The organism is Mycolicibacterium aichiense (assembly GCF_010726245.1).
In the GTDB taxonomy this organism is placed as follows: Bacteria; Actinomycetota; Actinomycetes; order Mycobacteriales; family Mycobacteriaceae; genus Mycobacterium; species Mycobacterium aichiense.
The window spans coordinates 1653874-1711169 of sequence record NZ_AP022561.1 but is presented as its reverse complement, the minus strand read 5'-3'; the positions used below and the strand labels follow the sequence as shown (position 1 = coordinate 1711169).

The window sequence follows — 57296 nt, the reverse complement described above, 5'->3', positions numbered from 1 at the left end:
GGGCGGCTCAGTCCTTCAGGCAGGCACCCGCTCCGTCGAGCACGCCGGTGCGGAAGTGCCGGATTCGTTCGTAACCGGCGCCCTGGCGGTCGACGTCACCGTCGCCGCGGAACACCAGCAGTGCGGTGATGGCCTCATCGAGATCGCCGGGTGAGATGCCGAAGCTGCTGGTCTCCTTGCGGTTCTGCAGCAGGACGCTGGCCGTGTAAGACCCGGCGAAGCAGTCGCCGCGCAGCGACTGGGTTTTGTCGTCGGACTTGTCGTTGGCGCGGGTCATCGCGGCGAGCCCGAACTGCGTGGCGATCAACGTCGCGACCGCGTAGTCACCACCCTGGTTGTAGACGGTGCGCATCGCGTCGTTCTCCCAGCCGATGTAATCGTCTGGGACGCAATAGAACAGCGCATAACCGTCGGCTCGGGTGTTACCGCACATCGGCGGGTTGGACGGGTCGAACGGCTCAAGGCCCTTGACCGGCACCCAGGCCTCGCCGTTGGTCAGCTCCGGGTAGACATGCGCCCAGTAGTCCTCGATGTCATAGGGCACGTCGTTGACCATCGCGTCGTAGGGCATGTCCCCACCGGCGGCCTCGTCTTCGGCGTTCTGGAACGGCAACTCGACGACGACCGGGTTGTCGTCGCGGTAGGCCTTGCAGGCGGTGGGCCCGTTGTCGTAGCCGTCCTGAAACGCGCCGACCCGGTCGAAGCCGCTACCGTGCGCCGACGGGTCGATCTTGCTGGTTCCCGGCGAATCCCGAAGCTCGAGGATGCCCGCCAGGGCGTTGTCCATATCGGCGGCGTTGACCTTGTAGAGCCCCGAGTCCTTGGCATGCTTGGCCCAGCCACCGGCGAAGCAGTCGGCCTGCAGCTCCTTGGTCACCGTGCGCGCGGTGAAGTTGGACCGGGCCTGTATGGCATGGCCCCACTCGTGGGCGAGCACGATCGGAATGACGAAATCACCGAATTTCGATTGCAGTTCGGGGAGAAGCGTTTCGGAGTCCCATGCCACCACATCCTTGCTGGCGCAGTAGAAGGCGTTGCCCGCGATGTCGCTGGCGGCCTCGGCGCAGGGCGGTAGTTCCCCGGACGAGGGGATCACCGAGAAGAAGCCACCTTCCACCGGCGTGTATTCGCTGCCATAGAGCTTGGGGTATTCGACGGACCAGTACTTCTGCAGGTCGGCGATCGCCTGCACGGCGATCTTGTTGGGCCCGGTGGACGCATCACCGGTGATCTTGATGGCCTCGGGGGCCGTATTGGCAACCTGTGTGTTCTGCGCGAGGGACTGGGGTTTGTCGGGCTTCGGCCCCCCGCAGGCAGCCAGGACAATGGCCAGCGCAGCCAGTATCAGAGCTTTGGATCGCATGCACGAACATTAGCCATTACCACAGCTTCCTGCGGTGAATACCACAGAAACGGTTTGCCAACGGCGCAGCGCCGCGTCAATTACTTGATCAGCGGGTCACGCGGCATGCCGAGGATGCGCTCCGCGATCTGGTTGCGGGTGATCTCCGACGTGCCGCCGGCGATGGACAGTGCGCGCGACCCCAGGGCCGCCCGCCCTGCCATCTCGCCCTCGCCACCCTCGAGTGCCGCGTCCGGTCCGACCAAGGCCGCGGCGATGGTGCCCTGCTCCTGGAACTGTTCGGCCAGAATGAGTTTGGTGATGTTGCCTTCCGGGCCGGGCCCGGCGCCCTCCAGCGCGCGCACCACGCGGCGCAGGTTCAGCAGACGCAGCGCCTGGTCTCTGGCCAGGAACCGGCCGACCCACTGAACCGCGCCGGCGACCCGGTCGCCGTGCGCCTTGGTCAGCGACACCAGCCACGCCGCTGCCGGCGCGATCGTGCCTGCGCCGCCACCGATGCTCACCCGCTCGTTGCCCAGCGTGGCGCGCGCGACGGTCCACCCGGCATTCGGCTCCCCGACGACATCCTCGTCGGGGACGAACACGTCGTTGAAGAACACCTCGTTGAAGTCCGCGCCGCCGGTGATCTGGCGCAGAGGCCGAACCTCCACGCCCGGCGCCTCCATGTCCAGGATCACCGTCGTGATGCCGGCGTGCTTGGGCACGTCGAAGTCGGTGCGCACGGTGGCCAGGCCGCGCTTGCAGTAGTGCGCCCCGCTGGTCCACACCTTCTGGCCGGAAATCTTCCATCCACCGTCCACGCGAGTGGCCCGGGTCTTGACCGCCGCGGCGTCCGAACCCGCCGACGGTTCGGAGAACAGCTGGCACCAGATCTCGTCTTTGCGCAGTGCCTTCTCGACGAATCGCTCGATCTGAGAGGGGGTTCCGTGCTGAATCAGAGTCAGGATCACCCATCCGGTGATGCCGTAGTCCGGCCGCTTGACACCGGCGGCGGCGAACTCTTCTTCGATCAGCAGCTGCTCGACGGCACCGGCAGCCCGGCCCCACGGCTTGGGCCAGTGCGGCATGACATACCCGGTCGCGATCAGCTCGTCGAGTTGCGCCTTTTCGTCCAGCTTGGCGAGTTCAGCTGCATCAGAGCGGATTTGAGTACGCAGCTCGTCGGCCTCGGGTGGCAGGTCCAGGCTGTTGGCGCGGCCGTGGCCGGCGTCGGTAAGGGTGAACACGTCAGTGGCCGGCCCGTCCCCGCCGAGGACCGCCTGCACGGTCAGCGCCCGCCGCAGATGCAGATGCGCGTCGTGCTCCCAGGTGAAGCCGATCCCGCCGTGCACCTGAATGTTCAACTCCGCGTTGCGAACATAAGCCGGGAACGCCAACGCTGCCGCGGCCGCTGCGACCAGTTCGAACTGCTTCGGATCGTCGGTGGAAGCACGGGCGGCATCCCACACGACGGCGATCGCCGACTCGGAGCCGACGATCATGTCGGCGCAGTGATGTTTGATCGCCTGAAATGTCGCGATGGTGCGGCCGAACTGCTCACGCACCTTGGCGTATTCGACAGCGGTGTCCACACAGTCCGAGGCTCCGCCCGCGGCCTCTGCCGCGAACAGTGTGCGCGCCAGGGCCAGCGCCGCGCTGCGCGCCCCGGTCAGCACGTTGCCGGCCACCGAGACGTCGCGCAGCGTCACCCGCCCGGATCGCCGCGCCCGGTCGAGGCTGCCCGGCAGTTCGACCGAGACCCCGTCGGCGCTTCGCTGCACCAGCAGCACGTCGTCACCGGCGACGAGCATCAGCAGGTCGGCGAGCCCGGCACCGAGGACCACGCCCGCGTCGCCGTCGGCGGTGTCACCGGAAACGGTGAGGCCGCCGCCGAATCCCACTGCGGCAGTGACGGATCCGTCGACCAGACCGGGCAGCAGCCGCGCCTTCTGCTCGTCGCTGCCCACCGCCGACACCACCGCGGATGCGACCACGGTCGGCACGAACGGACCGGGCGCGACCGCGCGTCCGAGCTCGTCGATGACGACCACCAGTTCGGGCAACCCGAAACCCGATCCGCCGTACTGTTCGTCGACGTGCAGCCCGAGCCAACCCAGCCCGGCCAGCTCGGCCCAGAACGGCGGTGCCGTCTCCTCGGCGTCGTCGGCGAGCAGTGCGCGCGCCGCCGCCCTCGCCTTCTGCGTGCTCAGAAATGAGCGCGCCACCTCGCTGAGTTCACGGTGGTCGTCGGTCAGTGCGATACCCATCGGATCCTCCTCGAGGCGGCGGTGCCCATTCCCCTAATGCCTTACCACAGCAGAGGCAAACCGCAGTACGGCGCCCGGATCACTTGGGGGCGAAGCGCTGCCCGGCGTCGAGACGGATGCACTGGCCGTTGAGCATCGGGTTGTCGACGATCGCGGCGACCAGCTTGGCGAATTCCTCGGGACGGCCGAGCCGCTTCGGGAAGGCGGCGTCCTTGGTCAGCGCCTTGGCGAACTCGTCGGGAATGCCCTTGGTCAGGCCGGTGGCGAACAGGCTCGGCGCGATTGCGAGCGCGCGAATGCCGACCGGGCCGAGGTCGCGGGCCATGGTCAGGCACATGCCGGCGATGCCGGCCTTGGCAGCGGTGTAGGCGACCTGGCCGATCTGACCTTCGAACGCGGCGATCGAGGCGGTGTTGATGATGACGCCGCGCTCTTCGTCTTCGGGCTCGTTGTTGGCCATGTGCGCGGCCGCCAGGCGACTGATGTTGAAGCTGGCGATCAGGTTGAGATTGATCGTGCTCTGGAAGGTCTCCAGGGCGTGCGGTCCGTTCTTGCCGAACGTCTTCTCCGCGACACCGCCACCCGCGGTGGTGAGCACGACGTGCAGGCCACCGAGCGCCTCGACGGCGTCGGCCAGCACCTTCTCGGTGCCCGCGAAGTCGGTGACGTCGATCGGGAAGAACGGGCCGCCCACGGAGGACGCGACCTCGGGGCCGTCGGTGCCTTCGCGGTCGAGGATCGCCACCTTGGCGCCGTGCGAGGCCAGCAGCTCAGCGCTGGCCCGTCCGAAGCCCGATGCGCCGCCTACGACGACCACCTTCTTGCCCGAGATCTCCATCCGACACTCCTGTCCGTTGACGCGGTACGGCTCCCCGTGCCGCTTACAGTTCGCAGTTCAATTCGCGGGGACACCCCGGTGGCGCCCAAGCCGGTACGCACGTTACCGCTCGTCATCAAACGGTCACGGACAGGGTGTCTACCCAGCGGTAGGTTGGCCGTATGGCCCAAACCTCGACCGGTCTGCGAATGGGCGCCGGCGTGGCGGCTGCCGCCGTCGCTCTCGGCGTGGTCCAGCTGAGCGCGGCTTTCTTCTCGCCGGCCGCCGATGCGCGTACCGCCGTCGGCACCGCGGTCATCAACGCGACGCCGGGGCCGGTGAAGGAATGGGCCATCCTGACCTTCGGGACGGCCGACAAACTCTTCCTCTCCGTGGCGGTGATCGCGGTGATCGGGGTGCTGGCCGCAGTCGCCGCCATCTGGGAACGGTCCCGCGTCCCGGTCGGTTCGGTGGCGTTCCTGCTCGCGGCCGCGGCCGGAAGCGCGGCGGTGCTGGCCCGGCCGGGCGCTCGGCCGGTCGACATCATTCCGACCCTGCTCGGGGCGGTCTGCGGGATCGCGGTCTTGCGGCTGCTCACCTCGGGCCGCATCGCCGATGACCGAGCCGCCGATACCCCCGACGAAGCCAGGATGGATCCCGGACGCCGGCTGTCGCTCGCGACGCTCGGGTTCGCCGGACTCGGGTTGCTCGGCGGTGTCGCAGGTGTGGTGATCACCCGACGACTGCACTCGGTGTCCGGCGACCGGGATACCTTCGCTCTGCCCTCGGCCGCACCGCCGTCGCCGGTTCCCGCCGACGTCACACCGAACGGCGTCCAACTGCCCAGCTTCATCACCAGCAACGCCGACTTCTATCGCATCGACACCGCCCTGAGCGTCCCGCAGCTGTCCCGGGCCGACTTCCGGCTGCGCATCCACGGGATGGTCGACCGCGAAATCACCTACACCTTCGACGACTTGAAGAAATTCGAGCCGATCGAGAAGGTCGTGACGTTGACGTGTGTGTCCAACCCGGTCGGCGGCGATCTCATCTCGAACGCCACCTGGACGGGTTACCGGGTCAGGGACCTGTTGCGGGACAGCGGAATCCATACCGATGCCGATATGGTGCTGTCGACGTCGGTGGACGGGTTCACCGCGGGCACCCCGGTGGAGGCGCTCACCGACGGCCGCGACGCGATCCTGGCGATCGGGATGAACGGTGTTCCCCTGCCGGTCGAGCACGGCTATCCCGCCCGCTTGGTGGTGCCTGGTCTGTACGGCTACGTCTCGGCCACCAAGTGGGTGGTGGACCTGGAGCTGACCCGCTTCGACCGGGTGCAGGCCTACTGGACCAAGCTCGGCTGGTCCGAGCGCGGCCCGATCAAAACCGAGTCGCGGATCGACGTGCCGCGCGACAGCCAGAAGGTGGCCAAGGGGCCGGTGACCTTCGGCGGGGTGGCGTGGGCGCAGAACCGCGGCGTGAAGGCCGTCGAGGTCCGAATCGACGACGGGCCGTGGCAGCCTGCGCAGCTCGGTGCGGCCTACTCGAACGACACCTGGCGGCTCTGGAGCTTCCCGTGGACGGCTTCCCAGAGCGGGGTCCACACGATCACGGTCCGCGCCACCGACAACACCGGTGCGGTGCAGACGCAGGCCCAGGCGCTACCGGCGCCCGACGGTGCGACGGGCTGGCACTCGGTGTCCTTCGAAGTCGCCTGACACCGTGATTGTCCCGGGCTGGCTGTCATAGTGCCGTGCCAACCTGGAGCCATGTTGCTCGTCGATGTCGTGGCCGCCTCCGCCGACGTCTCGGCGACGTCATCGCGGCTGGCGAAGGTGGCTCGGATCGCCGAGCTGTTGTCGGGCGTCGGCGATCCGCGGCTGGTCCAGGTCGTGGTGTCATGGCTGTCCGGCGATCTGCCGCAGCGCCAGATCGGGGTGGGCTGGGCGGCGCTGCGGTCGCTGCCTGCACCGGCTGAGGAGTCCACGCTGACGGTGGCCGCCGTCGATGCCACGTTCACCGAGATCGGTGCGGTCGCGGGCAAGGGCTCTCAGTCCCGGCGAGCCGAGTTGCTCGGCGGACTGTTCGGCGCGGCCACCGACGCCGAGCAGGTGTTCCTGCGTCGGTTGCTGGGCGGCGAGTTGCGCCAAGGCGCGCAGGCCGGGGTGATGGCCGACGCGGTGGCGAAGGCAGCCGGCCTGCCCGCCGCGGCCGTTCGCCGGGCGGCCATGCTCGGCGGCGATCTGCCTGCGGTGGCGGCCTCGGCGCTGACCGGCGGGGCCGACGCGCTCGATGACTTCACGCTGACGGTGGGCAGGCCGGTCGGCCCGATGCTCGCTCAGACCGCGACCGGTGTCGCCGACGCGCTCGAACGCCTCAGCGGCGCCGCGATTTTCGAGGCCAAGCTCGATGGCGCTCGGGTGCAGATCCACCGCTCGGGCGACGACGTGACCGTCTACACCCGCAGCCTCGACGACGTCACGGCGCGGTTGCCCGAGGTGGTGGACGCCGCGCTGGCGCTGCCGGTGACGTCCCTGATCGCCGACGGCGAGGCGATCGCGCTACGCCCCGACAACCGCCCGCACCGATTTCAGGTCACCGCGTCCCGGTTCGGGAAGAGCACCGATGTGGCCGCAGCCCGCGCAGCACAACCACTCTCGGTGTTCTTCTTCGACATCCTGCACCTCGACGGCGTCGACCTGCTCGACGAGTCGACGCATGCCCGGCTCGCCGCGCTGGACGCGATCGTGCCCGCCGATCAGCGCGTCGATCGGCTTGCGACCACGGATGCCGCTGCGGCACAGCGGTTTCTCGATGTGACCCTGGCCGCCGGACACGAAGGCGTGATGGCCAAGTCGCCTGCCTCCCCCTACGAGGCGGGCCGCCGTGGTGCGGGCTGGCTGAAGGTCAAGCCGGTGCACACCCTTGATCTGGTGGTCCTGGCGGTGGAATGGGGGTCGGGCCGGCGGACCGGCAAGCTGTCGAATATCCATCTGGGCGCCCGTGATCCGGCCGGCGGCGACTTCGTGATGTTGGGCAAGACGTTCAAGGGCATGACCGACGCGATGCTGGAGTGGCAGACCGCGCGGTTCAGCGAGCTGGCGACCGGTCCGCTCGACAAGTACGTGGTGCCGGTGCGGCCCGAGCAGGTCGTCGAGATCGCCTTCGACGGAGTGCAGGGCTCCAGCCGGTATCCCGCCGGAATGGCGCTGCGCTTCGCGCGGGTGCTGCGGTACCGCAACGACAAGAGCCCGGCCGAGGCCGACACCGTCGACACGGTGCGCGCGTTCTACGAGCGCGACTGACTCAGTGAGCCGTGTTCTGCGAAAAGGCCAGTAGCCAGCCGTCGCCGGTACGCACCGCGACACTGGTGTTGCGACGGGTCCGCCGCCGGATTGGTCCGGTGATCGCGGTGCGGGCTTGGATCAACGCCACGTCGGGCGTGAGATAACGCAGTCGGGTGATGTGGGTTGACGCCCGGCGGCGATGGGCCTGACGGTCGACAAGCGCACGGATGGCCTGTTCGTCGGTTCCGGTCACCGACGAGTGCGACGTTGCGGGCTGGTCATACAGCGTCGCGCGTGGGTGGCGAAGGTTGGCGAGCAGGACTCGCGCGAGAAACTTTCGGCCCCGCAGCCTCGCGGGCGGATCGATGAGGCCGCGGACCCGCAGAATCTGCTCAGCCACAGCGATATCCGTTCCGGCAGCGCGCAGCACGGCACGCTGCATCCACGTCTGTGCGCGGGGTACCGAAGCGGCTTGCGGCTGGTCGTTGGCCCGGTTGACCGCCCACACCGGTGCGATGTGCCCGGCCGCGGCTCGATAGAAACGCCGGGGCAGGTCGGCGGCGCCGGTCTGCAGGCAGTCGCGTAATGAAAGGGCCTGCAGGGCAGCCATGGTCATGCCTTGCCCATAGAGCGGATTGAGGCTGCACAGAGCGTCGCCGAGGACGACCAGACCCGTTGGTAGATCGGGCATTTTCTCGTAGCGCCGCCACACCGCGCCGGTGTTGCGTGAGATCGAGATCTCCCCCACACATGTCGCGTCGCGCAGTCCGGCCACCATCTCGGCGGGCAGCATCCGCTCGGCCGTTCGCATCATCTCCGCGTAACTGCTTGGAACCGGGCCGCATTCATCCGAACACGAAACCGCCAACATCCAGGTGTCGTGCTCGTACGCGACGAGCATCGCTGCCGGCGCCGCTCGGCCCTGATTGACGAATACCATCCGCTGCCGGATGCGCCCCGGTGGAATATGCAACAGCTGACTGGAATATCCCCCGGTCGACGGGATCCGTTTCTCTGGCACCACAGCGACATCCTGGTTCGCCAGCTGGCGCGCTGAGCATGCAGCGCGTCCCGTGGCGTCGACGACGAGGTCGCTCTTCAGGATCGACGCGCTGCCGGTCTCACGATCGATGACCCGCACACCGACCACCGAACCCCCCATGAGCACCGGTCCCACGATGTTCCGCTGCCCGACGACCGTGACGTTCGGCAGCGCGTTCACGCGTCGGCGCACATGGAACTCCAGGAACGGCCGACTGGACTGGTATGCCGCAACGGCTTTCGGATCGGCAAGCCGACCGACAGGATTGAGCTCATGACGCCCGATCCGGACGTAAATCCGCGACAAGTCGTCACCGTCATCGACGACGGCCCCGTCCGCACCCATCTCGGCCAGAATGCCGGGGAACAGCTCACCGATCGCCTGCGTACCGCGGCTCAGGAGGCTGTGCAGATGACGCCCCTGCGGCACCCCGGTCCGCTGCACCGCGCAATCGGGCAGCGCGTCACGTTCCACGACCGTTACCGACGCATAGAACTCCGACAGAACCCGCGCCGCGAGAAGTCCCGCCATGCCGGCACCCAGAACCACCGCGTGCGAACCCAATTCGGCCATGTGGTCGCCTCCATCCCGCTGCGCCGCACGGTGGCATCCGCAGCTCCGAGCAGTGACCCTACACCAAGATTAAGAAAAATAAGGGAAACTTATGGAAATTCTAAGGAAGGCACAGATAGGCGCGACTGACGTCGCTCCCACTCACCGCACGACGACTACACGCGAGCGAAATCGGTTTTGCCGCGCTCGAATTCGGCCAGCATGTCGGCGGTCAGGGTCGGCCTGACCTCGCCTATCGCGGAAAGGTAGTCCTCGGTGGTGGCCGGCTGGCCGAGCCCGTGGCGCATCTCGCGTTCGAAGGCGGCCTGCGAACCCTTGCGCGCCGCGAACTCGATGTCGGCCGGGGTGAAAAACTCCGAGGCGCCGACCAGACGATCGACGTCGACATGGACCAGCGCCTTGCCGAGATAGCGCTGCCACACCGCCCTGCGTGCCGGCTGATCCGGCGGACCGACGGGGATCACATAGTCGAAACGACCGGGCCGCAGAAACGCCGAATCCAGGGAATGGACGGCGTTGGTGGCGCACACCAGCAGCCGGTTGTCCTTCTGCCGGAACGCCGGAATCAGCTTCAGGAGTTCGTTGGTGACACCCAGCTCCGCGGTGGTCGCGCCGGACCGTGCGGTCGCGATCTCCTCCACCTCGTCGATGAACAACACCAGCTCGTCGAGTTCGGCCAGTTCGGCGAACGCCTCCCGCAACGAGGCTGCCAGGCCACCGTTGCCGGTGGCAGCCAGCCGGGACGGGAAGAGCTCCACGAACGGCCATCCGAGCCGCGACGAGATAGCTTTCGCGAAGCTCGTCTTGCCGGTTCCGGGCGGCCCGAACAGGATCACCGCTTTGGGCGGCTGGACCCCGTAGCGCTCAGCGACGTCCGGATGCGCCAGCGGGTCGACGATGCGGCGCTCGATGATCTGCTTCTCCTGCTCCATTCCGGCCATCTCGTCGAACAGGCCGGGCGGCAGGAACTGACCGCCGAGTTCGTCGAGCAGGTTCGCCTGGTCGAGGCCGAGATGCTCGACCATCTCGAAATAGACCAGACCCTCCCGGCGGGTGTAGCCGGAGTTCTCCATCGCCGCCGCGCCGGTTGCCCCGTCGGGCAGCACCGCACAGATCCGTCGCACCCCCTGCGCGCGCAGCCGCCGCTCCAGATCGCCGAGCAGAGCGCTGCCGATGCCGCGGTAGCGCCACCGCGAGCCGAGCGCGACCAGCAGAATCCAGGCCCGTTCGCCCTGCGTCTGCGCCACCGCCATGGCGACCACCTCGTCGCCCACTTCGGCGACCACGGCAGGCTGCCCGGAGCGCGCGGCCGCCATCACCTCGGCAACGGTGAACACTGGCTCACCCGACCCGGGCGCACGGCTCTGATCCCACACCTGGATCGCTTGGTCGATGTCGTCATCGCGGTAGTCGCGCAAGCGCCATGGCGGCATGGCCCACCTCCTCGGTTGCGTTAGAGGGTGACGGCAGACGCGGCGGGGGGCATCCCCCAAGCGGGTGGTCTTCGGGATGGGACGGACTGGTCGCAGACCCGCCGAAATCCGCCCCAATTGGAGACCCGCCGAACCTGTGAATGAAAGGATCACCGCACGGCCCGACACTGCACATCTGGCGCAAGGGAGAAACACTGTGGCTGCACCGACCGGCGCGCCGTCGGAATACATGGAAGAGACCAGGGGCGACGTCACCTACATCCGCACCGACCCTGAGCTGCCGCCGGTGGCCATCGTCGACCGGTCACCGATCACGCTCCGGCACAAGCTGATCTTCGGAGCGGTCGCGGTCCTGGGTGCGATCGCGTGGGCGATCATCGCGTTCTTTCGCGGCGAGACCGTCAACGCGGTGTGGTTCGTCATCGCGGCGATCTGCACCTACGTGATCGGATATCGGTTCTACGCCCGGCTCATCGAGATGAAGATCGTCCGCCCGCGCGACGACCACGCCACTCCGGCCGAGATCTTGGAGAACGGCACCGATTACATGCCCACCGACCGGCGGGTGCTGTTCGGTCACCACTTCGCCGCCATCGCCGGTGCGGGCCCGCTCGTCGGCCCGGTGCTGGCTATGCAGATGGGCTACCTGCCCGGCACGATCTGGATCATCGTCGGCGCGGTGTTCGCCGGCTGCGTCCAGGACTATCTGGTGCTGGCGATCTCCACCCGCCGCCGGGGACGGTCCCTCGGCCAGATGGCCCGCGACGAACTCGGTGCCTTCGGCGGGGCGGCAGCGATCATCGCGGTGCTGGCCATCATGGTGATCCTGCTGGCGGTGCTCGCGCTGGTCGTGGTGGGCGCGCTCGCCGAAAGCCCGTGGGGGGTGTTCTCCATTGCGATGACGATTCCGATCGCCATCTTCATGGGTCTCTATCTGCGTTTCCTGCGCCCGGGACGAGTCTCCGAAGTCTCGTTGATCGGCGTCGCCCTCCTGCTGCTTGCCGTGGTCAGTGGCGGATGGGTGGCCGGAACCGATTGGGGCACAGACTGGTTCACGCTGTCCAAGGTCACGCTGTCGTGGTGCATCATCGTCTACGGCCTTGCCGCCTCGGTGCTGCCGGTGTGGTTCCTGTTGGCGCCGCGCGATTACCTGTCGACGTTCATGAAGGTCGGCACCATCGCGCTGCTGGCGGTCGGCATCCTGCTGGCCCGGCCGATCATGGAAGCCCCGGCGGTGTCGAAGTTCGCCGAGAGCGGCTCGGGCCCGGTGTTCGCCGGTTCGCTGTTCCCGTTCCTGTTCATCACCATCGCCTGCGGCGCGCTGTCGGGTTTCCACTCGCTGATCTCGTCGGGCACCACGCCCAAGCTGCTGGAGAAGGAAAGCCAGATGCGCTTGATCGGCTACGGCGGCATGCTCACCGAGTCGTTCGTGGCGATCATGGCGCTCATCACCGCCGCGATCCTCAACCAGCATCTGTATTTCGCGATCAACGCGCCGTCGGCCCAGACTGGCGCCACGGCCGAGACGGCAGCCAAGTACGTCAATGGCCTTGGTCTGTCCGGCACCCCGATCACCCCGGCCGAGATCAACGGCGCCGCCGCGAGTGTCGGTGAGCACTCGATCATCTCGCGCACCGGTGGGGCACCGACGCTGGCGTTCGGCATGTCCGAGGTGTTGCACCAGGTGTTCGGCGGACCGGGCCTGAGGGCGTTCTGGTACCACTTCGCGATCATGTTCGAGGCGCTGTTCATCCTGACCACCGTCGACGCCGGCACCCGGGTCGCCAGGTTCATGCTCTCCGACGGACTGGCCAACCTCGGGGGTCCGTTCACGCGGCTGCGCAATCCGAGCTGGCGGGTGGGGGCGTGGACCTGCAGTGTCCTGGTGGTCGCCGGCTGGGGGTCGATCCTGCTGATGGGCGTCACCGATCCCCTCGGCGGAATCAACACGCTGTTCCCGCTGTTCGGCATCGCCAACCAGCTGCTGGCCGCGATCGCGCTGACCGTCGTGACGGTTGTGGTGATCAAGCGGGGCCTGCTGAAATGGGCGTGGATTCCCGCGATCCCACTGCTGTGGGACTTGACGGTCACACTCACCGCGTCGTGGCAGAAGATCTTCTCCGGCGATCCCAAGGTGGGCTACTGGACGCAGCACTTCCAGTACCGCGCCGCCGCCGAGGCGGGCAAGACAGCGTTCGGATCGGCCAAGAACGCCGACCAGTTGCACGCCGTCATCCGCAACACGTTCATCCAGGGCACGCTGTCGATCGTGTTCGCCGCCGCGGTGGTCATCGTGTTCGCCGTCGGCGTGATCGTGGCGATGCGGGCCATCCGGGGCGGCGGTCCGCCGCTGAGCGACGACACCCCGGTGCAGTCGAAAATCTTCGGGCCGTCGGGCCTGATCTCGACCTCCGCGGAGAAGGAGGTGCAGAAGGAATGGGACGCGCTACCCGCGCAGCACGCCAAATCCGTTGGTACGTCGGCGCATTGATGGGCGATAGCCACTACCGTCGCTACGTCGAGCATCGCGCCCGCACCCATCCGGGTGAGCCCATGCTGACCGAGGCACAGTATTGGCGCAAGCGGCACAGCGACGCTGACGCCAACCCGAGCGCCCGCTGCTGTTAGCAGCCGTCGACGACGAGATCGCACCGCGGCCGTGCGGTCGCGATCAGCCGGGCGTTCGGTTCGTCGACGGAGTCGACCCAGGCCGCCGCGGCCTGCGGGGTACGACCGCCCTCGACGTGCCGCCGGACCAACCGCACCCGCCGCTGCGACGCCGGGCAGTCGACGTAGTACAGCCGGTTCAGCAGCGGCCGCACCTGCGCCCACGCCCCGTCGGGCAAACCCAGATAGTTGCCTTCGGTGACCACCAGCCGGCTGGTCGCGGCCACCACATGGCCCGCGGCCACCGGTTCGTCGAGGCGACGCTCGAAGGCAGGCACGTAGACATCTCCGCGGCCGTACTCCTCGGCAGTGCGACGCAGGACGGCGAGGTAGCCGGCCGCGTCGAACGTGTCGACCGCGCCTTTGCGGTCACGGCGGCCCGACGCCTCGAGGACGGCGTTCGACAGATGGAAACCGTCCATCGGGACATAGGACGCCCCGTCGAAAAGCTCCAAGAGCGCTTGCGCCACCGTCGACTTCCCCGCGCCCGGCGGCCCGGTGATCCCCACCAGCACTCGGCCCGGCGCCGTGTCGAGCAGACCGGCGACGTCGGCGGCGAGTATTTCAACAGCGGACACGATGGAGTTGAACCTACCGTGAACAGACGAAAGGCCCGGTCCCTTGTGCAGGGACCGAGCCTCTCAGTGTCACGTGTGGGGGGACCGCCCGGTGGCGTCCTCCCGACCTGTTCCCCGGGGTGTGGCACCTCAAACCCGAGAGCGCAGAATGAGTGACACCCAGCGCACGCCCGCCACAGATGACGGGCTACGGTTACTTCTGAGAACGGCCGTGCGCAGATGGAGGAACAGCTGATGGACCTGTCGTGGTCGGCGAAAGATCTCGAGTTCCAAGACGAGGTGCGCGCGTTCCTCGACGAGAAGCTCACCCCCGATCTGCGGCAGGCCGGCCGGCTGATGACCAGCGTCTATGCCGACCACGAGGCCAGCATGGCCTGGCAGGCGATCCTCCATGAGCGGGGCTGGGCCGCACCGGCGTGGCCGGTCGAGTACGGCGGCTGCGACTGGACCCTGACTCAGCACTACATCTTCAGCCGCGAGTCGACCCTCGCCGGGGCGCCAGCGCTGTCGCCGATGGGGATCTCGATGGTCGCGCACGCGATCATCGCCTACGGCACGCCCGAGCAGAAGGACTACTTCCTGCCCCGCATCCTCACCGGCGAGGTCTTCTTCTGCCAGGGCTATTCCGAGCCCGAGGCCGGTTCGGACCTGGCCTCGCTGTCGATGTCGGCGGTGCGGGACGGCGACGACCTCGTCTGCACGGGCAGCAAGATCTGGACCACCCATGCCGGCGAGGCCAATTGGATCTTCGCCCTGGTTCGTACCTCGCGTACGGGCCGCAAGCAGCAGGGCATCACCTTCGTGCTGATCGACATGAGCACGCCGGGCATCGAGATCCGGCCGCTGGTGATGACCTCCGGCGAGCAGGTGCAGAACCAGCTCTTCTTCGACGGGGTGCGGGTGCCCACGTCGAATGTGATCGGACAGATCGACGACGGCTGGACGGTGGCCAAGTATCTGCTGGAGTTCGAACGCGGCGGCGGCGCGACGGCACCTGGGCTGCAGGCGATGGCCCGGGCCATCGCCACGGCGGCCACCGAGCAGCCCGGGCCCGACGGGGGCCGGCTGATAGACAACCCGGCGTTCGCCGCCAAGCTCGCCGATGTCGGGATCCGCGCGGAGGTCCTCGAGATCCTCGAATTCCGGGTGCTGACAACGGTTGCCGAGGGCGGCCACCCGGGTGCGGCGTCGTCGATGCTGAAGATCCTGTCGACCGAACTCTCTCAGGCGATCACCGAGCTGGCGATGGAGGCGGCAGGCCCACACGGCCGGGCATACCAGCCACACGCCACCAGGCCGGGCGGTCCGGTGGCCGACTTCGAGCCGCCGGCAGACGGGTACGTCAGCGGCCAGCCGTGGCAGGCGGTGGCGCCGCTGCGGTACTTCAACGACCGGGCCGGCTCAATCTACGCGGGCAGCAACGAAATTCAACGCAATATTCTGGCCAAAGCGACCCTGGGGCTGTAATGGACTTCAACCTGAACAAAGAACAAGAGCTCCTGCGCGACGGCCTTGGCAAGTTCCTGGCCACCCGCTACGACCTCGAGAAGAGCCGGACCGCAGCGAAGATCGGGCCGGGCTGGCAGCCCGAGATCTGGCGTGGCCTGGCCGACGACCTCGGCATCCTCGGCGCCGCGTTCCCGGAGTCGGTCGGCGGGATCGGTGGCGGACCGGTCGAGATCATGGTGATCGCCGAGGAACTCGGCCGCGCACTGGTGATCGAGCCCTTCATCGACACCGTCGTGGTGGCCGGTGGCCTGCTGCAGCGCTCCGACCATCCCGCCGCCGCAGCATTGTTGGAGCGCATCACCGACGGCAGCGCGATCGTCGTCCTGGCCGGCACCGAAGCCGACAACGGTGATCGCGCGGTGTCCACCACCGCGGTTCGCGCCGGCGACGAGTGGGTGATCACCGGCGGCAAGATCGTCGTCACCGCAGCCCCCGTGGCCACGCATCTGCTGATCACCGCACGAATCTCGGGGGAAACGGCGGACCCCCATGGGGTCTCACTGTTTCTCACCGAATTCGACCCTGCCAGCCCGCCGCCCGGGGTCGAGTTTCACGGGTACCGCACCATCGATGACCGGCGCGGGGCTGACCTCACATTCGACGGCCTGCGCCTGCCCGCTGACGCGCTGCTCACCGAGGACGCGGCCGGTTCGCTGGCCAGGGCTCGCGACGAAGGTGCGGCAGCCGTCTGCGCGGAGGCAGTCGGCAGCATGCGAAAGGTGTTGTCCGACACGGTCGAATACTGCAAACAACGCCAGCAGTTCGGTCAGCCGATCGGCACCTTCCAGGTTCTGCAGCACCGCATGGTCGACATGTACATGGAGCTCGAGCAGTCCGTCGCGGCGGTCTACCTCGCGGTGCTGAACCTCGAGGCCGAGCCGCAGGTTCGGGCCCGGGCGGTCTCGGCGGCCAAGGCGACCATCGGACGCGCCGCGCGGTTCATCGGGCAGAACGCTGTTCAGCTCCACGGCGGCATGGGGATGACCGAGGAATTGGCGATCGGCCACTACTTCAAGCGACTCACCGCGCTGCAGTACGAGTTCGGCTCCACCGATGAGCACCGAGCTCGGTACGCGAAACTGACTCGCCCTTAGGCGTTTTGGGCGGCCACTCGGGCTCGTTCGCGCATCGAGGCGATCACGCCGCCGTCGTTGAGGATGTCGGTTCCGGTCAGATAGGTGGCCCGGTCGCTCGCGCAGAAGGCGAACAGCTCGGCCATCTCCTCGGCCTTTCCCCAGCGGGGCACCGCGGCGTTGGCGACCATTGCCCCCGCGCCGGCATCGGCTTCCAGCAGACCCATCTCGGTGTCCACAGATCCCGGCGATACCGAGACGATGCGCAGGCCGCGGCCGTTGAATCGCTCGGCCTGTGCGCAGCTGTACCACCTGACGAACGTCTTGCTCACGCTGTAGGCCAGCCCGGAGCGCATCTCCTCCCCCGCGATGTCGCACGCCGCCAGCATCTCGGTCAGGAACCGTCGCTCATCGGTGAAGGCCAGGTCGAAATGTTGAGCCGGGACGAGTTCGTCGGGCAGCATGTGCGAGGCCATCGATGCCACGTTGACGATCGCCGATCCGTCGGCAGCCGAGGCGAAGAACGCCTCGTTGACCCGCAGAGTGCCGATGGCGTTGGTGGTCATGACGTAGTCGGCGTCACCCATACTCGGGCTGACACCCGCGGTGTGGATCACCGACGCGATCGGCCCGATGCCGGCCGCGGTCGCGAACAGCCGCGCGACGGCATCCCGGTCGGTGACATCGCAGTGAACCGGTGTCGCCGAGATCCCCAGGCTCTCCAGCTCCGCCACCGCGCCGTCGAGACGGTCCTTGCGCACATCGCAGAGCACCACCGTGTGATCCCGGCCGACGATCTTGGCGGTGGCCCGACCCATGCCGCCCGCGCCCCCGGTGATTACCGAAACCCGTGTCATGCCCGGACGATATCCGGCCGGCCTGCGCGGGTGGGCGGCAGGGCAGAAAGTGCGTCAGAAACCCGTAATCGACTTTCACCTGCCGGGAGGGTATGCCTGCAAGAGAACAAGGAGGCGCTCGTGTTGAAGACTGTTGCGGGAGCGGTGGTGCAGGTCGCCGAGGGCGTGGGCAACATCGTGGGAATTCGAGTCGGCACCGAGGAGCCGGCCTTTACCGTCGAGCGCGTGGTCGACGGTGTGGAAATTCGCCGGTACGGACCCCGCGTCGCGGCCGAGACTGCGATCGATGCCGATGAGGAGTCGGCCCGCAATCAGGGTTTCCGGTTGCTGGCGCGCTACATCTTCGGCGGCAATTCCGGCAGCGCCAAGATCGCGATGACCGCGCCGGTCGCCCAGCAGCCCAGCGAGAAGATAGCGATGACCGCGCCCGTCGCGACCCAGCGCAACGCCTCGGGTGAATGGGTGATCCGCTTCTTCATGCCGTCGAAGTACACCCTCGAGACCTTGCCCAGCCCGAACGACGACCGGGTGCGGCTCGTGGTGGTTCCCCCCGAGACCGTCGCGGTGCTGCGGTTCAACGGCAGCATCAGTCCCGACGCCGTCTCCGAGCGCACCAACGAGCTCATGAAAGCCTTGCACCGCAACGACATCGAGACCACGGGTGAGCCCCTGTCCTGGTTCTACGATCCGCCGTGGACACTGCCGTGCCGTCGGCGCAACGAGGTGGTGGTCGGCGTCGCCGAGAGTGCGTGATCGGCTGACCTGCTTCATAACGCACACCGGACGCGTCCAGGTGCCACAATTCCGGGCGTGCCCACCACCGCACCGCCCACCTGGCTGGCACCGGCCATCCGGCCCTATCGTGCGCACTGGCTGAAGGCCGACTTGCTGGCCGGGCTGAGCACCGGCGCGGTGGTCATCCCGCTGGCGATGGCGTACGCGACGGTGGCCAACATGCCCGTCCAGATCGGGCTGTACACCTGCATGGTCCCGGTGGTGGTGTACGCCTTCATGGGAGGCTCCCGGGTCGCCAGTGTCACCACGTCGTCGACGGTGTCGACCCTGACCGCGTCGACGATGCTGGCCGGCGGGGTTTTGATCGGCAGCGACGACCAGCGCGGCGACCTGGTGACCCTGACTCTGCTGGTGGGGCTTTTCCTATTGCTGGCCAGTGTTTTTCGACTGGGGATGCTGGTCGACAACATCAGCGACATGACCTTGGTCGGTATCAAGGTCGCCGTCGGACTCACCGTCATGGCGGCGCAGCTGCCCAAGCTTCTCGGTGTGCCTCCCCATCCGCACACCACGGGATTCTTCAAGGTGGCCTGGTCGGCGCTGTCCGATGTTCCGCGGGCCAGCCCGCTGACGGCGGCGATCTCGGTCGTCTGCCTCGCCGCGCTGCTCCTGCTGGCGAAGGTCGCCCCACGCGTTCCCGGCCCACTTGTGCTGATCGCCACCGGCATCGCGGTGAGCGCCGCGGTGGCACTGCCCGCGTACGGTGTCGCTCTGGTTCCGACGGTCCCGTCCGGGTTCCCGATGCCGGACCTACCCCGCCTCGATCGCCACATCGTGCCCCTGGTCCCGGGCGCCTTGGCGATCGCCGTGATGGCCTTCCTCGAGACGATCGCGGTGGCACGAACCTCGCGGCGCGCCGAGGAGAACCCGACCGAACCGGACCGTGAACTGCTCGCGCTGGGCGCGGCCGCGGTCGCGGGCTCGTTCTTTCATTCACTACCTCCGGCCGGTGGTTTCGCCCAGACGTCGGTCAACCTGCGCTCCGGTGCGCGTAGTCAGATCAGCGGGCTGGTGTTGGCGGCGCTGGCCGTAGTCGTCGCGCTGGTGATCGCACCGGTCCTGAGCCTGCTCCCTCAGGCAGTGCTCGGGGCGGTCGTCGTCGTGGCGGTCACCCGGCTGATCGATGTCGCGGCGCTGCGCCGGCTCTACCGCCTCAACCCCCGGGAATGCTTCGGCGCCGTCGGGGTAGCCCTGATCGGCCTGGCGTTCGGGCTCATTCCCGCGGTGGCCGTCGCGGTCGCGGTCACTCTGCTGTTGGTGCTGCACATCGTCAACGCGCCCCACGTGGTCCAGGTGATCCGTCACGACAACTGCGCCTGGGTCGAGCAGCCCGAGAACGCGACGTTGATCCCAGCCGATCCATTGGTGCTGCGCTGCCTGGTTCCGCTGTACGCCGCCAACGTGCGTCCCAACGTCGCCGCGATCCGAGACGCGGCGCTGGGGGTGCAGCCGCGCGCGAGCACGGTGGTAGTGGACTTGGTTCGCCAAACGGTGCTCGAGTCGACGGTGCTGCACATCCTCGTCGAACTCGACCTCGAACTCTGCGGGGCAGGCATCCGGCTGATGATCACTGCACTTCCCGACCGGACCCTGCAGATGCTGCAGCGCACCGAATGGTGGCATGAAGTCGAGGCCGACGGACGCTACCAACCCGACCTCGACGCGGCCGTCGAGGCGGTCGGTCGCTAGCTCGTCGGCGCCGCCGCGTCAGCCGCGGGCGGTGCGGCCGACGTTCCGACGGGTCCGGTTGGAGTCGACGACATGCCGGGCGGCGGCGCCGTGTTGGCGTCGAGCGGACGTTGGGTGAGCAACAGCAGTGCGTCGCTGCCCGACACCTCCTGGGTGCGCATCGCATGCAGCAGGTCCCGCAAGTAGCTCAACCGGCCTTGCGGCCCGGTGTCGGTGCCGGTGGTGGTCGTGCCCGGTGGCGGGTTGTCCGGGCTGGACAGATGCTGGACCGGTACCGGTACCGGTACCGGTACCGGCGCGGGGACCGGTGCATCGGCTGACGGAGCGCTCGTGTCGCCGGCCACGATCGTCGGTACGACCGGATCAGCAGGATCGGCCGGGTCGGCGCCTGCCGCGGGAGCCGACAGAACGGCAGCGGACACGCCCAGCGCGCCGAGTCCCAGGCAGGCGCTACGGATCCACCCATGTGAGTTCGTCGTCAGCTTCACCGTCGTATCCTCCGCGGCTCGCAGGGCGGCGTCCCCGTGCCGTGAACGCCCTGTACCGGTGTTGTCGGAGTCGAACGCGTTTTGTTACATCCGTCACTCGTGTCACCAGAGCCTCAGGAACCCGTCGTAGACCGTGCTCACCAGGAGGCCGCTTGAAAGCGGACCGGCGGACGGTGTAGAAAAAAATGCCCGCAGAACCTGGGATGGCGATGGGTTCTGCCTACATGGCACTCGTCGGCGTCCTGGCTCCTGCGGAAAATCTTGGAGGGCGACAGCTGAGCGGCTGTCGGGCGAGGGGTGTCAATGGTTGCGGATCAGGATCCGGCAACGGAGAGCGACGACGGCTACGGTATGGCGGCCGACGGTCCGCAGCAGGCCGGTCAGTTCCGGTTCTACTTCGCCGATGAGCGCTGGGAATGGTCGGATGAGGTCCAGATCATGCACGGCTACGAGCCGGGCACGGTTTCGCCCACCACCGAGCTCGTGCTGTCGCACAAGCACCCGGACGATTACCAACAGGTGGCGACCACCCTGGATGACGTCCGACAGCACCACCAGGCCTTCAGTACCCGGCATCGGATCGTCGATACCGCCGGCAACATTCACCACGTGATCGTGGTGGCGGACAAGCTGCTGGACGACACCGGTGAGGTCGTCGGCACCGAGGGCTTCTACGTCGACGTCACGCCCACTGAAGATCGCAACAAGAAGCAGTTCAGCGAGGCCATCGCTGAGATCGCCGAGAACCGGGCGACCATCGAGCAGGCCAAGGGCATGCTGATGGTTGTGTATGGCATCGAGTCCGACGCGGCGTTCGACCTGCTGCGCTGGCGATCCCAGGAGGCCAACATCAAACTGCGGCTGTTGGCCGAGCAGGTGGTCGCCGATTTCGTCGCCCTCTCCCAGTCGGACAGTTCACCGTCTCGGGCCGCCTACGACAACCTGTTGCTGACCGCCGACCGGCGGCTGGAGAATCCGCAACAGACTCAGTCACCCTGATATGACATCAATTCGGACGCTGCCGACCCTCGCGGCCGTCGCGGTGGTCGGCATCGGAGCGGCGGCGCCGGCCGGGGCCGCACCAGGCGCGGACGTTCCGCCGGTGAGCCCCCAGGCCGCGGCGGCCGGCTTCGTCGATGTGCGCACCGTGGTGCCCGACGCGGTCATCGATCTGCGCTACGCGACGCCGAACAACTTCGTCGGTATGCCGCTCTACCCGGCGGACGCGCGGTGCCTGGTGCACAACTCGATGGCGCCGGGGCTGGCGAAGGCCGCCGATGATCTTCGGGCTCACGGGGATGTGCTGGTGTTCTGGGATTGCTACCGCCCGCACGACGTCCAGGTCCGGATGTTCGACGCGGTGCCCAATCCGGCGTGGGTGGCCAAACCTGGTCCGTATGCGCGCAGCCATGAGGCGGGACGTTCCGTCGACGTGACGATCGCCGAGCGCGGCCGGCTCGTCGACATGGGCACCGACTTCGACGACTTCTCCCCTCGCGCACAGGCATACGCCACCGACGGGGTCGGCGCGGCAGCACAGGCCAACCGCGAGCGGCTGCGTGCCGCGATGGGCGCCGGAGGGTTGACGGTCTATTCCGGTGAGTGGTGGCATTTCGACGGCCCCGGCGCCGGGGTTCAGCGGCCCATCCTCGACGTCCCGGTCAACTAGCGCCGAGGCTCAGGCCGCCACGAGTCGCAATGGAAGCCGCTCATAGCAGCGGATGATGTTGTTGACCGCCCACGTGGGCCGGCCGGCAAGTTCGATGCGGCTGACTCCGTCGCACAACGCACGAAGCATCGCCTGCATCTCCAGCCGCGCAAGCGCCTGCCCCGCGCAGGCGTGAGTTCCGTGGCCGAACCCGAGATGTCGGCCCGCATTGCGGCGGATGTCGAAGGTGTCGGGTTGCTCCCATTCGTGCTCGTCGCGATTGGCCGAGGCATAGAGCACCAACACCCGCGAGCCCGCGGGCAATTCGACGCCGGACACCTCGGTCTTGCGGCGAACTTTGCGACTGAACGCGCGCAGCGGCGATTCGTAGCGCAGCACTTCGTTGACGGCGCCGGGCACCAGTGCGGGGTCGGCGCGAAGCAGATCCCACTGTTCGGGGTGCAGCGCAAACAACGCCAGTGCGTTGGCGATTCCGCTGATGGTGGTGTCCAGGGAGGGCACCAGGTAGTCCACCATGAGCGCGGAGCATTCCCGCGCGCTCATCGCACCGCCCTGCGCCGCCTCGAGGATTTCGTGACCCATGCTGCCGGGCAGCACGGTGCGGTCCCGGACCACGGCACGGGCGAACCGCAACATCTGGAGGCTGGCCGGCACCGACCGGGCGGCCTGCCGATTCAGCGGACCCAGCACATCGAAAGTTGCTCCGCCCCAACGCAACAGGTGCTGCCGCCGGTCCCTGGGCCAACCGACGAGGTCGGGTACCACCGAAACCGGAAGCGCCGTGGCGAGGTCGGCGACGCCGTCGACGCTACGGCGGCGAACCGCGCTCGCGACGAGATCCCTGGCCTGGCTGTCGACGATCTCGTCGAGCTCGCGCAGGGCTCTGGGGAGCATCCGGTGGGCCAGCAGCTTGCGCCGCCGGTCGTGTTCCGCACCGTCGCTGTTGAGCGTGGTGCCCCGGGACAGCCTGTTGAACACAGCGGACAGGCCGACACCGTCACCGGAGATGAACCCGTCGTCGTCACGCAAGACCGTTTTGCATTCGGCGTAGCGCGCCAGCGCGTACACACGCTGTTTGGGCAACCAGACCACCGGGCCCAGTTGGCGCAACCGGGTGTAGTGCGGGTATGGATCGAGGATGGCTTGCGGCGAATACAGGTCCCGCTCGTAGGTGGGGACGGCGACGGCCGGCCTAGACACGGGCGGCCTGGGCGTGCGGCGCGAAAGCCGGAACTGCATCAAGCACATTCGCCACATTCCGGCCGGCCATCATCACGGTCCGGTCGGGGCGGACCGCCGCCACCGCGGCCCGCCCGGCGCGTAGCCATGACGCCAATTCTGTACCGGGGTGCGCCGCAATCACGGTGGCACCACAGCGATCCATGTGGTCGCGTTGCACTGTGCTGAGCGGCACCGCGGTCACCACCGCGAATCTGCGGCCCACGATCTCGTCGAATCGCTTGCCGTCAGCGACAATCGGATTCGGGCAGAGGCCGCCGGCAAGCTGTCGCCGTCCCGATGACTTCACCACCAGGTCGCTGGCGCGCAGTCCCGGAGTCGCACTGTCCACGGCCTTGTCTCGTACGCCGGGGATCAGGTGCATGCCGGGCACGACGATCCTGCGCAGCGCATCCCCGACGCGACCCCCAGCGGTCATAGCCGCACCGACCCCCAGCGCGAACCGGATGAGATTGCGGGCATGGGGCTTTCGCTCATCCTCGTAACTGTCAAGCACGGCCCCGGGCAGCCAGCCGTTGATCACACCGGCCAGCTTCCACGACAGGTTCATCGCGTCGCGCAGTCCCGCACCCAATCCCTGCCCGATGAACGGCGGGGTCAGGTGGGCGGCGTCACCGAGGATGAACATGTTCGCCCGCCGCCACCGCGTGGCGATCTGAGCCCGGAACGTGTACTCGGCGACCCGCACGAGGTCCAGTTCTTCGGGGTCGACCCCGTCCACCCAGGGGCGGATCAACGGATACAACGCCGCAAGCGTGGCGTAGTCGTCGGCGGTTTCGTCGTCGAGCAACCGGAACTCCCAACGATAGCGGGCAGTTCCGATACGCATGTAGGTGGCGGCGCGCCCCGGATCGCAGACTTGGTGCACACCGTCCCACTGGGCCAGGTCGGCGTCGGTCATCACATCGGCGACGAGCCACCGTTGCTGAAACTTCAGGTCATCCATCTGCGCACCGATTGCCCTGCGCACCAAACTGTTCGCACCGTCGCAACCGAGCACATAGCCCGTCTCGACACAGTGCTGCTCGCCGCTGGACCGGTCGGTGAAGGTCACGCGCGCACGCTCGGCACTGATCTGCACCACCTCGACAACCTCGGCGTCACCTCTTAATACCGCGTTCGGGTACTTCTCGAGATTGTCGCGCAGCAGTCTTTCCAGCTCCGGCTGGTCGAACATGTTGGCCTGCGGATAGCCGTTGGCGCTGAGCGTGTTTTCGCGGCGGAACTCGGCCAGTACGCGCATGCCCGGATCGCGAAGCTGCAGCCCACGAGCCGGGCGGGAGATCTCTGCGAACTGCTCGCCGACCCCCAATCCCGCCAAAAGCCGGAACACTTCGTCGTCGAGGTGGACCGCGCGCGGCTGCGGATAGACCTCGGTCCAGCGCTCGAGCACCAGGCAATCGATGCCGTATTGGGCGAGTGCGGTCGCCGCCGAGACGCCGGTGGGGCCGGCGCCGACGATCACCACCGGCACGAAGGCGGGAATCGCGGTCATGCGAATCTGACTGGGTTGCGCTGAGTTCCGAGATCGATCTTGCCGTCGTCGGTCCCGACGGTGGCCTCGACGACGTCGCCGTCATGCAGATACCTGGTGTTCTTGGCCTGACCCTTGAAGAACAGGTTCCACTTCAGCTCGTCAGGCAGCAGGGCGGAGAGCTTCTGCACCGCCTTGGGGGGTGCAGACAGTGCCGTACCGACCGGGGTGCCGGTCAGTATCAGGTCACCGGCGGACAGCGTCTGGAAGCGGGTCAGCGCCGTCAGGGCCTGGACCGGCTTGTAGATCATGTCGGCCTTCACCGAGCTGTCCTGCCGGAGTTGCCCGTTGACCTTGAGCCGCAGCCGCAGGTCGTCAAAGCGGGCCAGTTCGTCGCGGTCCACCAGCACCAGTGCCGGCCCCACCGGTGTGAAGCCCGGGTACGACTTGCCCTCGTAGAACTGAGTTTTGGTCAATTGGACATCACGCGCGCTGACGTCGTTGGTCACCACAAGTCCGCAGATGTAGTCGGCGAGGTTGTCGGCGGTGACAGTGGTGCCGACAGGCACGTCGGTGCCGATGACGAGTCCGATCTCCACTTCGTAGTCCAGCAGCCGGACGTGGGCGGGCTTGACGATGTCGTCGACGGGCCCGCTGATGGATGCCGATGCCTTCCGGAAGAAGGTCAGCGGCACCGACTTCGGGTCGCCTCCGGTGTCGATGACATGCGACGCGAAGTTCGTCATCTGCGCCACGACGCGACACGGGGCGGTGACCGGCGACAGCAGCTCGAGTGTCGCCGGCGCCACCGTCTCGGTATTGGCGACAGCGGCATCGATGGCCGACCGGTCGGCCAGCAAGGCAGCGGTGGTGGTTGCCGTGGTGGCGATCCGGGCGACCGAGTCGGGTGTGCCGGCCCACCATCCGTCAGCGGTGCGATGAACCGAAATTGTCATGAGCGTGTCACTTTCAGTAGTCCGCGCAGGCGGGTGAGGTCGAATTCGTTGTCATCGCGGACAGCGCTCAGCATCGAGCGCAACTCGCGTAGTGATTCCTTGCCGGGGGCGATGCCGAGGAAGTCCTTGGTCACCGGCGGCCCCCACTGGGCGAGCCCGGAGGCCGTCATCGGCGCCCAGCCTGGTTCCAGAGTGTTGTCGAACAGGTCGCCGTCGCTGAAGTGTTCGACCAGGAAGCCGTCCGGATCGCGCCAGTAGTCGAAGATCTGACTTCCCTGAATATGTCGACCGATACCCCATGACCGCTGGAAACCGCGCTCTCGCAGGTACTCTCCGCCGGCTGCGATCGCGTCGAGATCGCTTACCTGGTAAGCGGAGTGGACATAACGGTCCGACGGCCCGAGCACCATCGCCATGGTGTGATGGTCGGTGGGTGTCGCCCCTTGGTCACACCGGATGAAGCTCATGGTCGGGCCCCGCTCCCGCTGGCCGGGGTAGTAGAGAAAATCGCTGACGATCAGACCGAAATGCTCCAGATACCAGTCCAGCGACCGTCGGTACGTGGTGCTCTGCAGCACCACATGCCCCAGGCGCTGAATCCGCGCCGGCTCGCGCGACGGCCGCTGAGTCGCGTTCGTACGCAACACCTCTCGGCCGAAGTTGAACGTATGGACTGGTTGGGTCGGCTGCTCCGGAAGGTCACGCATACCGGCCACGACGCGCACCGGCATTCCAGCCGGGTCCACGAGCTCGACGGTCACGCCACCGATGCTGTCCGGCGACGCATGCGTCAGTGTCCCGGTCGCCGCCGCCAGCCGCTCGACGTCAGCGACGTCGTGGGCGGCGAACGCGGGACCGACGAACCGTGAGTGCGGCCCGCGGCGGATGATCACGCACACCGTGCCGCTGTCCGCGCCGCGCAGGTGCACCTCCCGATCGGTGCGCAGCTCGGTGGTGAACCCGAATGCATGCGCGAACGTCTCGGCGCGGGCCAGGTCCGGCTTCTCGAACTCCAACCACGCGAGATCGCGCACTTTGATGATCGGATTCTTCGCCCGGCCCGGATGTTCACCGCGTAACGCGCCCTGGTCGCTGTGCAAATCCCGGTGGGTGTCGAGGTGCTGCGTCACAGCGCCCCCTTTCCTTGACCGTTGAAGACTGACGAAATCATCACTTACGAGGACATCATCAGTCAAGCCTTCTGACGAAATCCTCAGAAATGACATCTGCTGCTAATATCTGTTGATGGCAAGTGATGCCGGGGCGGGAAACCGCCTGGAACGACGCAAGATGCAAACCCGGGCTGCGCTCGTTCGCGCAGCTCAGGGATTTATCGCCGCCGGAAAGCTGAATGCGCCGGTGCTGGAGATCACCCAGGCCGCCGACGTCGGGATGGGCTCCTTCTACAACCACTTCGACAGCAAGGAACAGCTGTTCGAGGCCGCGGTCAACGACATCCTGGATGCGCTGGGCGCACTGCTGGACAAGCTCGCGGTAGACGGCGAGGACCCGGCATTGACCTTCGCCCGCAGCTTCCGGATCGTCGGGCGCTTGTTTCGCCAGCGACCCGAGACCTCGCGCGTGCTGCTCAACGCGGGCCTGACGCTGATGTTCGCCGACCGGGGGCTGGGCCCACGGGCCCTGCGCGACATCACCGTCGCGGCCGAAGCGGGGCGGTTCACGGTGACCGATCCCGAGCTGGCCCTGTCCGTGGCCGCGGGCGCACTGATGGGCCTCGGCCAGCTACTGCAGAATCAGCGCGAGCGCGACGACGCGCAGGCCGCCGACAGCGCCACTCGCGGCGTCCTGGTGATGCTCGGTGTCAGCCCGGGCGAAGCCGAGGACATCTGCCGCCTGCCGCTACCGGATCTCGACGAACTGATGGGATCGGACTCAGCGGCGTGATCACACACCGCATCATCGGGCATTCTCGTCAACCATCCGCATCGCGGTCGCGTACAGCGCATGCCCGTGCAGGGTGAACAAGGACACCAGATCAACTGCGTCTCCCCCGATCTCCTTGGCGATGAACAGCCCGTCAGCACCGGCGATCGCGTAGGTCGCGAGCTCGCGGATCTGCGCCCCGGTCAGTCCGATCCCCAGACGATCGAGACTGCCACTCAAGGCGTCGAAAGCTTCTTCGCGGACCTTGACGAACATCGCCCGCGCCCGCGGCTCGACCGGCCGGCGCTCGAGCGCCAGCATGAGGCCCAGGCGCAGGAAATCCGGTGACTCCATCAGCGCTTTGGCGGTCCCCGTTGCGACATCCATCAGACGGTCGACCGCAACCAGATCCTCCGGCAGCTGCCATACCGCCATCCACTTGTTGAAACTGCGTTCGATCACCGCTGCGATTAGGTCGTCTTTGTCGGTGAAGTGCCAGTAGATCGAGCTGGCCGGCAGACCGCACTTCGCGCTCACCGCACCGATACTCGTTCCCTCGTAACCACGTTCGGCGGCGATCTCGGTGGCCGCATCGAGGATTCTGGTGCGCGAGAGCTCGCCATCCACCCGCTTGGCGCGCCTCTTCGGCTTGTCCGCTGTGGCCATGTTCGCCCCATCTCTTGACGCTGTAGCGATCACTACATTACCGTAGCGATCACTACGGAACAAGTGTTCACCACCGCGGACGCGGCAGCCGGATCGGAGACAGCCATGAACAGCGCCTCGACCTACGACGTAGCGATCGTCGGCTATGGCCCGGTGGGTGCGACCGCCGCCAACCTGCTCGGCCAACTGGGCCTGAGAGTTGTGGTGGTGGAACGCGACCCCGATGTCTACTTCCGGGCCAGGGCCATCTCCACCGACGAGGAGGTACTGCGGATCTGGCAACAGGTCGGGCTGGCTGACCAGCTCAACGCCGACATGCTGCCCGGTGCCGGCGCCGACTTCGTCGACGCCCGCGGCGTCAGCATCGTCAAACTGCTGCCCGCGGACCGCGGCAACGGCCACCCGCCGCAGCAGTTCATCTACCAGCCGGCGGTGGAAGGCGTCCTCCGAACGGGCGTGGCTCGATTCCCCAACGTCTCGCTCCTTCTCGAACACGAGTGCCTGCGTCTGACCCAGCGCTCCGACTCGGTCGAGTTGATGCTGGCCGACCTCACTCACGACCAGTTCAAACGCATCAGGGCCAGCTATGTGATCGCCGCAGATGGCGGCTCGAGCGCCATTCGCGGACAGCTGGGCGTCGGTTTCACCGGCCGAACGTATTCCGAGCGCTGGATCGTCATCGACACCAAAGTGGTCGAAAGCTGGCCGGGCCACGACCAACTCCGCTTCCACTGCAATCCCGAACGTCCGACGGTCGATTGCCCGACTCCACTGGGCCACCACCGGTGGGAATTCCCGGTGCGCGAACGCGAAGACGAGGACGACCTCCTCACCGAGGACGCGATCTGGAAAGTACTGCGCCACCAGGGAATAACTCCTGCCAATGTCGAGATCATCGGATTTGCCTGCTACAACCACCACGTCCGGTTCGCCGACCGGTGGCGGGTGGGCCGGGTCTTCCTCGCCGGCGATGCCGCGCATGCGATGCCGCCGTGGATCGGCCAGGGCATGTGCGCAGGTATCCGCGATGTCGCGAACCTGTGCTGGAAGCTGCACGCCGTGGTGACCGACTGTCTTCCCGATTCGGTGCTCGACACCTATCAGGAGGAAAGGCTGCCGCACGTCAAGGAAGTCACCAGTCGCGCAGTGAAGGTCGGCAACATCATCATCGAGCGGAGCCCCCTTCGTGCGGCGGCGCGGAGTCGATTCTTCCGATTCGCCGGAAAGTTGCCCGGCTTCACGACGTGGTTGCGCAATCACCGGTGGCTGCCCGATGCGCGCTACCTGAGCGGCCTGCTTGACCACAACGGCAATGCGGCCACCGGTTGGCTGCTGCCGCAGCCGTGGGTCTGCGACGAAAGCGGTGGCCTGGTTCGCCTTGACGACATCATCGGAGGCCGATGGACGGTAGTCCATACCGGTCCCGAACAGGCTTGGTTGCCATGGCGATTGGCCGGCGTACCCGTCATGACGATCGCTGCGCCGGGTAGTGCTGCAGGCGCCGAACGCATCATCGACCGCGACGGCAGGCTCATCGACTGGATGGCCAAGAAGAAAGCAACGGCTCTGGTGGTGCGGCCCGATGGGTTCGTCTACGCAGCCGGCGATGACGTCAACCCTCTGCCCCCTCCCCCGACCGGCCTGACCGTACGAGCCATCCGAGTGAAGGACCACGCATGACGACTGTGCAATCGGAGTACCACGTCCGCGCCAATGGCGTCGACGTCTTCGTGACGGACACCGGCGGTGACGACCCGCCGGTCGTGCTGCTGCACGGCGGCGGGCCCGGCGCGTCGGGGCTGTCGAATTACTCCCGCAACATCGACGCGCTGGCCCGCCGCCATCGTGTCGTGGTCCCCGACATGCCCGGCTACGGGCGGTCGAGCAAGCACGTCGATCATCGTGACCCGTTCGGCTACCTGGCGGACACGCTGCGCGGCCTGCTCGACGAACTGGGTTTGGCCACAGCGTATCTGGTGGGGAACTCCTACGGTGGCGCGGCCGCGCTGCGCATGGCGCTGGACACCCCGCACCGAGTCGGCAAGCTGGTCCTCATGGGCCCGGGCGGAATCGGCACCACCCGCGGCATGCCCACCGCCGGGTTGAAGAGCCTGCTGTCGTACTACACAGGTGAAGGAGGACCCAGCCGCGACAAGCTGGCCACGTTCATCCGCAACTATCTGGTGTACGACGGCGCGGCGGTCCCCGACGACCTGATCGATCTGCGGTATCGGGCGTCCATCGATCCTGAGGTGGTCGCCAACCCGCCGCTGCGCAGGCCGTCCGGGATACGCACCCTGTGGCGAATGGATCTGACCCGCGACAAACGGCTGCGCCGGCTCGGCACCCCCACACTGGTGTTGTGGGGCCGCGACGACAAGGTCAACCGGCCCGCGGGCGGGCCGATGCTGCTCAATCTGATGCCCAACGCCGAACTCGTCATCACCTCGCACACCGGGCACTGGATGCAGTGGGAACGAGCGGATCTGTTCAACGATCTGGTGGCCGAGTTCCTCTCCCCCGCATCGAAACTGGCCCTCGCATGATCACCGACGTATTCGGCCGAGTCCACCTGGGCTACCTCGTCGTCGAATCCGAGAAGTTCCCGGACTGGGCCAGATTCGGCCGCGACGCCATCGGCATGCACCTCGATGACGCGCTGCCCGACGTGCTGCGGTTCCGCCTCGACGGCAACGCCTGCCGGTTCCTGGTGCAGCGCGGGCCCGCCGAAGACACCACCGCCCTGGGCTGGGAGGTCGACGACGACCACTGCTTCGAGACCATCGACGCGCGCGTGCGCGGCCACGGAGTGCTGGTGACCCAGGGCTCGTCGGAAGAATGCGCATTGCGCGGTGTCGAGCGTTTCATCCGCTTTCCGGGTCCCAACGGGCTGACCCAGGAGGTCTACGTCAAATCCCGGTCCGCGCAGCCGCCGCTGCAGCTGCGCGCCAACGGATTCGTCACCGGCACAGGCGGACTGGGCCACGTCGCGATTGCCACCAGCAAGCCACACCAGATGCGCGGCTATTACAGCACGGTGTTCGATGCGCGTCTGTCCGACTACATCGACGAGACGATCAGCGGGCTGAAGTTCAAGATCCGGTTCCTGCGGGTCAACGAACGTCATCACAGCGTCGCCATCGCGTCGGTGAACCGGCTGCCGGTCAACCCCATTCGCACCCGGATCCAGCACTGCAATGTCCAGGTCGCCGAACTCGACGACATGACACTTGCCTACCAGAGAGTGAAGGAACTCGGATTCGACATGGCACTGTCCATCGGACAGCACACCAACGACAAGGAGCTGTCGTTCTATGCGGTCAGCCCGTCGGGTTTCGAATGGGAGGTCGGCTGGAACCCGATTGTCGTCGACGAGAACACCTGGGAACCAAGCACTCACACGGGTATCAGTATCTGGGGCCATACCCCGGAGGGCAATACGGTCGTCCAGCTGATGGAGCGATTCAAGTCGGGTGCTCACTCCGTGCTGCACCGCGAAGCCACCATGCCCGCTCTGGCCGGGGCCGGTATCGCCGATGACTGACAGGAAGCCCGCCATGAGCGATGAGCTCAGCTCGTCCACCACCGGCCCGTCCCGGCGCCGATTCCTCGCCCTCGCAGCGGGCGGCGCAGCAGCGGTGCCATTGCTGACCTCGTGCGGATCCGCCACTTCGCCCGCCCCCGTCGCCTCCAGCCCCTCTGTGACCAGACCATCTGCCCCGCAACGTGGTTCGCACCCGAACATCATGTTCGTGTTCACCGACCAGGAGCGCTACTTTCCTTCCTGGCCTGCCGGAATGTCGCTGCCGGCCCGCGAGCGGCTGGCGGAGGAGGGCGTGACGTTCCACAACCACTACAGCTCGGCGGTGATGTGTACCAGCTCGCGTGCGGTCCTGCTGACCGGACTGCAGACCCCAGACAACGGGATGTTCGAGAATGCTGATCTGCCCTATGTGAAGGCCATGAGCACCGGGGTGCCCACTATCGGGCATCTGCTGCGCAAGGCCGGCTATTACACCGCCTACCAAGGCAAGTGGCATCTGGATGCCGCCTTCGACCGCGAGCCGGTCCAGCAAGTGCTCACCGAACGCATGGACGCGTACGGATTCTCGGACTTCGGACTCCCGGTCGACTCGCTGGCCCATGACCTCGGCGGCTACACCACCGACTCGGTGATCGCCGCCGGCGCCCAGTCCTGGTTGCGCAACACGGGACGACCGATGGCCGACGACGGCAAGCCGTGGGCCTTGTTCGTGAGTCTGATCAATCCGCACGACATCATGTACTTCAACACCGACAAACCGGGTGAGCACGTTCAAGACACCGGCACGCTCCTGATGCACGCCGCGCGAGCCCCCGAACACGCCATCTATCAGCAGCATTGGGACAGTGCCCTACCCGCCAATCTCAGGCAGTCGATGCAGGAGCCGGGCCGTCCCGCCGCCCATGGCGAGTTCGACAAGGCCTGGGGTTACACCCTGGGTACCATTCCACCCGAACCGGACCGCTGGCAGCGCTTCGCCGACTTCTACCTCAACAGCATCCGTTCGGTCGACCAGCAGATGTCCCTGCTGCTCGAGGAACTCGACAATCTGGCGTTGCGCAACAGCACCATCGTGGTCTTCACCTCTGACCACGGCGAGATGGCCGGCGCGCACGGGCTGCGCGGCAAGGGGCCGTTCGCCTACCAGGAGGCTATCCATCTGCCCATGCACGTCGTGCATCCCGAAGTCACCGGCGGACAGGACCTGAACGCACTTACCAGCCACATCGATCTGGTACCGAGTCTGATGGCGATGGCCGGTGTGGCCGCGGGCGATCTCGATGAGCTCGCCGGGCGAGCGCTGCCGGGCAAGGACTTCAGCGCGGCGCTTTCCAACCCGGGCAGTGCTGACGTCCATGCGGTTCGGGACAGTGTGCTGTTCACCTACAGCGGGCTGGCGACCAACGACAGCGAGGCGGTGAAGCTGTTCGCACAGGCCAAGGCGGCCGGCCAGGATCCCCGACAACTGATGCAGACCAGTGGATTCCGGCCCGATCTCACCAAGCGCGGCAGCGTCCGCACGATGTTCGACGGGCGCTACAAATTCAGCCGCTATTTTGCCCCCGCCCAGCGCAACGTGCCGACGACTCTCGACGACCTGTACCGGTTCAACGACGTCGAGCTGTATGACCTGCAGTCCGATCCTGCAGAGATGACAAACCTGGCGGGGACCAAGGGTGAGAACGCCGACCTGGTGATGTCGGCGAGTACGAAGCTCGAGGCGGTGATCAAGTCCGAGATCGGAGTCGACGACGGACGCGAAATGCCTCAGTTCGGCGACATCGACTGGCAGATCGACCGGATGGATCTCTGAGCGGCCGCAGCTGATCAGCCGGTGGCGCGCTCCAGGAAAGGCAACAGCAAGTCGGCGAACCGTGTGGGGCATTCGAGCTGCGGCATGTGCCCGACCCGGTTCAGCAGGTGGACCTCGGCATGGGGATATACCCGCATCGCCGTACGGATGTGATGTGCGGGCAGGATGCGATCCCGGGTGCCCCAGACGATCAGTGTGGGACGGGGCGTCCGGGCCACGCGGGCGGCGAGGTCACGACGCCACTCCGGGCGCACCCCGCGTGGCGTGCCGAGCGCGAGTGCGGTCTCACGCATCACCTCACCGGCGCCGGGCACAGACCCGACAGCGAACGCGTGGTCGATGCGCTCTTTGGTCGCGATTGCCTTGTCGCCGTGGATCAGCCGTTCCATCAGCGCGGCACTCGCACGGGTCGGTCGTCGGACACTCATCGGGCCGAGCACCGGCATCGTGAGCATCCGCAGCAACATGGTGACCTCGCTGCCGAACCCGGCACTGTTGACCAGAGCCAGGCTCGCGATCCGCTGCGGCTGATCGACGAGCAACTGCTGGGCGATGGCGCCGCCGAGCGAGTTGCCCACCGCATGGACCGGTCTGTTCTCGCCCAACGCGTCGAGTGCGGCGGTGACCCCCTCTGCCAGCACGGGCAAGGTGATGGTTTGTCGCGGGCGCTCGGAGAAGCCGAAGCCGGGCACGTCGAGCGAGATCGTCCGGTAGGACCGGGCCAGCCGTTCGTGTTGCGGCGCCCAATCTTCCAGGCTGCGACCGATGCCGTGGATGAGCAGGACCGGCGGATTTCCGGGGTCACCGTCCACTCGGATCCGGGTGCGACGGCCATCCACCTCGACGAAGGCGGTCCGGCTCACGCTGTAACCGCGCCCGTCGCCAATTCCGAAACCGCCTCTGCACCAACGGCTGTGCTGAACCGCAATGCCGGGTCCTCGACAGAGCCCTTACGCAGCCGGTCATGGTCCGCCCAGTAGTCCATCTCGACCGTCCAGGGACCGGACGATCCCTGCTGGGGGAACAGGTCCACCGACCGCTGCACGTAACCGGCCGAGAAGTCGAGCATCGGGCGCTTGTCCATGTGCGGGTCATCGACGATGGGGACCACAGTGGTGTAGCCGTGCCGATCCATGTACGCCAGTAGGCGGCACAGGTGCTCGCACACTAGTCCGACCTTCAACGTCCAGGACGAGTTCGTGTAGCCGAACGCGAATGCTAGATTGGGGATGTCGGAGATCATGAAGCTCTTGTACAGCAGTGAGTCGTGCGGGTTCTTCACCTCACCGTCGACGGACACCTGGATTCCGCCGAGTGGAAGCAGCTTCAAACCGGTTGCGGTGACGATGATGTCGGCATCGAGCGTCTTCCCGGACTCCAGCAGGATCCCGGTCTTGGTGAACCGCGCGATGCGGTCGGTGACCACCGACGCCTTACCCTTGGCGATCGTGCGGAACAGGTCCGCGTCGGGGACCGCGCACAGACGCTGGTCCCAGGGGTTGTACGTGGGGTTGAAATGGGTGTCCACTTCGAAACCCTCCGGCAGCGCCTTCATATTGATCGACCGGATGATCCGCCGGGCGAGCTTGGGGTGGCGCTGGCACAGGTTGTAGATGAAACGGCCCTTACCGATGTTGAACCGGCGGGTCGCGGCGTAAGCGGCCTTGGCCGGCAACACTTTCCGCAACGAGTTGGCGATGGGGTCCTTGCGCGGCAGTGGCATCACGTACGACGGCGAGCGCTGCAGCATGGTGATGTGTTCGACGTCGCCGGCCATCGCGGGGATCAACGTCACCGCGGTTGCGCCACTGCCGATGACGACAACCTTCTTACCGGTGTAGTCGAGGTCTTCCGGCCAGGACTGGGGATGCACGATGCGCCCCTCGAAATCCTCTTCGCCCTCGAAGTGCGGTCGGTGTCCCCCGGCGTAGTCGTAGTAGCCGGTGGCCCCGAACAGCCAGTCACAGGTCACCTCGAACTGCTCGCCGTCGCGCTCGAGCGTGACCGTCCACTGCGCGGTGGCCGAGTCGAAGTTGGCCCGTAACACCTTGTGATGGAAATGGATTCGACGGCCCAGGTCGTCCTCGTCGACCACCTCGTGCAGATAGTCGAGGATTTCATGGGCGTCGGCGATCGCGTTGTCGGACGTCCACGGCTTGAACTCGTAGCCGAAGGTGTGCAGGTCGGAATCCGACCGGATGCCGGGATAACGGAACAGGTCCCAGGTGCCGCCGATCGCATCGCGACTGTCGACAATCGCGAAGCTCTTTCCCGGCTGCATGGTGTGCAGATAGTGGCCCATTCCCAGGCCGGAGATTCCGGCACCGACGATCAGTACATCGACGTGGCCCCGCAAGGGCTGAGTCGGTCGGACCTGTTCGAGCGAGTTCGCGGTCATTCGGGCACCCTCTGGCGTAGAAACTGTAACGTGAATAGTGTTATAGTTTCGCGGATCAGTGTCAAGGGTTCGAGGGAGTTGCGATGACCACGGTGTCGGTTCCGCGGCGGGCGCCGGTTCAGGCCCGCAGCCGCCAGACCGTCGCCCGAATTCTCGACGCGGCCGCCGCCATCGCCGATGAGCAGGGCATCGACGCCGCGACCACCCGCACGATCGCCGACCGTGCCGGGGTGTCCTATCCCTCGCTATACCGATTCTTCGCCGACCGCGACGCGATTTTCGACGAGCTGATGGAGCGGCACTGCAGCGAAATCGACGCCCGCTGCGTCGCGGCCGAGCAGACGTGGACGATCACCTCGATCGCCGATCTGCTCAACAACGAGATCAACTTGCACGTCGACTATTACCGCAGGCATCCGAGCGCGGCCGGGATGTGGCTGGGCGGGCGGACCTCCCCCACCGTGACCAAGCACGTGCACGCCCGGATGCGCACCCTCGCCGACCGACTGCACAGCATCCTCGTCGATGTCGGCCTGATACCCGCCGACACCGACCCGAGGGCGATGCTGGTGGCCGTGGAGATGGCCGATCGCATGCTGGAGCTCTCCTACCGGGACAACAGCGAGTTCGACGAAGCGATTCTCGACATCGGCAGGGCTGCGTTGCTCGCCTTCGGCGAATCGCTGGCGGCTCGCCTGCGCGCCTGACGGTTACAAACCCAGCTCAGCGGCGTTCGAAATGCTGGTAGTCGACTGGGTTGCGCCAATCGCCGCCCCAGACCCACCCCCGATCGGCGAAAGCGCGCACCGCCGCGTCGCCGGCGTGCAGCATGCCCGGAGCGGTGCGGTGACGGTCGAGATAGCTTCCCGCGGTTGCCGGTTCGAGATCACCGGATCGGTCGAGGTACGGATTGAACAGTGGGTTGAGGTCGATCGCGCGCCCGTAGGCATGCAGCGACCAGGCGGTGCTGCCGGGCAGTGGACGGCAGTTGAAGGCCGAGGTGTTGTTGTCCTCCATCGACAGTTCGTCGGTGGCCCCCGGGTAGTGATCGGGTGTTTGCATCCTCGCGATGGGATAGCGCTGCCGGTGTAGGTCGGCGAAGATCGCGATCACCTCGTCCACCACATCTCGGTGCACGACGAGCATGCCGCGATGGTCCAGCCCGTCCAGGCCGACGTAGTCGAGCTCCACCCGACGCAACTCGTCGGGCGCCACCGGACAACCGGGACGCCAGGTGGCTCCGAGGTCCGCAGCGGTGACCGGCCGCACCACCGGCTCCGAGGTGGTGACCGTCGTGGTCACTGACGTCGGCGCGGCGGGATGCGGCGCGGGCGCCGGACTGCATTGCACGAGGACAGCGGCGGCGAGCGCCACCGACAACGCTGCCCGCGGGTCTACGGAGCGACCTCCGGCGCCGGCGTGCGACGTCGGGTAGCACCCCAGAGCCCGACGCCGATGCCCACCACCGCGCCGCCGAGTCCGATGATCTGCTGTCCGCGGGTCAGCTCGCTGTGCACGCTGCTGCCCCCGAGAAGGTCGGCGGCGTCCGCTCCGCCCGAAGCCAGGAACCATCCCCGGGTATTGCGCCCGCGCAACCCCGCCGACAACAGAAGTCCGCCGATCAGCGCGTCGCGGTAGCCCATGGACCGCAGCAGCAACCGAGCCGACGGGCCCGGGTCGTTCGGCTCACCCCACAGCTTGTTGGCGCCCATCGGGTCGACGAGAAAATGCACTCCCGAAGCCAGCCGGATACTGCCCGCGACGACCGCGGCCTTGTCGATCGACATGTGGTTCCTACAGGGTCGCGGTGAACGGGCCGAGGAGCTGGCAGTCCGGCGCGACGTTCTGCCCCATCCACACGGGACATCCCCGGCCGGTCGCGATATAGGTGAAGCCCGGCTGGTACGGCACGGAGATCACCGCAGGATCCGAACCGTGCGCCTGCGTGCAGTGCGTGACTCCGTCGGTGCCCAGTAGACACGCGACCGCCAGATAGGGCCCTCCGCCCGGCCCGCATCCTGCGAGATCCGCGGTGGCGGTGACCCCGCCGGGACCGACCACGGGCGGCGTGAGGGTGTACGTGCACGGCGGCAGCGGCCCGGCGCTCGCGACGGGTGCGGTCACGGCGACACCTCCGAGGGCCACCGCGAACGCTGTCAAGACCACGTACGTCGGCCGAATCATGGCCGAATCCTAGATCACCTAGGTGATTCACCGGCGTGGATTGCCCGGATCGTGAGCAGTTCCCGACCTGCGGCGATCAACTTTGGGACACACTATGCCCATGCATATCGCCGTACCCCGCCTGCTGATCGCGGGCAGCCTGGCCGCGTTGGGCGCCGTCGGCGTTCTGACCGGCGCGCACCCCGCCCACGCCGACAACATCGGTTACCTCGTCAACGTCACCGTGCGGCCCGGGTACAACTTCCCCAACGCCGACGCCGCGCTGTCCTACGGCTACGGGGTGTGCGATCAAATCAATTCCGGGGTCAGCTACGGCCGGCTGGTCAACACCATCAAGACCGACTTCTCCACGACCGACGAGTTCCAGGCGTCCTATCTGATCAGCCAGTCCGCGCAGGAACTCTGCCCCGCCGCCATCTGGCAGCTGCGCCAATCCGCTGCCGGCTACGTGCCGTCCACCTAGGAAGGAACGAGCCTTGCACCATCGGATGATCCACACCGCCACCGCGGTCGGCGCCGCCACCGTGCTGGCCACCGCCGTCGCACCGGCCGCGCACGCCGACAACACCCGCCTCAACAACGGCGTCGTGGCCAACGTCTACACCGTTCAGCACCAAGCCGGATGCTCCACCGATATCACAAAGAACCCGGCACTGACTCAGGCCGCCGAGTGGCACGCGAACGACGTGCTCAACAACCGCACACTCGACGGCGACCTGGGATCGGATGGCTCCACACCGCAAAGCCGTGCTGCTGCAGCGGGTTTCACCGGAACGGTCACCCAGACGGTGGCGATCAACCCCGCGCTGGCGATCAACAACCTCGACGTCATCAACCAGTGGTACAACGACCCGGCTGCTTTCGCGATCATGTCGAACTGCGCCAACACCGCGATCGGTGTCTGGTCGGTCAACAGCCTGGACCGCTCGGTTCTCGTGGCGGTGTACGGCCAGCCGGCCTGATTCACGGCAGAATCCGCAACCCCCACTGGGCCAGCAAGGGCTGCACGAGGGTGAAGTAGGTCGTGTAGTCGTCGCCGTCGGGCGAGGACATCAAGATGCCGACCGCACTGACGGTGCCGTCCGGATTCTTGACGAAGCCCGGGCTGCCGCTGTCCCCCTCGAGACTGTAGACACTGGCTTCGACGACATCGCCCTCGACGCCTTTGACCTCACCGCAGGTCTCCCCGGTGACGGCGCCAACCTTGCAGAACGGCATCCCGGCGCGAATCTGGCTGGCGCCCAGCACGTCCCGCACGGAATACCGGCCGCCGACGTCGCCATTGGGTGCGCCCACGTCGGGGTCGAGGCGAATGATGGCCGCGTCCCGCTTGTCGCCGTTCACCTCGCTCGCACTGATGGTCCCCAGCCGAGTGTCGTCCTCACCGTACGTCCACGGCGAGCCGTCGTGCGCATCGCAGTGTCCGCTGGTCAGCAAGTAGTAGTTGCCGACATTGTCCTGAGCGGCGAAACCTGCTGTGCAGCGGCCGCTTTCGTCGTCGACCTCGATACCCGGCGTGGGCGGCGGGGCCGCCACCGCGGGGCTCGCCAGCCCGAGCGCAACGCTCAGAGCCACACTCGCCAAGCGCGCGATCCGCCACCCAACACGCATTTCGGCCTCCCTGGAAGTGAATCGAGGCGATCGTACGGCAGGACCGTGGAAGACTTCGCTGCATGACGGCGACCGTCGCGGTGATCGGTGCCGGCCCGGCCGGGCTGGTGGTGTCGCGATGGCTGCTGTCGCAGGGTTTCGAACCGTCGATCTTCGAGCAGGGTTCCGCCCTCGGCGGACAGTGGACCGCGCAGCCCGGCAGAAGCGGTGTGTGGCCGGGTATGCACACCAATACCAGCCGGATCCTGACCGCGTTCAGCGATCTTCCGCTCGACGGCGATCTCGTATTTCCCTCCGGCGCCGACATTCTCGACTACCTGCATCGCTACGCCCGCCTGTTCGACCTGAACTCCCGGATCAGATTCGGGGCACGGGTCGATGCCCTGGCCCGGGCCGGACAACATTGGGTCGTCAGCCACGACGGCATCGACGAACGCTTCGACAAAGTCGTCGTCGCCACCGGGCGGTTTCACACCGCGTTCGTCCCGCCAGTGCCCGGCCTGGAAACCTTCGCCGGATCGGCCGGCGCGATCACGTCGTATGAGTACCGCGGTCCGTCGGCCTATCGCGACAAGCGCGTGCTGGTCGCGGGATGCGCGGTCAGCGCCCTGGAGGTCGCCGCCGACCTCGCCGGGGGCGGCGCGCACCACGTGGTCGTCACTCAGCGACGCCAGCGGTACGTGCTGCCGAAGTACGTGGCGGGCGTGCCGTCGGATCACCGGATGTTCACCCGCTACGGGGCGCTGGCCGACGAGGCTCTGCCGCCCGCCGAGATCGACCGCCAGCTCAAGGAGATCGTCGTCGAATCCGCCGGCAGTCCCGAGCAGTACGGGGCCCCGCGTCCCGCCGAGTCACTCTTCGCTGCCGGCGTGACGCTCAACCAGAACTACCTACCCGCCGTCGCCGAAGGGGCGATCACGATACGACCCTGGCTGCACTCGGTCGACGGCACCGCGGTGAAGTTCGGTGACGGGCACACCGAAGAGTTCGACGGCATCGTGTTCGGAACGGGTTTCATGCTGAGCCTGCCGTTCCTGGCTGACGATGTTCGGGCCACCCTCAACGTCGATGCCGGGAAGTTCGACACCGACCGGCACACCTTCCACCCCGACCTACCGGGGCTGGCCTTCATGGGTATGTGGGATCAGTCCGGCGGATACTTCGTCCCGCTGGAACTGCAGGCCCGGTGGATCGCCTACACCTGGGGCGGTGTCATCCCGGCGACAGAGGATGCCCACCAGCGCGAGGCGGTCGCCGCGTGCCGCTCGCTCGGGTTGAGAAAGACTCGAATGAACCTGGCCGCCATCACCTTTGCCCGCGCCGCGGGTGTGGAGCCGCGGCTGGAGAGGTGGCCGGACCTGCGGCGCGCGCTCCTGTTCGGCCCGCTTGCGCCGAGTTGCTTCCGCCTGGACGGCCTCGACGCGCTGCCGGACGCCGCGGCCCGGTTTGCTCGCGAGGCGGCGGCCTTCGGCGCGATCACCGACAACGAACTGACTCAGCGGGAACACAGCTACTGGTCGAGCGTCGAGCGGGCCCGTACACGGACACCGCGAGATTTCCGGGAAGTAACGGTCGAGCAGCGTTTCCGCTAACAGCGCCCTCTCACGCTCCCACGCCGAACCGCAGGCCAGACCGAAAATAATGGCGCTCTGGCAAATTTTCTTAGCGACGTATTACCGCTACGCGCTTGCCACCTTAATTTTGGCCCATACGTTGAACCTCATGTTGATCGACGTTCGCTGGCTTCAGTTCCTGCTGAAGCGCCCCGCGCACAAGTAACCCCGCCACCGGCGGCGATGGCGGACGTGCCTGAAGGGTATGGTCGGCCGCCTTCGCACCGCCGGCGCTCAGCCGGGGAATCGGACGATTTTTCCCGGCGTGAGCGCCACGACGCGACCGTGGCATTCCACGTCGACTCGGCCGGTGTCGCGCGGATCCACGCTGATGATCACACCCTTGCCGCTGACCCGAAGGTGCAGATGCAGGCCACGATAATGAATCGGGACTGCCAGCACGCCCAGTGATTCCGGCCAGTGCGGCGACAGGATGATGCGGCCGGAACGAGTCTCCAGCCCGGTGAAGCACCGCTGCATCAGGTCGACGCTGCCGGCCATCGCCGCGAGGTGAATGCCCTCTGACGTCGTGCCACCCTGGATGTCGGAAACGTCGGACGTCAGAACCTGTTGGAAGAACTCCATGGCGCGATCACGGTTCCCCCGGGCCAGCACCCAGCCGTGGACCACACCACTGAGCGTCGACCCGTGCGATGTGCGGGCGATGTAGTAGTCGACCGTCTTCGGTATCTGCTCGCGCGTGAAGCGGTAGCCGAGCCGGTCGAGTATCTCCCGCAACTCGTCCGACGACATGAGATACAGCAGCATCAGCGCATCGGCCTGCTTGGACGCCTGGTAGCGATTGACGTCGTCGTTCTCGGCCTCCAAGATCCGGTCGAGGCGCTGGATGTTGCCGTACTTCTGGCGGTAGGCGTCCCAATCAAGCTCCTTGAGATCGCCGTAGCCTTCGAACTGACTGATGACATCCCCACCGGGCTCGGACCCGGTGCTCGGGACAGAGTGGAACGGGACGAACATCCGGCGGCTTACCTGCTCCCACTTCGCCAGTTCGGCACTGTGCAGACCGAGGGTCTCCCGCAGGTCGAGGCGGTTCGGCAGGGGCAGCAGATTCAGAGCGTCGAAGGCCCGCATGATCACCCACACCGCCATCACGTTGGTGTACGCGTTGTTGTCGATGCCGTCGTACGGCGCGTTCGGATAGCCGGAGTGGAATTCGTCCGGCCCGATCACGCCCCGGATGCTGTAGCGGTCCCGCTCCTCGTCGTAGCTCGCTCTGCTGACGAAGAAGCGTGCGATCTCCGCCAGCATCTCCGCGCCGTAGTCGATCAGATACGCGAGATCGCCGGTGGCCTGGTAGAACTTCCACGCGTTGTAGGCAACGGCGATTCCGATGTGGTGCGCGCGGGCGCTCGAGTCGGGGTTCCACCGGCCGCTGCGCGGATTCAGGTGCAGCAGTGGGCTTTCCTCGCGCCCGTCGCTGCCGGACTGCCACGGAAACATCGCGCCGGCATAGCCGGCGGCCGCCGCGGCGTGCCGGGCCTCCGGCAGTCGCCGGTAGCGGTATCGCAACAGGGAACGGGTGATCATCGGCAGCCGCAGATTGAGCACGGGGAAGATGAACAGCTCGTCCCAGAAGATGTGGCCGCGATACGCCTCGCCGTGCAATCCGCGCGCCGGCACCCCGACGTCGAGATCGGCACTGTTGGGCGACACCGTCTGGAGCAGATGCAGCAGATGCAGTCGCAGGATGCGCAATTCGTCGGAGAAGTCATCGAACTCGATGGACAGTCGCTCCCATAGATGCACCCACTCGGTCAGGTGCCCGTCGAGGAGGTCCGCGAACCGGCCCAGCTGGCTCAGCCGGCGCTGGGCGTCGACGCTGGGTTCGGATATCGCGACGTCGCGCCCTGTGTAGAGAGTCACCACCTTCTCCACCGTCACCGCCTCACCGACAGACAGCCGCACGGAGATGTCGTGGCCGATTTCTGCGTCCGCGTCGAATGGCTGATACGCAGCCGGCACGGGCTCGCCGTCGCGCCAGACGGTGCTACGCGCCGCCATCGCGATGGGAATACGCGACTGGTTCGTCTGGACCGCCAAAAGCACCGAATTGCTTGAGATTTCGCGCTTCTCCAGCATCTCGAGATGGGTGTCGGCCAAGTCGCGGTAACGCTCGACCAAGGAGTTGCGGACATTGCCGTCGAGCGTCGAGCGAACCTCGATCACCCCTGACCAATTCTCGGCGACGATCGTCGTCGCGAGCGCACCGACGTGCGGCATGTGCATGGCGATAAACCGTTGTTGGGTCAGTGAACTCGTGCGGCCTGCGTCATCGGTGAAGCGGACCTCGCGGGTCAGCACTGCGCCCCGAAGATCCAGGGTCTGCCGGTAGGACAGCACTGTGACCGCGTCGATGTCGAACCAACTGCCGTCGTCGATCCGGAAGGTCAATGCCAGCCAGTTGGGCAGGTTCACCAGACTCTCGTTGTCGATCGTCTCGCCCGATATGTCGTCGACGAGACGGTTGTACACCCCGGCGGCATAGGTGCCCGGGTAGTGCACCTGGCCGGCTTTCGACTCGGGCGCAGCGCCCCGGGTGGCGAAATAGCCATTCCCTACCGTGCACAACGCCTCCCGGAGCTTTTCGCTCTGGGGGTCATATCCCTCGAAGGTGAAGTCCCAGGCCTCGCCCGACGCGTGAAGCTTGTAGGCCAGCCATCGAGACCCCCGCTCGATGAACGCTCGCACCTGATCGGGACCGGCCAGGGTGAAATGCGCGGCGGTCTTGCGGTCGCCGTCCTCGTCGTGCCGCACGACGATCCCGATGCCGTCGAATTGCACTGCGTCGAAAGCATCTTCGTCGGTCAGATCGTCGCCGATGTAGATCGGCAGCAGCGAATCGGACCCGTCGATTCGGTCGAGGATCCAGGCCAGCGTGGTTCCTTTGTCCCAGTCGATGTCCGGCCGCAGCTCGACGAGCATGCGCCCGCTGGTCACCCGTAGATCATCGTGCTGTCCGAACCGGTGCGTAGCGGCGACGATCTCGCCGACGTGTTCGGGCGCGACCTCGCGGTAGTGCACCGCCACGGCGAAGCGCTTGTGCTCCACTCGTACGCCCGGAATGTGCGCCAGGGTTCCGCGTAGCTCATCGGCTGCGTCCTGCAGGGCGGCCACGGCCGCAGCAGCCGCGTCGTTCTGGTGATATGTGCCGTCGGGCGCGATCAACTCGAACCCGTGGCTGCCGGCATACCAGATGCCAGGTATGCCCACCCGGTCCCGGATATCGGCGAGATCCCGGCCGCTCAAGACCGCCACGGGGCATACCGCGGAGACGAGTTTCAGCGCCTCGGCTCCCCCGTCGACGAGCTCGGCCGCGGCGGGGTCGGACACGATCGGGGCCAATGTTCCGTCGTAGTCGAGGAACAACACCGACTGTCGGGCACTGGTGACACCGATGAGCTGACCATAGGCTTCCAGCGCGTCCGGGAGGTCGGAGATGCGCTTGTCCCCTGCCCGAACCGCGACGTCGGCCAAGTCGTCCAGCACGACATCGGCTCCACGCCGCACCAGTGTGTCGGCGTCCCCGGTTCCGTCGAGGCCGATGACGAGAGCGAATCCGCCATCGTGAGCCGCACTGACCCCGGCGTCGGTGTCCTCGACGACAGCTGCCCGTTGCGGACTGACCCCGAGTCGGCGCGTGGCGCCCTCCAGGCTGTCGATGCAGACATCGAACAGATCGTCTACCCCGGCGGCTTTCAACACATCCTGAAAGCGCGGGTTGGACCCGTGGGCCGCCGTTGCGACGCCGCCGCGGCGTAGCTTGCGCGCCAGTTCGACCATCGACCCGAACAGTCGCGGGTCATCGATCAGCGCACCGTCGAGGTCGAAGATCACCGCGTCGTGGTAGCGGGGGTCGACAGTGACCGGCAACTTCACCGCACAGCTCCTCGGCAACGAATTGGCAATGGGACGCAGAGGAATTCGGCGTCGATCATGACGAGTGCGCAAGCTGTTGCTCGAGCTGCAGCAACTGGCCGGTGGTCCTCACCACCGTGTCAGGATTGAGGCTGATCGAATCGATACCGAGGCGGACCAGGAACTCGGCCATGTCGGGATAGTCCGACGGTGCCTGGCCACACAGACCCGAGTGGATCCCGTTGCGGCGGCAGCCCTCCACAGCCAGGCGGATCATCTCCTTGACTCCTTCGTCGCGCTCGTCGTAGTCGAACGCCACGATCTCGCTGTCCCGGTCGACACCGAGAGTGAGCTGAGTCAGATCGTTGGAACCGATGGAGAATCCGTCGAAGCGTTTGGCGAACTCGTCGATCAGGATCACGTTGTTGGGGATCTCGCACATCGCGTACACCTTGAGCCCGTTCTCGCCGCGGCGCAGACCGAGCTCGGCCATCGTCGCCAGGACCAGGTCCGCCTCGGCGACCCTGCGGACGAACGGCAGCATGAGCACGACGTTGGTCAGGCCCATCTCCTCACGAACCCGCCGCATCGCGCGGCATTCCAGCGCGAAGCCCTCGGCATACGCGGGGTGGGCGTAACGCGAGGCGCCGCGGAAACCCAGCATCGGATTGCTTTCGGAGGGTTCGAAGCCCGCGCCGCCGACCAGGCTGGCGTACTCGTTGGTCTTGAAGTCCGACATCCGTACCACGACAGGCTTCGGCCAGAAGGCGGCCGCAATGGTGCCGATCCCTTCGGAGAGGCGCTCGGCAAAGAATGCGGCCCCGTCAGGATAACCCTGGGTGAGCCGGTCGATGGTGCGACGAGCCTCGGCGTCGTCGACCTTCTCCGGGTGCAGCAGGGCCATCGGGTGGACCCTGATGTATTCGCTGATGATGAATTCCATCCGAGCCAGTCCCACACCGTCGTTGGGCAGGAAGGACGTCTTGAAGGCGAGGTCGGGGTTCCCCAGGTTGATCATGATCTCGGTGCGTGGCCGCGGCATGTCCCCCACTTCGGTGCTGTCCACACGGAAGGCCAGCGCACCGCGGTACACCCGTCCCGAGTCACCCTCGGCGCACGACACCGTCACAACGGTGCCGTCGGGGACCGACGTGGTCGCGTCGCCTGCGCCCACCACGGCCGGGATGCCGAGTTCCCGGGCGATGATCGAGGCGTGGCAGGTGCGCCCGCCCCGGTTGGTGACGATGGCGGCGGCGGTCTTCATCACCGGCTCCCAGTCGGGAGTGGTGGTGTCGGCGATCAGGACCTCGCCCGGCTGGAACTGCGCCAGATGGGTGATGTTCTCGATCCGCCTGGCGGTGCCGGAGGCGATCCTCTCCCCGACGGAGCGGCCCTCGGCGAGGATCTCGCCCCGGCCCTCAAGCACGTAGCTCTCCAGCGCCGTCATGCTGCGCTGGGAGGCGACCGTCTCCGGGCGGGCCTGCACGATGTAGAGCTTTCCGTCCAGGCCGTCCTTGGCCCACTCCATGTCCATGGGGTGCCCGTAGTGTTCCTCGATGGTGCATGCGTAGCCGGCCAGCTCCAGGACGTCGTCATCGGAGAGGCAGAAGTGGGCGCGGTCGGCTTTGGGCGTGGGAATGTTGCGCGTCGTGTACTTCGTCTGCCCCTCGACGAAGATCATCTTCACCGCCTTGTCGCCGAGCAGGCGACGCAACACCGCGCGATGCCCGGACAGGTAGGTCGGCTTGTGGACGTAGAACTCGTCGGGGTCGACCGCGCCCTGAACCACGTTCTCGCCGAGACCGTATGCGCCAGTCACGAACACCACGTCGCGAAAGCCCGATTCGGTGTCCAGGGAGAACATCACCCCCGACGAGGCAAGGTCGGAGCGCACCATCTTCATCACGCCGATCGACAGCGAGACCTTGAACTGGTCGAAACCCTGATCGAGGCGGTAGTGAATGGCGCGATCGGTGAACAGGCTCGCGAAACACCGGCGGCACGCATCGAGGAGGCTCTCTGCGCCCTTGACGTTGAGATAGGTGTCCTGCTGGCCGGCGAAGCTCGCGGTCGGCAGGTCCTCGGCGGTCGCCGAGGACCGCACGGCCAGGCTGACCTCTTCGCCGTACTCGTCTTGGAGCCTGCGGTAGGCATCGACGATCTCGGCGGCCAGATCATCGGGCAGTCCGGCGCCGTAGACGATTTCCCGGGCACGTTTGGCCTTGCGGGCCAGCGCGGTGACGTCGGCCGGGTCGAGCTCATCGAGTTCGGCATGCAGCGATCCCCAGGCGCCGGCGGCATCCAGCATGTAGCGATACGCCTCGGCGGTGATGGCAAAACCGTTCGGGATGCGCACGCCCTGCCCGGCCAGCTTTTGGTACATCTCGCCCAGCGAGGCGTTCTTGCCGCCCACCAACGGCACATCGGCGATGCCGAACTCCTCGAAGAAGCGGACGTATTTGGGCATGCTCATGACCTATCCCTTCGCGACGCGCACATGCGGTCGGATCGCCGCTCCCGCATACGGTGGGGCCCAGACCGTCGAGTGCCGTTGCCCGACAACACCTTTTCCACACCTGTCAACTTCGCACGGGGGGACACCCGCAGACAGGGCCGAAGGTCACCACATCGACAACACGGCCGCAGGTCCCGGCGGCATTTGGCACGACGCGTGTGCCGGTTCGCGTGGCGGCGGACGTGCGCAGCGGGACCTGCGATTGATCGCTCCTTATACTGTTGTGCCACATACGCTTTCAGTGGCGCTGTTGATGGCGGGCCACTCGGTCTCGAAGTGCTTCCCGGACGAGGTCGAGGGCCTCGGGCGTGACGACGTCTGCCGGTTGCGCCGTCTTCCCGGCCCACGACTCGGTGACCTTGGACCCTTATCCACGCGAATTCCTCACGTTCGAGGTGATGGCCCGTCCGCGCATTACCGGCCACATGACGTCCGATCCTGCTTGTACGATGCACATCAGTTACCAAGCGCGATAGAGAACCGGTCCGTGTCAGAACCAACGATTCAATTCCGCCGCCTCGCCGAGCAGGTCGCTGATCAACTGCGGCGGCGAATTCTGTTGGGCGAGCTGGCCGACGGCAGCATCCTTCCCAAAGAGGACGAACTGCTGCGCGAGTTCCCGGTGAGCAAGCCGTCGCTGCGCGAGGCGATGCGCATCCTGGAAGCCGAAGGACTGCTGCGGGTGCGGCGCGGCAAGCTCGGCGGCGCGGTGGTGCGCCGCCCCAACGCCGCGAACGTCGCCTACACGATCGGACTGGTGCTCGGCTCGCAGGACGTGAGCCTGTCGGATGTGGGCGGGGCGTTGCGGCAGATGGAGCCGGCGTGCGCCGCGTTGTGCGCCGAACGGGCCGACCGCGATCACACCGTCGTTCCGGCACTGCGTGAACTGCACACCGAAGCGGTCGAGGCCGCCGACGATTTTCAGCGTGCGATTTCGGCGAGCCGTCGCTTCCACGAAGCGCTGGTCGCCCTGTGCGGGAACCAGACCATGATCATGCTGGCCGGAGCGCTCGAGACGCTGTGGTCGGCGCACGAGCAAGGCTGGTCGACCCGGGTGAGCGACGACGGCATCGTCCCCGTCGACGAGCGGCTGGCGGTCCTCGAGGAGCACCGGCAGGTGATCGACGCGATCGAGGCCGGCGACGCTCGCCGTGCTCATGACCTCGCCGCCGCGCATCTGATCACGGCCCAGCACTACCCCGGTTCGGCGGGAATGGTCGACCCCGCGATGGTGCGGCACTGGGATCATTGACGCCGGTCCTTATTTTCATATGATTTGGTAATGGCTGACGACCCCGCCGCCGCGACCAGCGCCGAAGCGGCGCAGTACCGGGCCGCCGGCTGGTGGACGGACACGACGCTGTCCGAGTGCGTACGCCGCAACGCCGCGCGCTCCCCCGTGAAGACGGCGTACATCGACTTCACCCTCGACCGCCCGGACCGGGCGCTGACCTGGTCGGAATTCGACAACGCCGCGACCAACCTGGCCGTGCGGCTCCAGCGTCTGGGCATAGCGCCCGGTGACCGGGTGGCGGTCTGGCACGGCGACAGCATCGCCATCCACGTCCTGCTGGTGGCGATCGAGCGCTGCGGCGCGGTGAGCGTCGGTCTTGGGGCGCGCGCCGGCGTCCGCGAGGCCGCGCAGATCATGCGGACCGCGCAGCCGTCGCTTCTGGTCAGCGACGAGGGGCGTGCGGCTCATGCCGCGCAGGCCGCTGCCGACGTGTCGGTGCCGATCGTGGTAATCGGGGCCGGCGAGCTCACCATCGACACCGCTCCGGGTTCCATGGCCGAGCTCTCACCAGTAGGCCCTGATGACGCCTTCCTGATCAATTCCACCTCGGGCACCACCGGACTGCCGAAATGCGTAGTCCACAACCAGAATCGATGGCACTACTTCCACCAGAAAGCGGTCGCCAATGGTGAACTGACCGCCGACGACATCTTTCTCCCCGTCATCCCGACACCGTTCGGCTTCGGGATCTGGACCTCCCACACGACACCCATCTACCTCGGGGCGACCACCGTGCGCATCGAGCGGTTCGACGCCGCGGCGACGTGCGCCGCCATCGAACGCCACCGAGCGACCGTGTTGTGCTGTGTGAGTACGCAATTGATGATGATCCTGGCCAACGACGCCTCGCGCGAGCATGACCTGTCCAGCCTGCGGGTGGTGTTCACCGGCGGTGAGCCTCTGCCGTACACCCAGGCTGCGCAGTTCGAGGAACTGACCGGTGTCACGATCCTGCAGTTCTACGGTTCCAACGAGACCGGCATGCTCAGCGCCACCACTGTCGACGACTCACTACACCATCGGCTGCGGACCGCCGGACGCATCGTGCCCGAGATGCAGGTCCGGCTCTTCGACGGCGATGACGACGTCACGAAATCCGGTCGGGGACAGCCTGCTTGCCGCGGACCTGCGCTCAGCCTCGGCTACCTGGGCGGCACCGATCACGACAAGCTGTACACCAAGGACGGCTGGATGCGGATGGGCGACATCTGCGAGCTGGACGACGACGGCTACCTGGTACTGGCGGGACGAACCTCGGACTTCATCCTGCGCGGCGGCAAAAACATCAGCGCGGTCGCGGTGGAAGAGGTCGTGGCCAGCCACCCTGCCATCGCGGTGGCCGCCGCCGTGGCCATGCCCGATCCCCTGTTCGGGGAGCGGGTGTGCGTGTTCGCCGAACTCAAGAATCCCGGTGACACGCTCGTGCTCACCGACCTCGTCGAACACCTGCTGCGTCAGGGAGTCTCCAAAGAGCTGCTGCCTGAACGGCTCGAGGTACTCGACGAGTTGCCGCGGTCGTCCGGCGGCAAAATCGCCAAAGGCCAACTCCGCGAGAATATTCGATCGATACTGGAGCAATCATGAGCACACCGGAAGTGCGCCGGGGCGGCCTGGGAGTATGGGCGCCCTCGACAGTGCCGCCCATCGGTGTCGACCTCACCGACGAGCAGAAGATGGCGATCGCGTTTCGCCACCTCGCCGACATCGGCTTCGCGGAGAACATGGCCGGCCACATCACCTGGCAACCTGACGGGCCTCGCTCCGAGATGTACGTCAACCCGTGGGGGCTGTGGTGGCAGGAGCTCACCGCATCCGACATCTGCGTCGTCGACGAGGACGGGCACGTGGTCCGCGGCCGCTGGGATGTCACCCCGGCCATCCACCTGCACACCGAGATCCACCGGCAGCGACCCGACGCACGGGTGGTGATTCACAACCACCCGTACTACGTCAGCCTGATCGCCGCGCTGGGAATGCTGCCCGAACTCGTCCACCAGACCGGGGCGCTGTTCCTCGACGACATGTATCTGGTGGAGAAGTACGACGGTGAGATCGACGCTCCCTGGCGCGCAGCCGAACTCGCCGGCCAGATCGGGTCGGCCAACCTGGTGATCCTGGCCAACCACGGCGTGATCGCCACCGGGCACGATCTGGCCGCGGCGGTCTACCGGGCGGTGTCCATCGAACGGGTGTGCCGACTGGCCTACGACGTGCTGGTCAGCGGGCGCGAGCCGTCGAAGATGAATCACGGCGACCTGGTCGGCATGCAGGCGTCGCTGATCGAACGTGCCGCCGACGTGTACTGGGCCGGCGCGGCGCGCATGACCATCAAGGCCGACCGCGGCGTGTTGGACTGAAAGGGACTCTGCCATGGCTTCCATCGAGGATCTGCAGTCGAATCTGAGCTTCACCACCGCCAAGACCGGCGCCGACCGGACCGTGACATTTCTGCCGGAACCTGAACGCGCCGAACGGTTCTACACGGTCATCTCGGTCGACGATCACATCGTCGAACCACCGGACACCTTCGAGGGCCGGGTGCCGCGCAAGTTCGCCGACCAGGCGCCGCGGGTGGTCGACACCGAGGACGGCGGCCAGACCTGGATGTACGACGGGAAGTCGCTACCCAACGTCGGATTCAATGCGGTGGTCGGCCGGCCGGTGTCGGAGTACGGCTTCGAGCCCGCCAGGTTCGACGAAATGCGCCGCGGCGCTTGGGACATCCATGCCCGGGTCAAGGACATGGACGTCAACGGCGTGTACGCGTCGCTGAACTTCCCGTCCTTCCTGCCGGGCTTCGCCGGCCAACGGCTGCAGCAGGTGACCACCGATCGGGACCTGGCGATGGCGTCGGTGCGGGCTTGGAACGACTGGCACATCGAAGCGTGGGCCGGGGCCTACCCGGACCGGATCATCCCCTGCCAGTTGCCCTGGCTACTCGACCCCGACGTCGGCGCACAGATGATCTACGAGAACGCCGAACGCGGGTTCCACGCCGTGACATTCAGCGAGAATCCGGCGCTGCTCGGGCTGCCGACCATCCACTCGGGCTACTGGGAGCCGATGATGGCCGCCTGCGCGGAGACGGGCACTGTGGTGAACCTGCACATCGGCTCGTCGGGAACCTCGCCGTCGACCACCGATGACGCCCCGCCCGACGTGCCGGGTGTGCTGTTCTTCGCCTACGCGATCAGCGCGGCCGTCGACTGGCTGTACTCGGGAGTCTGCACGCGGTATCCAGACCTTCGAATCTGCCTGTCGGAGGGCGGGATCGGCTGGGTGGCGGGACTGCTGGACCGCCTCGACCACATGCTGAGCTACCACGAGATGTACGGGACCTGGAAGCGCCTCGGTGAGACGCTGACGCCGGCGGAGGTGTTCACCCGCAACTTCCGGTTCTGCGCGGTCGAGGACCAGTCGTCGTTCGTGCAGTACGACCGGATCGGAGCGGACAACATCATGCTCGAAGCGGACTACCCACATTGCGACTCGACGTGGCCGCACACCCAGCGCACCATCCGCGAACAGATCAGCGGGCTGCCCGACGACATCATCCGCAAGGTGACATGGGAGAACGCGTCGCGGCTCTACCAGCACCCGGTGCCGCCGGCCGTTCAGCAGGATCCGAACGCCTACTGATTGCGGTCGAGCCACTCCCCGATGGCGGCGACGGCATCGCGAAAGAAGATGCGGTACGGGCGGTCGGCGACGTAGCCGATGTGCGGGGTGGCGATGACGTTGTCCAGGGTGCGCAGCGGATGCCCGTCCGGAAGCGGCTCGGTGTCGAAGACGTCGAGCGCGGCCGTGATGGTGGTGGATCCCAGCGCGTGGACCAGCGCCGCCTCGTCCACGATCGGGCCCCGAGAAGTGTTGACCAGCAATGCCGTTGGCTTCATCTGCGCCAACTCGGCCGCACCGACCAGGCCGGTGGAACGCTCGCTGAGCTTCATGTGGATCGTCAGCACATCCGATCGGCTGAACAGCTCGTCCTTGCCGACATAGGTCGCCCCGGCCTCGGCGGCCGCCTCCGGGGTGAGGTTCTCACTCCAGGCGATGACGTCCATGCCGAACGCCTCGCCGATGCGGGCGACGCGGGCACCGATGCGGCCCAACCCGAGGACGCCCAGAACCCGTCCGGACAGCTCACGGCCCACCCCGGTCTGCCAGCCTCCGTCGCGCACCGACCGCGCCTCGGTGACCAGATTCCGGGCGCCGGCCAGAATGAGAGCCCAGGTCAGTTCGACCGTGGAGGCAACGGTGCCGCCGGTGGTCCCGACGTGGATGCCGTGGTCGTCGACGGCCGCCATGTCGATGGAGGCGTTGAACGGGCCCGTGGAGGCGATCATCTTCAGATTCGGCAGGCGTTCGATGATGCTGCGCGGCAGGGGGGTTCGCTCCCTCATCACGAATATGACGTCGAACGGTGCCAGCCGCGCCACGAGTTCGTCGGGATCGGAGACGTGGTCATTGAAGACAGTGATGTCGGCGCGCCCGGAGACTGCAGACCAATCGGTCATCGTCAACGCCACGTTCTGGTAGTCGTCGAGGACTGCCACTTGCACGCGCGCGGTATCAACGGTCATGCCCGCAGGCTAATCCGATCGGGACTAGAGTCAACGATCAGTGACCCTGTTCAGCTACTCGGCCTCTACTGCGCTGCTTGCCGACGGCAGGCCATTTTTGCTTATCGGCGAGCTGATGTTCACGCTGCTGATTCCCGCGGTCGGAGTGCTGCTGCTGGTCCTCGGTCTGCGTGATCGGTCCAAGGCCCGCCGCACGCAGCCGCCCTACCCTGCCGGCTACCCACCGCCGGGCTACCCGCCTCCGGGTTACCCGCCACCTGGCTACGCCCCACCGAGCTATCCCCCACCGGGCTACCCGCCACCGGGTTATCCACCGATGCCGCCGCAGCGGCAGACCGCGGGCCGCGGCTTGATCATCGCGGGAAGCATCCTCATCGCCGTCAGCCTTGCAGGCGCAGTCGCGCGGGTGGCCGACTCGGCCGGCGAGCGAACCGCAGCCGAAAAGTTTGCTCCCCCAGTCAAGATCGGGCAGTGCATCACCGGCGAGGCCTTGGGCTCGGGAGCAATCGGCACCAAGGACATCATCAGTTGCAGCGACCCGCGGGGCGTCTTCGAAGTCGTCAGCGCCGGCGTGCAGGATGCGAAATGCCCGGATGGAAAGCGGGCCGACACCAACTTCGCGCGCTGGACCAACGACGCGTACGCCGTCTGCTTCCTGCCCAACCTCCAGACCGGCCAGTGCTACGCGGCAATCCAAGGCACCCCATCAGCAGGCCACCCCAACCGCGGCAACACCCTCGAGCCCGTCGACTGCACCGACACCTCCGCCGACTTCACAGTGGTCAAGCGCACGGACGCGGCCGACTTCGATCTGTGCCCACCTGGCACGAAACAACTCATCTGGACCATGCCGCCACGGACCTATTGCACCGGCCCGCCGTCGTGATCCGGCGCGATTTCCGGCGCACAGCGCCGGTTATCGCGCCCAAGATGAGGGAATAGTCCACCTACGAGAGGAGTTGAGCGGTCCATGACTGAGAACGCGGAGTTGAGCCCCACTGATTGGGTGCGGGAGCAGACCGAACAGATTCTGAAGCAAGGCACCACCGAGGGCGTCCACATCATGGATCGCCCGGTCGTGCTGTTCACCACCACCGGAGCCAAGTCCGGCAAGAAGCGCTACGTACCGCTGATGCGCGTCGAGGAGAACGGCAAGTACGCGATGGTCGCCTCCAAGGGCGGCGACCCGGCGCATCCGTCGTGGTACTTCAACGTGAAGGCCAATCCCACGGTGACCGCCCAGGACGGCGAAACCACCGTGACGCTGACCGCCCGCGAGGTCTCCGGCGAGGAGCGCGAGCACTGGTGGAAGCTGGCCGTCGAGGCCTACCCCCCGTACGCCGAATACCAGACCAAGACCGATCGTCTGATCCCGGTTTTCGTACTGGAGTAGCACTAGCATTGCGCCTGTGTCGGCGCAGATGTCCCGCCAGGAGTTCGTCCGGCGGGCAGTGGGCGGGCTGGCGGGCGCGGCCCTCCTGGGCGCGTGCCGCACCGTCACACCCCGCGCGGTGTCGAGTCCTGGCCCGCCGGACTGGGCAGGTCTGCGCGGCCGACTCGACGGCTCGCTGTTCTTGCCCTCCGACCCGCAGTATGCGGCGGCGAAGAGCACCTTCAATTCCCGCTTCGACGGCTCCGCACCGGCGGCTGTTCTGGCGGCTGCCTCCGTCGCGGATGTGCAGAAGGCGGCGGCGTTCGCATCGAGTAACCACATCGGGGTGAGCGTGCGCAGCGGCGGGCACTCCTACATCGGTGCGTCGTCGCTCCCTGCCTCGTTGGTCATCGATCTGCGCCAACTACCCGGTGGCGTCGACGCGGGCAGCGACACGATGACGGTGTCTCCCGCGACAGACCTGGATTCCGTGCAGACCGCACTCGCGTCTCGCGGCCGGTCGATTCCCTCCGGCAGCTGCCCGACGGTTGCCGTCGCGGGACTGGCGCTGGGCGGCGGTCTGGGCTCGGACGCCCGGCTGCACGGACTGACCTGCGACACGCTGGTCTCGGCGGCACTGGTACTTCCCAGCGGCGAGATGCTGTCGGCCTCCGCCGACGACCATCCCGATGTGTTCTGGGCGCTGCGCGGTGGCGGGGGCGGCAATCTCGGCGTAGTGACGTCGATGACGTTTCGCACCTTCCCCGTCACCGATCGCGACGTTGTCACTGTCGCGTTCCCGATGGACGCCGCCGCCGCAGTGATCGTCGGCTGGCAGCGGTGGCAGCAGGCGGCCGATCGCGACATCTGGGGCATGGTCAACATCACCGTCGGGGACGGCCCCGGCCGCTGCACGGTCATCCTGGCAACGCCGCCGGGCCGCGGGCCCGCGGTCGCCGGGGACATGGTTGCCGCAGCCGGGTCATCGGCATCGTCGATCCGAACCCGCACGCTGGCACGGATGGACTTCGTGCACTACTTCGAAGGTGGCGACGCCGCCCGAGTGCCGCGCGCGTTTGTCGCGGGCTCCGACATCATCGGCGAAATGACCTCGGCGGCAGCGGAATCCATCGTCACCGCGATGGCGGCATGGCCGGCCGGCGCGGGTTCGGCAACGGCTGTGGTGGAGTCGCTGTCCGGGGCGGTCGGCGACGTCGATCCGGCGGCAAGCGCCTTCCCATGGCGGCGGCAGGCGGCCTCCGTTCAGTGGTACACCGAGGCCCGCTCCGATGCGGCAGCCGACTGGCTCACCGCAGCACACCAGGCGCTGGGATCGGCATCAGTAGGGGGCTACATCAACTACCCCGAAAGCGGCGACCCGCTCGAGCGGTACCTCGGGCCGAACCTGCAGCGGTTCAACGCCATTCGCCACACCTACGATCCCACCGGGGTGATGCTGTCGGGTATCGGCGGGTGACGCGCGCCTCTTACGGGGCGGGGCTCACCACGACGTTGACCGTGGTCGCACCGGAATCGGAAGCGACGACGAGTTGGGCGGCGTTGTCCGCCGAGACGACGTGGCCGCCGGTCACAGTCACCTGGTAGCCGTTCGGGAACTCCACTGCCGGCACCGAGATCGTGGTCAGGGCACCTTCGGCGAACGTTCCGGAACCGTCGACCTTGGCGGTGGAATAGCCAAACGTGAAGGTGCCGTTGGTGAACGACCAGGACTTGGGCGTGCCCGACACCAGCTGCGGGTAGGGCGACGCCAAGGTCAGCAGATTGCCGGTGTTCACATTGTCGCCGACCGGCGGTTTGGTCGGGTCGTACACCAACCCCTCGACATCCGGCGACCCGGTGATGTCACCGGCTCCGGTGTACGCCCATTCGGCCCAGCTCATGAAGTAGCGATCGCCGGAGCGCATCTCCTTGGTCAGCGTGGCGATGTCGCTGGTGGCGCCGAACTCGTTCATCATCGCCGGGACGTTGTGGTGTTTGGAATAGTTCTCGGCTTGCACCGCAAGCGTATTGGCGATCTTGGTGCACAGCGCGCCACCGATCGGGCCGCAGTAGTTGTGGAACGCCAGGACGTAGTTCGGATCAGCAACGCGGCCGAGCAGTGCGACCGGGATGCCGAGCAGGGTCGGGACTTCGGTGACCGCGGGATTGGGGGGCTCGAGGTAGA

General features: G+C 66.8%; 49 protein-coding genes (1 of these 49 running past the window's edge). 26 read left to right on the top strand and 23 right to left on the bottom strand.

The window, feature by feature from the left end; translation table 11 throughout:
- Nucleotides 1-7: 7 nt before the first annotated feature.
- The 3 genes from G6N32_RS08245 to G6N32_RS08235 all read right to left on the bottom strand — a co-directional run bounded on the left by G6N32_RS08245 (nt 8) and on the right by G6N32_RS08235 (nt 4447).
- On the bottom strand, nt 8-1363 hold the full coding sequence (locus tag G6N32_RS08245; RefSeq protein WP_170310586.1) for a neutral zinc metallopeptidase: 1356 nt from the start codon (nt 1361-1363) through the stop codon (nt 8-10).
- An 80-nt stretch (nt 1364-1443) separates the two neighbouring features.
- Nucleotides 1444-3609, bottom strand: a complete 2166-nt coding sequence (locus G6N32_RS08240; RefSeq protein WP_115319176.1) for an acyl-CoA dehydrogenase family protein — start codon at nt 3607-3609, stop codon at nt 1444-1446.
- Nucleotides 3610-3688: 79 nt separating this feature from the next.
- Nucleotides 3689-4447: an SDR family NAD(P)-dependent oxidoreductase gene (locus tag G6N32_RS08235; protein WP_115319175.1), complete on the bottom strand. Its 759-nt coding sequence runs from the start codon at nt 4445-4447 to the stop codon at nt 3689-3691.
- A gap of 161 nt (nt 4448-4608) precedes the next feature.
- Between G6N32_RS08235 and G6N32_RS08230 the strand changes: the two genes are divergently transcribed.
- Together G6N32_RS08230 and G6N32_RS08225 are read left to right on the top strand one after the other, a co-directional pair.
- The gene (locus tag G6N32_RS08230) at nt 4609-6147 is read left to right on the top strand and encodes a molybdopterin-dependent oxidoreductase (protein WP_115319174.1); all 1539 of its coding nucleotides are present in this window, start codon (nt 4609-4611) and stop codon (nt 6145-6147) included.
- A 51-nt stretch (nt 6148-6198) separates the two neighbouring features.
- Nucleotides 6199-7734, top strand: a complete 1536-nt coding sequence (locus tag G6N32_RS08225; protein ID WP_115319173.1) for an ATP-dependent DNA ligase — start codon at nt 6199-6201, stop codon at nt 7732-7734.
- A 1-nt stretch (nt 7735) separates the two neighbouring features.
- On the opposite strand, the gene G6N32_RS08220 is transcribed toward G6N32_RS08225, so the two are convergent.
- Both G6N32_RS08220 and G6N32_RS08215 read right to left on the bottom strand, forming a co-directional pair.
- Nucleotides 7736-9331: an FAD-dependent oxidoreductase gene (locus G6N32_RS08220; protein ID WP_115319172.1), complete on the bottom strand. Its 1596-nt coding sequence runs from the start codon at nt 9329-9331 to the stop codon at nt 7736-7738.
- A 155-nt stretch (nt 9332-9486) separates the two neighbouring features.
- Nucleotides 9487-10764, bottom strand: coding sequence for an ATP-binding protein (locus G6N32_RS08215; protein ID WP_115319171.1), 1278 nt, complete (start codon nt 10762-10764; stop codon nt 9487-9489).
- 196 nt (nt 10765-10960) lie between these two features.
- Here G6N32_RS08215 and G6N32_RS08210 point away from each other — a divergent pair, with 196 nt between their 5' ends.
- Together G6N32_RS08210 and G6N32_RS08205 are read left to right on the top strand one after the other, a co-directional pair.
- Nucleotides 10961-13255 carry a carbon starvation CstA family protein gene (locus G6N32_RS08210; RefSeq protein ID WP_163789199.1) on the top strand — a complete coding sequence of 765 codons (2295 nt, stop codon included), beginning with the start codon at nt 10961-10963 and terminating at the stop codon, nt 13253-13255.
- Nucleotides 13201-13392 carry a YbdD/YjiX family protein gene (locus G6N32_RS08205; protein ID WP_115319169.1) on the top strand — a complete coding sequence of 64 codons (192 nt, stop codon included), beginning with the start codon at nt 13201-13203 and terminating at the stop codon, nt 13390-13392. Before G6N32_RS08210 ends, G6N32_RS08205 begins: the two co-directional genes overlap by 55 nt.
- Here the strand turns inward: G6N32_RS08205 and G6N32_RS08200 are convergent.
- A complete protein-coding gene (locus G6N32_RS08200; protein WP_232077571.1) occupies nt 13389-14009 on the bottom strand; it encodes a nucleoside/nucleotide kinase family protein in 621 nt (206 codons plus the stop codon). The genes G6N32_RS08205 and G6N32_RS08200 overlap by 4 nt on opposite strands.
- Before the next feature lie 234 nt (nt 14010-14243).
- Here G6N32_RS08200 and G6N32_RS08195 point away from each other — a divergent pair, with 234 nt between their 5' ends.
- Nucleotides 14244-15476, top strand: coding sequence for an acyl-CoA dehydrogenase family protein (locus tag G6N32_RS08195; RefSeq protein ID WP_115321007.1), 1233 nt, complete (start codon nt 14244-14246; stop codon nt 15474-15476).
- The gene (locus tag G6N32_RS08190; protein ID WP_115319168.1) at nt 15476-16612 is read left to right on the top strand and encodes an acyl-CoA dehydrogenase family protein; all 1137 of its coding nucleotides are present in this window, start codon (nt 15476-15478) and stop codon (nt 16610-16612) included. Before G6N32_RS08195 ends, G6N32_RS08190 begins: the two co-directional genes overlap by 1 nt.
- On the opposite strand, the gene G6N32_RS08185 is transcribed toward G6N32_RS08190, so the two are convergent.
- Nucleotides 16609-17448 (bottom strand): SDR family oxidoreductase, encoded by an 840-nt coding sequence (locus tag G6N32_RS08185; RefSeq protein ID WP_115319167.1) that lies wholly within the window; start codon nt 17446-17448, stop codon nt 16609-16611. The two genes, G6N32_RS08190 and G6N32_RS08185, sit on opposite strands and share 4 nt — an antisense overlap.
- A gap of 120 nt (nt 17449-17568) precedes the next feature.
- Here G6N32_RS08185 and G6N32_RS08180 point away from each other — a divergent pair, with 120 nt between their 5' ends.
- Nucleotides 17569-18201, top strand: a complete 633-nt coding sequence (locus G6N32_RS08180) for an SOUL family heme-binding protein (protein WP_115319166.1) — start codon at nt 17569-17571, stop codon at nt 18199-18201.
- 57 nt (nt 18202-18258) lie between these two features.
- Nucleotides 18259-19932: a SulP family inorganic anion transporter gene (locus tag G6N32_RS08175; protein WP_115319165.1), complete on the top strand. Its 1674-nt coding sequence runs from the start codon at nt 18259-18261 to the stop codon at nt 19930-19932.
- Here the strand turns inward: G6N32_RS08175 and G6N32_RS08170 are convergent.
- Complete coding sequence (locus G6N32_RS08170; protein WP_232077570.1) at nt 19929-20420, bottom strand: hypothetical protein; 492 nt, start codon at nt 20418-20420, stop codon at nt 19929-19931. The genes G6N32_RS08175 and G6N32_RS08170 overlap by 4 nt on opposite strands.
- 303 nt (nt 20421-20723) lie before the next feature.
- Between G6N32_RS08170 and G6N32_RS08165 the strand changes: the two genes are divergently transcribed.
- Both G6N32_RS08165 and G6N32_RS08160 read left to right on the top strand, forming a co-directional pair.
- Nucleotides 20724-21419 (top strand): PAS and ANTAR domain-containing protein, encoded by a 696-nt coding sequence (locus tag G6N32_RS08165; protein WP_115319164.1) that lies wholly within the window; start codon nt 20724-20726, stop codon nt 21417-21419.
- Between the two features lies 1 nt (nt 21420).
- Nucleotides 21421-22089 carry a M15 family metallopeptidase gene (locus G6N32_RS08160; protein ID WP_115319163.1) on the top strand — a complete coding sequence of 223 codons (669 nt, stop codon included), beginning with the start codon at nt 21421-21423 and terminating at the stop codon, nt 22087-22089.
- A gap of 9 nt (nt 22090-22098) precedes the next feature.
- On the opposite strand, the gene G6N32_RS08155 is transcribed toward G6N32_RS08160, so the two are convergent.
- From G6N32_RS08155 to G6N32_RS08140, 4 genes are read right to left on the bottom strand one after another with little or no spacing between them, the layout of a single operon-like run.
- A complete protein-coding gene (locus G6N32_RS08155) occupies nt 22099-23289 on the bottom strand; it encodes a cytochrome P450 (RefSeq protein WP_232077569.1) in 1191 nt (396 codons plus the stop codon).
- Nucleotides 23282-24823: a bifunctional 3-(3-hydroxy-phenyl)propionate/3-hydroxycinnamic acid hydroxylase MhpA gene (gene mhpA, locus G6N32_RS08150; RefSeq protein WP_172507269.1), complete on the bottom strand. Its 1542-nt coding sequence runs from the start codon at nt 24821-24823 to the stop codon at nt 23282-23284. The genes G6N32_RS08155 and mhpA overlap by 8 nt, the downstream gene beginning before the upstream one ends.
- Nucleotides 24820-25758: a fumarylacetoacetate hydrolase family protein gene (locus tag G6N32_RS08145; protein WP_115319161.1), complete on the bottom strand. Its 939-nt coding sequence runs from the start codon at nt 25756-25758 to the stop codon at nt 24820-24822. The genes mhpA and G6N32_RS08145 overlap by 4 nt, the downstream gene beginning before the upstream one ends.
- Nucleotides 25755-26888, bottom strand: a complete 1134-nt coding sequence (locus G6N32_RS08140) for a VOC family protein (protein ID WP_115319160.1) — start codon at nt 26886-26888, stop codon at nt 25755-25757. Before G6N32_RS08140 ends, G6N32_RS08145 begins: the two co-directional genes overlap by 4 nt.
- Nucleotides 26889-27003: 115 nt before the next feature.
- Between G6N32_RS08140 and G6N32_RS08135 the strand changes: the two genes are divergently transcribed.
- On the top strand, nt 27004-27663 hold the full coding sequence (locus G6N32_RS08135; RefSeq protein ID WP_115319159.1) for a TetR/AcrR family transcriptional regulator: 660 nt from the start codon (nt 27004-27006) through the stop codon (nt 27661-27663).
- A gap of 12 nt (nt 27664-27675) precedes the next feature.
- Here the strand turns inward: G6N32_RS08135 and G6N32_RS08130 are convergent, their stop codons facing one another.
- On the bottom strand, nt 27676-28308 hold the full coding sequence (locus G6N32_RS08130; protein ID WP_115319158.1) for a TetR/AcrR family transcriptional regulator: 633 nt from the start codon (nt 28306-28308) through the stop codon (nt 27676-27678).
- 105 nt (nt 28309-28413) lie between these two features.
- Between G6N32_RS08130 and G6N32_RS08125 the strand changes: the two genes are divergently transcribed.
- Genes G6N32_RS08125 through G6N32_RS08110 form a run of 4 tightly spaced genes read left to right on the top strand, consistent with a single transcriptional unit; the run spans nt 28414 to nt 33665 of the window.
- Nucleotides 28414-29988 (top strand): bifunctional 3-(3-hydroxy-phenyl)propionate/3-hydroxycinnamic acid hydroxylase, encoded by a 1575-nt coding sequence (locus tag G6N32_RS08125; RefSeq protein ID WP_115321004.1) that lies wholly within the window; start codon nt 28414-28416, stop codon nt 29986-29988.
- Nucleotides 29985-30854 (top strand): alpha/beta fold hydrolase, encoded by an 870-nt coding sequence (locus G6N32_RS08120; RefSeq protein WP_115319157.1) that lies wholly within the window; start codon nt 29985-29987, stop codon nt 30852-30854. Before G6N32_RS08125 ends, G6N32_RS08120 begins: the two co-directional genes overlap by 4 nt.
- Nucleotides 30851-31852, top strand: coding sequence for a VOC family protein (locus tag G6N32_RS08115; RefSeq protein WP_115319156.1), 1002 nt, complete (start codon nt 30851-30853; stop codon nt 31850-31852). The genes G6N32_RS08120 and G6N32_RS08115 overlap by 4 nt, the downstream gene beginning before the upstream one ends.
- Before the next feature lie 13 nt (nt 31853-31865).
- Nucleotides 31866-33665 (top strand): sulfatase family protein, encoded by a 1800-nt coding sequence (locus G6N32_RS08110; protein ID WP_115319155.1) that lies wholly within the window; start codon nt 31866-31868, stop codon nt 33663-33665.
- Nucleotides 33666-33679: 14 nt separating this feature from the next.
- Here the strand turns inward: G6N32_RS08110 and G6N32_RS08105 are convergent, their stop codons facing one another.
- A complete protein-coding gene (locus G6N32_RS08105) occupies nt 33680-34528 on the bottom strand; it encodes an alpha/beta fold hydrolase (RefSeq protein WP_115319154.1) in 849 nt (282 codons plus the stop codon).
- A complete protein-coding gene (locus G6N32_RS08100) occupies nt 34525-36063 on the bottom strand; it encodes a flavin-containing monooxygenase (RefSeq protein ID WP_115319153.1) in 1539 nt (512 codons plus the stop codon). Before G6N32_RS08100 ends, G6N32_RS08105 begins: the two co-directional genes overlap by 4 nt.
- An 83-nt stretch (nt 36064-36146) precedes the next feature.
- Between G6N32_RS08100 and G6N32_RS08095 the strand changes: the two genes are divergently transcribed.
- Nucleotides 36147-36770 carry a TetR/AcrR family transcriptional regulator gene (locus G6N32_RS08095; RefSeq protein WP_115319152.1) on the top strand — a complete coding sequence of 208 codons (624 nt, stop codon included), beginning with the start codon at nt 36147-36149 and terminating at the stop codon, nt 36768-36770.
- Nucleotides 36771-36786: 16 nt separating this feature from the next.
- Here G6N32_RS08095 and G6N32_RS08090 read toward each other — a convergent pair whose 3' ends face one another.
- Genes G6N32_RS08090 through G6N32_RS08085 form a run of 3 tightly spaced genes read right to left on the bottom strand, consistent with a single transcriptional unit; the run spans nt 36787 to nt 38247 of the window.
- Nucleotides 36787-37437 (bottom strand): M15 family metallopeptidase, encoded by a 651-nt coding sequence (locus G6N32_RS08090; RefSeq protein ID WP_232077568.1) that lies wholly within the window; start codon nt 37435-37437, stop codon nt 36787-36789.
- Nucleotides 37438-37457: 20 nt separating this feature from the next.
- Nucleotides 37458-37850 (bottom strand): DUF4267 domain-containing protein, encoded by a 393-nt coding sequence (locus tag G6N32_RS28800; protein ID WP_232077567.1) that lies wholly within the window; start codon nt 37848-37850, stop codon nt 37458-37460.
- A gap of 7 nt (nt 37851-37857) precedes the next feature.
- The gene (locus G6N32_RS08085; RefSeq protein WP_115319150.1) at nt 37858-38247 is read right to left on the bottom strand and encodes a hypothetical protein; all 390 of its coding nucleotides are present in this window, start codon (nt 38245-38247) and stop codon (nt 37858-37860) included.
- Between the two features lie 100 nt (nt 38248-38347).
- Here G6N32_RS08085 and G6N32_RS08080 point away from each other — a divergent pair, with 100 nt between their 5' ends.
- Together G6N32_RS08080 and G6N32_RS08075 are read left to right on the top strand one after the other, a co-directional pair.
- Entirely contained in the window at nt 38348-38710 is a 363-nt protein-coding gene (locus G6N32_RS08080; protein ID WP_115321003.1) for a DUF732 domain-containing protein, read from the top strand.
- 25 nt (nt 38711-38735) lie between these two features.
- On the top strand, nt 38736-39209 hold the full coding sequence (locus G6N32_RS08075; protein WP_115319149.1) for a CAP domain-containing protein: 474 nt from the start codon (nt 38736-38738) through the stop codon (nt 39207-39209).
- Nucleotide 39210: 1 nt separating this feature from the next.
- On the opposite strand, the gene G6N32_RS08070 is transcribed toward G6N32_RS08075, so the two are convergent.
- Entirely contained in the window at nt 39211-39858 is a 648-nt protein-coding gene (locus tag G6N32_RS08070) for a S1 family peptidase (RefSeq protein ID WP_115319148.1), read from the bottom strand.
- Nucleotides 39859-39920: 62 nt separating this feature from the next.
- On the opposite strand from G6N32_RS08070, the gene G6N32_RS08065 reads away from it, so the two are divergent.
- The gene (locus tag G6N32_RS08065; protein WP_115319147.1) at nt 39921-41450 is read left to right on the top strand and encodes a flavin-containing monooxygenase; all 1530 of its coding nucleotides are present in this window, start codon (nt 39921-39923) and stop codon (nt 41448-41450) included.
- Nucleotides 41451-41705: 255 nt separating this feature from the next.
- On the opposite strand, the gene otsB is transcribed toward G6N32_RS08065, so the two are convergent.
- The gene (gene otsB, locus G6N32_RS08060; protein ID WP_115319146.1) at nt 41706-45368 is read right to left on the bottom strand and encodes a trehalose-phosphatase; all 3663 of its coding nucleotides are present in this window, start codon (nt 45366-45368) and stop codon (nt 41706-41708) included.
- 55 nt (nt 45369-45423) lie between these two features.
- Entirely contained in the window at nt 45424-47820 is a 2397-nt protein-coding gene (gene ppsA, locus G6N32_RS08055) for a phosphoenolpyruvate synthase (RefSeq protein WP_115319145.1), read from the bottom strand.
- A gap of 529 nt (nt 47821-48349) precedes the next feature.
- Between ppsA and G6N32_RS08050 the strand changes: the two genes are divergently transcribed.
- The 4 genes from G6N32_RS08050 to G6N32_RS08035 are packed head-to-tail and all read left to right on the top strand — an operon-like array spanning nt 48350 to nt 52795.
- Nucleotides 48350-49114: a FadR/GntR family transcriptional regulator gene (locus G6N32_RS08050; RefSeq protein WP_115319144.1), complete on the top strand. Its 765-nt coding sequence runs from the start codon at nt 48350-48352 to the stop codon at nt 49112-49114.
- Between the two features lie 30 nt (nt 49115-49144).
- On the top strand, nt 49145-50740 hold the full coding sequence (locus tag G6N32_RS08045) for a class I adenylate-forming enzyme family protein (protein ID WP_115319143.1): 1596 nt from the start codon (nt 49145-49147) through the stop codon (nt 50738-50740).
- On the top strand, nt 50737-51513 hold the full coding sequence (locus G6N32_RS08040) for a class II aldolase/adducin family protein (RefSeq protein WP_115319142.1): 777 nt from the start codon (nt 50737-50739) through the stop codon (nt 51511-51513). Before G6N32_RS08045 ends, G6N32_RS08040 begins: the two co-directional genes overlap by 4 nt.
- Nucleotides 51514-51526: 13 nt before the next feature.
- On the top strand, nt 51527-52795 hold the full coding sequence (locus G6N32_RS08035) for an amidohydrolase family protein (RefSeq protein WP_115319141.1): 1269 nt from the start codon (nt 51527-51529) through the stop codon (nt 52793-52795).
- On the opposite strand, the gene G6N32_RS08030 is transcribed toward G6N32_RS08035, so the two are convergent.
- Nucleotides 52789-53739, bottom strand: coding sequence for a D-2-hydroxyacid dehydrogenase family protein (locus G6N32_RS08030; RefSeq protein WP_115319140.1), 951 nt, complete (start codon nt 53737-53739; stop codon nt 52789-52791). The two genes, G6N32_RS08035 and G6N32_RS08030, sit on opposite strands and share 7 nt — an antisense overlap.
- Nucleotides 53740-53779: 40 nt before the next feature.
- Between G6N32_RS08030 and G6N32_RS28550 the strand changes: the two genes are divergently transcribed.
- The 3 genes from G6N32_RS28550 to G6N32_RS08015 all read left to right on the top strand — a co-directional run bounded on the left by G6N32_RS28550 (nt 53780) and on the right by G6N32_RS08015 (nt 56588).
- On the top strand, nt 53780-54625 hold the full coding sequence (locus G6N32_RS28550) for a hypothetical protein (protein ID WP_115319139.1): 846 nt from the start codon (nt 53780-53782) through the stop codon (nt 54623-54625).
- Nucleotides 54626-54709: 84 nt separating this feature from the next.
- Complete coding sequence (locus G6N32_RS08020) at nt 54710-55132, top strand: nitroreductase family deazaflavin-dependent oxidoreductase (protein WP_115319138.1); 423 nt, start codon at nt 54710-54712, stop codon at nt 55130-55132.
- Nucleotides 55133-55148: 16 nt separating this feature from the next.
- Nucleotides 55149-56588: an FAD-binding oxidoreductase gene (locus tag G6N32_RS08015; protein WP_115319137.1), complete on the top strand. Its 1440-nt coding sequence runs from the start codon at nt 55149-55151 to the stop codon at nt 56586-56588.
- Nucleotides 56589-56598: 10 nt separating this feature from the next.
- Here G6N32_RS08015 and G6N32_RS29095 read toward each other — a convergent pair whose 3' ends face one another.
- On the bottom strand, nt 56599-57296 hold the 3' portion of the coding sequence (locus tag G6N32_RS29095) for a cellulase family glycosylhydrolase (RefSeq protein ID WP_272871147.1). The gene runs 1570 nt beyond the window's last position; only the last 698 of its 2268 coding nucleotides appear in the window; its start codon lies beyond the right edge, outside the window; the stop codon is at nt 56599-56601.

What these genes read in the sequence shown, in the direction of transcription:
- G6N32_RS08245 (WP_170310586.1), bottom strand. Translation starts at nt 1,363, where the DNA reads ATGCGATCCAAAGCTCTGATACTGGCTGCGCTGGCCATTGTCCTGGCT.
- G6N32_RS08240 (WP_115319176.1), bottom strand. Translation starts at nt 3,609, where the DNA reads ATGGGTATCGCACTGACCGACGACCACCGTGAACTCAGCGAGGTGGCG.
- G6N32_RS08235 (WP_115319175.1), bottom strand. Translation starts at nt 4,447, where the DNA reads ATGGAGATCTCGGGCAAGAAGGTGGTCGTCGTAGGCGGCGCATCGGGC.
- G6N32_RS08230 (WP_115319174.1), top strand. Translation starts at nt 4,609, where the DNA reads ATGGCCCAAACCTCGACCGGTCTGCGAATGGGCGCCGGCGTGGCGGCT.
- G6N32_RS08225 (WP_115319173.1), top strand. Translation starts at nt 6,199, where the DNA reads ATGTTGCTCGTCGATGTCGTGGCCGCCTCCGCCGACGTCTCGGCGACG.
- G6N32_RS08220 (WP_115319172.1), bottom strand. Translation starts at nt 9,331, where the DNA reads ATGGCCGAATTGGGTTCGCACGCGGTGGTTCTGGGTGCCGGCATGGCG.
- G6N32_RS08215 (WP_115319171.1), bottom strand. Translation starts at nt 10,764, where the DNA reads ATGCCGCCATGGCGCTTGCGCGACTACCGCGATGACGACATCGACCAA.
- G6N32_RS08205 (WP_115319169.1), top strand. Translation starts at nt 13,201, where the DNA reads ATGGGACGCGCTACCCGCGCAGCACGCCAAATCCGTTGGTACGTCGGC.
- G6N32_RS08195 (WP_115321007.1), top strand. Translation starts at nt 14,244, where the DNA reads ATGGACCTGTCGTGGTCGGCGAAAGATCTCGAGTTCCAAGACGAGGTG.
- G6N32_RS08190 (WP_115319168.1), top strand. Translation starts at nt 15,476, where the DNA reads ATGGACTTCAACCTGAACAAAGAACAAGAGCTCCTGCGCGACGGCCTT.
- G6N32_RS08185 (WP_115319167.1), bottom strand. Translation starts at nt 17,448, where the DNA reads ATGACACGGGTTTCGGTAATCACCGGGGGCGCGGGCGGCATGGGTCGG.
- G6N32_RS08165 (WP_115319164.1), top strand. Translation starts at nt 20,724, where the DNA reads ATGGTTGCGGATCAGGATCCGGCAACGGAGAGCGACGACGGCTACGGT.
- G6N32_RS08160 (WP_115319163.1), top strand. Translation starts at nt 21,421, where the DNA reads ATGACATCAATTCGGACGCTGCCGACCCTCGCGGCCGTCGCGGTGGTC.
- mhpA (WP_172507269.1), bottom strand. Translation starts at nt 24,823, where the DNA reads ATGACCGCGATTCCCGCCTTCGTGCCGGTGGTGATCGTCGGCGCCGGC.
- G6N32_RS08145 (WP_115319161.1), bottom strand. Translation starts at nt 25,758, where the DNA reads ATGACAATTTCGGTTCATCGCACCGCTGACGGATGGTGGGCCGGCACA.
- G6N32_RS08135 (WP_115319159.1), top strand. Translation starts at nt 27,004, where the DNA reads ATGGCAAGTGATGCCGGGGCGGGAAACCGCCTGGAACGACGCAAGATG.
- G6N32_RS08130 (WP_115319158.1), bottom strand. Translation starts at nt 28,308, where the DNA reads ATGGCCACAGCGGACAAGCCGAAGAGGCGCGCCAAGCGGGTGGATGGC.
- G6N32_RS08125 (WP_115321004.1), top strand. Translation starts at nt 28,414, where the DNA reads ATGAACAGCGCCTCGACCTACGACGTAGCGATCGTCGGCTATGGCCCG.
- G6N32_RS08120 (WP_115319157.1), top strand. Translation starts at nt 29,985, where the DNA reads ATGACGACTGTGCAATCGGAGTACCACGTCCGCGCCAATGGCGTCGAC.
- G6N32_RS08115 (WP_115319156.1), top strand. Translation starts at nt 30,851, where the DNA reads ATGATCACCGACGTATTCGGCCGAGTCCACCTGGGCTACCTCGTCGTC.
- G6N32_RS08110 (WP_115319155.1), top strand. Translation starts at nt 31,866, where the DNA reads ATGAGCGATGAGCTCAGCTCGTCCACCACCGGCCCGTCCCGGCGCCGA.
- G6N32_RS08100 (WP_115319153.1), bottom strand. Translation starts at nt 36,063, where the DNA reads ATGACCGCGAACTCGCTCGAACAGGTCCGACCGACTCAGCCCTTGCGG.
- G6N32_RS08095 (WP_115319152.1), top strand. Translation starts at nt 36,147, where the DNA reads ATGACCACGGTGTCGGTTCCGCGGCGGGCGCCGGTTCAGGCCCGCAGC.
- G6N32_RS28800 (WP_232077567.1), bottom strand. Translation starts at nt 37,850, where the DNA reads ATGTCGATCGACAAGGCCGCGGTCGTCGCGGGCAGTATCCGGCTGGCT.
- G6N32_RS08085 (WP_115319150.1), bottom strand. Translation starts at nt 38,247, where the DNA reads ATGATTCGGCCGACGTACGTGGTCTTGACAGCGTTCGCGGTGGCCCTC.
- G6N32_RS08080 (WP_115321003.1), top strand. Translation starts at nt 38,348, where the DNA reads ATGCATATCGCCGTACCCCGCCTGCTGATCGCGGGCAGCCTGGCCGCG.
- G6N32_RS08075 (WP_115319149.1), top strand. Translation starts at nt 38,736, where the DNA reads ATGATCCACACCGCCACCGCGGTCGGCGCCGCCACCGTGCTGGCCACC.
- G6N32_RS08070 (WP_115319148.1), bottom strand. Translation starts at nt 39,858, where the DNA reads ATGCGTGTTGGGTGGCGGATCGCGCGCTTGGCGAGTGTGGCTCTGAGC.
- G6N32_RS08065 (WP_115319147.1), top strand. Translation starts at nt 39,921, where the DNA reads ATGACGGCGACCGTCGCGGTGATCGGTGCCGGCCCGGCCGGGCTGGTG.
- ppsA (WP_115319145.1), bottom strand. Translation starts at nt 47,820, where the DNA reads ATGAGCATGCCCAAATACGTCCGCTTCTTCGAGGAGTTCGGCATCGCC.
- G6N32_RS08045 (WP_115319143.1), top strand. Translation starts at nt 49,145, where the DNA reads ATGGCTGACGACCCCGCCGCCGCGACCAGCGCCGAAGCGGCGCAGTAC.
- G6N32_RS08040 (WP_115319142.1), top strand. Translation starts at nt 50,737, where the DNA reads ATGAGCACACCGGAAGTGCGCCGGGGCGGCCTGGGAGTATGGGCGCCC.
- G6N32_RS08035 (WP_115319141.1), top strand. Translation starts at nt 51,527, where the DNA reads ATGGCTTCCATCGAGGATCTGCAGTCGAATCTGAGCTTCACCACCGCC.
- G6N32_RS08030 (WP_115319140.1), bottom strand. Translation starts at nt 53,739, where the DNA reads ATGACCGTTGATACCGCGCGCGTGCAAGTGGCAGTCCTCGACGACTAC.
- G6N32_RS08020 (WP_115319138.1), top strand. Translation starts at nt 54,710, where the DNA reads ATGACTGAGAACGCGGAGTTGAGCCCCACTGATTGGGTGCGGGAGCAG.